Source organism: Pseudomonas putida (assembly GCF_022627325.1).
Classification (GTDB): Bacteria; Pseudomonadota; Gammaproteobacteria; order Pseudomonadales; family Pseudomonadaceae; genus Aquipseudomonas; species Aquipseudomonas putida_X.
In genome coordinates, this window is record NZ_JAETZZ010000011.1 from 54,342 (window position 1) to 109,972 (window position 55,631).

52 protein-coding genes, 2 tRNA genes and 1 pseudogene (2 of these 55 cut by a window edge) are annotated in these 55,631 nt (G+C 62.7%); 30 read left to right on the forward strand and 25 right to left on the reverse strand.

The genetic code is table 11. The annotated features are described in order from the left end of the window. The 7 genes from tolA to JNA92_RS17865 form a co-directional block, all read left to right on the forward strand. On the forward strand, positions 1-62 hold the end of the coding sequence (tolA, locus tag JNA92_RS17835; RefSeq protein ID WP_241805974.1) for a cell envelope integrity protein TolA. It extends 1,015 nt beyond the left edge of the window; only the last 62 of its 1,077 coding nucleotides appear in the window; its start codon lies off the left edge, out of view; the stop codon is at positions 60-62. A 26-nt stretch (positions 63-88) separates the two neighbouring features. After that, positions 89-1,360: a Tol-Pal system beta propeller repeat protein TolB gene (tolB, locus tag JNA92_RS17840; protein ID WP_241806131.1), complete on the forward strand. Its 1,272-nt coding sequence runs from the start codon at positions 89-91 to the stop codon at positions 1,358-1,360. A 54-nt stretch (positions 1,361-1,414) separates the two neighbouring features. Beyond that, complete coding sequence (gene pal, locus JNA92_RS17845) at positions 1,415-1,912, forward strand: peptidoglycan-associated lipoprotein Pal (protein ID WP_023381906.1); 498 nt, start codon at positions 1,415-1,417, stop codon at positions 1,910-1,912. Positions 1,913-1,918: 6 nt separating this feature from the next. Further along, positions 1,919-2,734, forward strand: a complete 816-nt coding sequence (ybgF, locus tag JNA92_RS17850; RefSeq protein WP_241805975.1) for a tol-pal system protein YbgF — start codon at positions 1,919-1,921, stop codon at positions 2,732-2,734. Between the two features lie 159 nt (positions 2,735-2,893). Next, entirely contained in the window at positions 2,894-3,541 is a 648-nt protein-coding gene (queE, locus tag JNA92_RS17855) for a 7-carboxy-7-deazaguanine synthase QueE (RefSeq protein ID WP_241805976.1), read from the forward strand. A 16-nt stretch (positions 3,542-3,557) separates the two neighbouring features. Next, positions 3,558-4,232 (forward strand): 7-cyano-7-deazaguanine synthase QueC, encoded by a 675-nt coding sequence (queC, locus tag JNA92_RS17860; RefSeq protein ID WP_241805977.1) that lies wholly within the window; start codon positions 3,558-3,560, stop codon positions 4,230-4,232. 61 nt (positions 4,233-4,293) lie between these two features. Further along, a tRNA-Lys gene (locus tag JNA92_RS17865) sits at positions 4,294-4,369 on the forward strand. A 991-nt stretch (positions 4,370-5,360) separates the two neighbouring features. Here the strand turns inward: JNA92_RS17865 and JNA92_RS17870 are convergent. The 7 genes and pseudogenes from JNA92_RS17870 to JNA92_RS17895 all read right to left on the reverse strand — a co-directional run bounded on the left by JNA92_RS17870 (position 5,361) and on the right by JNA92_RS17895 (position 14,180). Then, positions 5,361-7,619 (reverse strand): GMC oxidoreductase, encoded by a 2,259-nt coding sequence (locus JNA92_RS17870; RefSeq protein ID WP_241805978.1) that lies wholly within the window; start codon positions 7,617-7,619, stop codon positions 5,361-5,363. Then, positions 7,616-8,107 carry a sorbitol dehydrogenase gene (locus JNA92_RS17875; protein ID WP_241805979.1) on the reverse strand — a complete coding sequence of 164 codons (492 nt, stop codon included), beginning with the start codon at positions 8,105-8,107 and terminating at the stop codon, positions 7,616-7,618. Before JNA92_RS17875 ends, JNA92_RS17870 begins: the two co-directional genes overlap by 4 nt. Before the next feature lie 4 nt (positions 8,108-8,111). Beyond that, positions 8,112-9,452: a cytochrome C gene (locus JNA92_RS17880; RefSeq protein ID WP_241805980.1), complete on the reverse strand. Its 1,341-nt coding sequence runs from the start codon at positions 9,450-9,452 to the stop codon at positions 8,112-8,114. Between the two features lie 206 nt (positions 9,453-9,658). Next, positions 9,659-10,618 (reverse strand): cation diffusion facilitator family transporter, encoded by a 960-nt coding sequence (locus JNA92_RS17885; RefSeq protein ID WP_241805981.1) that lies wholly within the window; start codon positions 10,616-10,618, stop codon positions 9,659-9,661. 76 nt (positions 10,619-10,694) lie between these two features. Beyond that, positions 10,695-11,450 (reverse strand): methyl-accepting chemotaxis protein, encoded by a 756-nt coding sequence (locus tag JNA92_RS26115; protein WP_431312471.1) that lies wholly within the window; start codon positions 11,448-11,450, stop codon positions 10,695-10,697. Between the two features lie 102 nt (positions 11,451-11,552). Next, a pseudogene (locus tag JNA92_RS26120) lies at positions 11,553-12,761 on the reverse strand (HAMP domain-containing protein); the annotation flags it as partial. Between the two features lie 66 nt (positions 12,762-12,827). After that, on the reverse strand, positions 12,828-14,180 hold the full coding sequence (locus JNA92_RS17895; RefSeq protein ID WP_241805983.1) for an APC family permease: 1,353 nt from the start codon (positions 14,178-14,180) through the stop codon (positions 12,828-12,830). 547 nt (positions 14,181-14,727) lie between these two features. Here JNA92_RS17895 and JNA92_RS17900 point away from each other — a divergent pair. Together JNA92_RS17900 and nadA are read left to right on the forward strand one after the other, a co-directional pair. Then, positions 14,728-16,236 (forward strand): YdgA family protein, encoded by a 1,509-nt coding sequence (locus tag JNA92_RS17900; protein ID WP_241805984.1) that lies wholly within the window; start codon positions 14,728-14,730, stop codon positions 16,234-16,236. A gap of 339 nt (positions 16,237-16,575) precedes the next feature. Then, complete coding sequence (gene nadA / locus JNA92_RS17905) at positions 16,576-17,634, forward strand: quinolinate synthase NadA (protein WP_241805985.1); 1,059 nt, start codon at positions 16,576-16,578, stop codon at positions 17,632-17,634. 154 nt (positions 17,635-17,788) lie between these two features. Here nadA and JNA92_RS17910 read toward each other — a convergent pair whose 3' ends face one another. After that, entirely contained in the window at positions 17,789-19,225 is a 1,437-nt protein-coding gene (locus tag JNA92_RS17910; protein ID WP_241805986.1) for a M48 family metalloprotease, read from the reverse strand. 120 nt (positions 19,226-19,345) lie between these two features. On the opposite strand from JNA92_RS17910, the gene JNA92_RS17915 reads away from it, so the two are divergent. After that, positions 19,346-19,585, forward strand: a complete 240-nt coding sequence (locus JNA92_RS17915; protein ID WP_241805987.1) for a sulfurtransferase TusA family protein — start codon at positions 19,346-19,348, stop codon at positions 19,583-19,585. An 18-nt stretch (positions 19,586-19,603) separates the two neighbouring features. After that, positions 19,604-20,674: an AI-2E family transporter gene (locus JNA92_RS17920; RefSeq protein WP_241805988.1), complete on the forward strand. Its 1,071-nt coding sequence runs from the start codon at positions 19,604-19,606 to the stop codon at positions 20,672-20,674. Positions 20,675-20,803: 129 nt separating this feature from the next. On the opposite strand, the gene JNA92_RS17925 is transcribed toward JNA92_RS17920, so the two are convergent. Beyond that, positions 20,804-21,277: a peroxiredoxin gene (locus JNA92_RS17925; protein ID WP_241805989.1), complete on the reverse strand. Its 474-nt coding sequence runs from the start codon at positions 21,275-21,277 to the stop codon at positions 20,804-20,806. An 11-nt stretch (positions 21,278-21,288) separates the two neighbouring features. Further along, positions 21,289-21,849 carry a glycine cleavage system protein R gene (locus JNA92_RS17930; RefSeq protein WP_008097509.1) on the reverse strand — a complete coding sequence of 187 codons (561 nt, stop codon included), beginning with the start codon at positions 21,847-21,849 and terminating at the stop codon, positions 21,289-21,291. 260 nt (positions 21,850-22,109) lie between these two features. Between JNA92_RS17930 and dapA the strand changes: the two genes are divergently transcribed. The 5 genes from dapA to JNA92_RS17955 all read left to right on the forward strand — a co-directional run bounded on the left by dapA (position 22,110) and on the right by JNA92_RS17955 (position 25,806). Continuing rightward, positions 22,110-22,988, forward strand: coding sequence for a 4-hydroxy-tetrahydrodipicolinate synthase (gene dapA / locus JNA92_RS17935; protein ID WP_241805990.1), 879 nt, complete (start codon positions 22,110-22,112; stop codon positions 22,986-22,988). A 17-nt stretch (positions 22,989-23,005) separates the two neighbouring features. After that, complete coding sequence (gene bamC, locus JNA92_RS17940) at positions 23,006-24,124, forward strand: outer membrane protein assembly factor BamC (RefSeq protein ID WP_241805991.1); 1,119 nt, start codon at positions 23,006-23,008, stop codon at positions 24,122-24,124. Then, complete coding sequence (locus tag JNA92_RS17945; protein ID WP_241805992.1) at positions 24,125-24,883, forward strand: MBL fold metallo-hydrolase; 759 nt, start codon at positions 24,125-24,127, stop codon at positions 24,881-24,883. It abuts the gene before it with no gap. A gap of 30 nt (positions 24,884-24,913) precedes the next feature. Then, a complete protein-coding gene (purC, locus tag JNA92_RS17950) occupies positions 24,914-25,624 on the forward strand; it encodes a phosphoribosylaminoimidazolesuccinocarboxamide synthase (RefSeq protein ID WP_012315794.1) in 711 nt (236 codons plus the stop codon). Between the two features lie 92 nt (positions 25,625-25,716). Further along, a tRNA-Ser gene (locus JNA92_RS17955) sits at positions 25,717-25,806 on the forward strand. Between the two features lie 164 nt (positions 25,807-25,970). Here JNA92_RS17955 and tal read toward each other — a convergent pair. Both tal and JNA92_RS17965 read right to left on the reverse strand, forming a co-directional pair. Continuing rightward, positions 25,971-26,933 carry a transaldolase gene (gene tal, locus JNA92_RS17960; RefSeq protein ID WP_241805993.1) on the reverse strand — a complete coding sequence of 321 codons (963 nt, stop codon included), beginning with the start codon at positions 26,931-26,933 and terminating at the stop codon, positions 25,971-25,973. A 23-nt stretch (positions 26,934-26,956) separates the two neighbouring features. Further along, a complete protein-coding gene (locus JNA92_RS17965) occupies positions 26,957-28,540 on the reverse strand; it encodes an FGGY-family carbohydrate kinase (protein WP_241805994.1) in 1,584 nt (527 codons plus the stop codon). Positions 28,541-28,775: 235 nt separating this feature from the next. Here JNA92_RS17965 and JNA92_RS17970 point away from each other — a divergent pair, with 235 nt between their 5' ends. The 3 genes from JNA92_RS17970 (at position 28,776) to mqo (ending at position 32,693) form a co-directional block, all read left to right on the forward strand. Next, positions 28,776-29,774 (forward strand): LacI family DNA-binding transcriptional regulator, encoded by a 999-nt coding sequence (locus JNA92_RS17970; RefSeq protein WP_241805995.1) that lies wholly within the window; start codon positions 28,776-28,778, stop codon positions 29,772-29,774. Positions 29,775-29,936: 162 nt separating this feature from the next. After that, positions 29,937-30,665 carry an SDR family oxidoreductase gene (locus JNA92_RS17975; RefSeq protein ID WP_241805996.1) on the forward strand — a complete coding sequence of 243 codons (729 nt, stop codon included), beginning with the start codon at positions 29,937-29,939 and terminating at the stop codon, positions 30,663-30,665. Between the two features lie 390 nt (positions 30,666-31,055). After that, positions 31,056-32,693, forward strand: coding sequence for a malate dehydrogenase (quinone) (gene mqo / locus JNA92_RS17980; protein WP_241805997.1), 1,638 nt, complete (start codon positions 31,056-31,058; stop codon positions 32,691-32,693). Between the two features lie 82 nt (positions 32,694-32,775). Here mqo and JNA92_RS17985 read toward each other — a convergent pair whose 3' ends face one another. After that, on the reverse strand, positions 32,776-33,111 hold the full coding sequence (locus JNA92_RS17985) for an ArsR/SmtB family transcription factor (RefSeq protein WP_241805998.1): 336 nt from the start codon (positions 33,109-33,111) through the stop codon (positions 32,776-32,778). Positions 33,112-33,160: 49 nt separating this feature from the next. Between JNA92_RS17985 and xenA the strand changes: the two genes are divergently transcribed. Further along, entirely contained in the window at positions 33,161-34,252 is a 1,092-nt protein-coding gene (xenA, locus tag JNA92_RS17990) for an NADH:flavin oxidoreductase/NADH oxidase (RefSeq protein WP_241805999.1), read from the forward strand. 30 nt (positions 34,253-34,282) lie between these two features. On the opposite strand, the gene JNA92_RS17995 is transcribed toward xenA, so the two are convergent. The 5 genes from JNA92_RS17995 to JNA92_RS18015 all read right to left on the reverse strand — a co-directional run bounded on the left by JNA92_RS17995 (position 34,283) and on the right by JNA92_RS18015 (position 40,745). After that, complete coding sequence (locus JNA92_RS17995; protein ID WP_241806000.1) at positions 34,283-35,530, reverse strand: NAD(P)/FAD-dependent oxidoreductase; 1,248 nt, start codon at positions 35,528-35,530, stop codon at positions 34,283-34,285. A gap of 2 nt (positions 35,531-35,532) precedes the next feature. After that, a complete protein-coding gene (locus JNA92_RS18000; protein WP_241806001.1) occupies positions 35,533-37,110 on the reverse strand; it encodes an aldehyde dehydrogenase (NADP(+)) in 1,578 nt (525 codons plus the stop codon). Positions 37,111-37,194: 84 nt separating this feature from the next. Beyond that, on the reverse strand, positions 37,195-38,142 hold the full coding sequence (locus JNA92_RS18005; protein ID WP_241806002.1) for a dihydrodipicolinate synthase family protein: 948 nt from the start codon (positions 38,140-38,142) through the stop codon (positions 37,195-37,197). A gap of 40 nt (positions 38,143-38,182) precedes the next feature. Continuing rightward, on the reverse strand, positions 38,183-39,109 hold the full coding sequence (locus JNA92_RS18010) for a 4-hydroxyproline epimerase (protein WP_241806003.1): 927 nt from the start codon (positions 39,107-39,109) through the stop codon (positions 38,183-38,185). A 22-nt stretch (positions 39,110-39,131) separates the two neighbouring features. Beyond that, positions 39,132-40,745: an APC family permease gene (locus JNA92_RS18015; RefSeq protein ID WP_241806004.1), complete on the reverse strand. Its 1,614-nt coding sequence runs from the start codon at positions 40,743-40,745 to the stop codon at positions 39,132-39,134. Positions 40,746-41,029: 284 nt separating this feature from the next. Between JNA92_RS18015 and JNA92_RS18020 the strand changes: the two genes are divergently transcribed. After that, positions 41,030-41,812, forward strand: coding sequence for an AraC family transcriptional regulator (locus tag JNA92_RS18020; protein ID WP_241806005.1), 783 nt, complete (start codon positions 41,030-41,032; stop codon positions 41,810-41,812). On the opposite strand, the gene JNA92_RS18025 is transcribed toward JNA92_RS18020, so the two are convergent. Beyond that, positions 41,800-42,687 carry a LysR family transcriptional regulator gene (locus tag JNA92_RS18025; RefSeq protein ID WP_241806006.1) on the reverse strand — a complete coding sequence of 296 codons (888 nt, stop codon included), beginning with the start codon at positions 42,685-42,687 and terminating at the stop codon, positions 41,800-41,802. The two genes, JNA92_RS18020 and JNA92_RS18025, sit on opposite strands and share 13 nt — an antisense overlap. A 139-nt stretch (positions 42,688-42,826) precedes the next feature. Between JNA92_RS18025 and moaB the strand changes: the two genes are divergently transcribed. Next, the gene (gene moaB / locus JNA92_RS18030) at positions 42,827-43,366 is read left to right on the forward strand and encodes a molybdenum cofactor biosynthesis protein B (RefSeq protein WP_241806007.1); all 540 of its coding nucleotides are present in this window, start codon (positions 42,827-42,829) and stop codon (positions 43,364-43,366) included. A gap of 22 nt (positions 43,367-43,388) precedes the next feature. Here moaB and JNA92_RS18035 read toward each other — a convergent pair whose 3' ends face one another. Beyond that, positions 43,389-44,288: a bestrophin family protein gene (locus JNA92_RS18035; RefSeq protein WP_241806008.1), complete on the reverse strand. Its 900-nt coding sequence runs from the start codon at positions 44,286-44,288 to the stop codon at positions 43,389-43,391. 20 nt (positions 44,289-44,308) lie between these two features. Beyond that, positions 44,309-45,313 (reverse strand): GTP 3',8-cyclase MoaA, encoded by a 1,005-nt coding sequence (gene moaA / locus JNA92_RS18040; protein WP_241806009.1) that lies wholly within the window; start codon positions 45,311-45,313, stop codon positions 44,309-44,311. A gap of 268 nt (positions 45,314-45,581) precedes the next feature. On the opposite strand from moaA, the gene JNA92_RS18045 reads away from it, so the two are divergent. Further along, positions 45,582-47,909, forward strand: coding sequence for an FdhF/YdeP family oxidoreductase (locus JNA92_RS18045; RefSeq protein ID WP_241806010.1), 2,328 nt, complete (start codon positions 45,582-45,584; stop codon positions 47,907-47,909). A 23-nt stretch (positions 47,910-47,932) separates the two neighbouring features. Here the strand turns inward: JNA92_RS18045 and JNA92_RS18050 are convergent, their stop codons facing one another. Continuing rightward, positions 47,933-48,394, reverse strand: a complete 462-nt coding sequence (locus JNA92_RS18050; protein ID WP_241806011.1) for an Lrp/AsnC family transcriptional regulator — start codon at positions 48,392-48,394, stop codon at positions 47,933-47,935. A 123-nt stretch (positions 48,395-48,517) separates the two neighbouring features. Between JNA92_RS18050 and JNA92_RS18055 the strand changes: the two genes are divergently transcribed. Further along, a complete protein-coding gene (locus JNA92_RS18055) occupies positions 48,518-49,702 on the forward strand; it encodes a trans-sulfuration enzyme family protein (RefSeq protein WP_241806132.1) in 1,185 nt (394 codons plus the stop codon). Between the two features lie 68 nt (positions 49,703-49,770). Here the strand turns inward: JNA92_RS18055 and JNA92_RS18060 are convergent, their stop codons facing one another. Continuing rightward, positions 49,771-50,007 carry a YdcH family protein gene (locus JNA92_RS18060; RefSeq protein ID WP_241806012.1) on the reverse strand — a complete coding sequence of 79 codons (237 nt, stop codon included), beginning with the start codon at positions 50,005-50,007 and terminating at the stop codon, positions 49,771-49,773. A gap of 115 nt (positions 50,008-50,122) precedes the next feature. Between JNA92_RS18060 and JNA92_RS18065 the strand changes: the two genes are divergently transcribed. From JNA92_RS18065 to JNA92_RS18090, 6 genes are all read left to right on the forward strand, one after another. After that, a complete protein-coding gene (locus tag JNA92_RS18065; RefSeq protein ID WP_241806013.1) occupies positions 50,123-50,488 on the forward strand; it encodes a 5-carboxymethyl-2-hydroxymuconate Delta-isomerase in 366 nt (121 codons plus the stop codon). A 103-nt stretch (positions 50,489-50,591) separates the two neighbouring features. Continuing rightward, positions 50,592-51,725 carry a ribonuclease D gene (gene rnd / locus JNA92_RS18070; protein ID WP_241806014.1) on the forward strand — a complete coding sequence of 378 codons (1,134 nt, stop codon included), beginning with the start codon at positions 50,592-50,594 and terminating at the stop codon, positions 51,723-51,725. Then, positions 51,722-52,015 carry a YcgL domain-containing protein gene (locus JNA92_RS18075; RefSeq protein WP_241806015.1) on the forward strand — a complete coding sequence of 98 codons (294 nt, stop codon included), beginning with the start codon at positions 51,722-51,724 and terminating at the stop codon, positions 52,013-52,015. The genes rnd and JNA92_RS18075 overlap by 4 nt, the downstream gene beginning before the upstream one ends. 78 nt (positions 52,016-52,093) lie before the next feature. Further along, the gene (locus tag JNA92_RS18080; protein ID WP_241806016.1) at positions 52,094-53,026 is read left to right on the forward strand and encodes a D-2-hydroxyacid dehydrogenase; all 933 of its coding nucleotides are present in this window, start codon (positions 52,094-52,096) and stop codon (positions 53,024-53,026) included. Between the two features lie 172 nt (positions 53,027-53,198). Beyond that, on the forward strand, positions 53,199-53,648 hold the full coding sequence (locus tag JNA92_RS18085) for a YcgN family cysteine cluster protein (protein ID WP_241806017.1): 450 nt from the start codon (positions 53,199-53,201) through the stop codon (positions 53,646-53,648). Positions 53,649-53,689: 41 nt separating this feature from the next. Continuing rightward, on the forward strand, positions 53,690-54,898 hold the full coding sequence (locus JNA92_RS18090) for a hypothetical protein (RefSeq protein WP_241806018.1): 1,209 nt from the start codon (positions 53,690-53,692) through the stop codon (positions 54,896-54,898). A gap of 127 nt (positions 54,899-55,025) precedes the next feature. Here JNA92_RS18090 and JNA92_RS18095 read toward each other — a convergent pair whose 3' ends face one another. Together JNA92_RS18095 and JNA92_RS18100 are read right to left on the reverse strand one after the other, a co-directional pair. Further along, positions 55,026-55,367, reverse strand: coding sequence for a YgaP-like transmembrane domain (locus tag JNA92_RS18095; RefSeq protein WP_241806019.1), 342 nt, complete (start codon positions 55,365-55,367; stop codon positions 55,026-55,028). A gap of 104 nt (positions 55,368-55,471) precedes the next feature. Beyond that, a protein-coding gene (locus JNA92_RS18100; RefSeq protein ID WP_039602101.1) for an RNA methyltransferase crosses the window boundary here: on the reverse strand, positions 55,472-55,631 show its final stretch. Its footprint extends 311 nt past the window's final position; the window shows 160 of its 471 coding nt (coding positions 312-471); its start codon lies beyond the right edge, outside the window; it ends in the stop codon at positions 55,472-55,474.

The window sequence follows — 55,631 nt, forward strand, 5'->3', positions numbered from 1 at the left end:
ACGAGTTCAATCCGTATCGTTCGTTCAAGATGACATTTACACCTGAGGATCTAGCGTTGTGATTAAACTCCTTCGAGGACTGCTGGTCATGCTGTGCTGCGTGGCAGGCATGGCCATGGCAGAGGAAAAGAACATCCTGGTCACCAGCGGCAGCGATCGGGCAACGCCCATCGCGGTAGTGCCGTTCGGTCTGCAGGGTGGCAGTGTGCTGCCGGAAGACATGGCCGATATCATTGGTAATGACCTGCGCAACTCCGGCTACTACGCGCCCATCCCGCGGCAGAACATGATCAGCCAGCCTACCCAGGCCAGCGAAGTGATCTTCCGGGACTGGAAAGCCCTGGGCGCCCAGTACGTGATGGTCGGCAGCATCGTACCGTCGGGCGCCCGCCTGCAGGTGCAGTATGCGCTGTTCAACGTCGCCACCGAGCAGCAAGTGCTGACCGGCAGCGTTGCCGGCAGCGTCGACCAGTTTCGCGACATGTCGCACTACATTGCCGACCAGTCGTTCGAGAAGCTCACCGGTATCAAGGGTGCGTTTTCCACCCGCATGCTGTACGTGACCGCCGAGCGTTTCTCGACCAATAATACCCGCTACACCCTGCAGCGTTCGGACTACGACGGTGCGCGTGCAGTGACGTTGCTGCAGTCGCGTGAGCCTATCCTGTCGCCGCGTTTCGCCCCGGATGGCAAGCGTATCGCCTATGTCTCGTTCGAGCAGAAGCGTCCGCGCATTTTCATCCAGCACATCGACACAGGCCGCCGTGAACAGGTGACCAACTTCGAAGGCCTCAACGGCGCGCCTGCCTGGTCGCCGGATGGTTCGCGCCTGGCGTTCGTGCTGTCCAAGGACGGTAACCCGGACATCTACGTGATGAACGTGGCTTCGCGCCAGATCAGCCGTGTCACTGCCGGCCCAGGTATCAATACCGAGCCGTTCTGGGGCAAGGATGGCAACACCCTGTATTTCACCTCCGACCGTGGCGGCAAGCCGCAGATCTACAAACAGTCGGTCAGTGGCGGCAGCGCCGAGCGTGTGACGTTCGTCGGTAACTACAACGCCAACCCGAAGCTTTCGGCGGATGAAAAGACGCTGGTAATGATCCATCGTCAGCAGGGTTTCACCAACTTCAAAGTGGCGGCGCAAGACTTGCAAAGAGGAAGTGTAAAGATTCTCTCGGAAACAAGTCTTGATGAGTCTCCCACTGTTGCGCCAAACGGCACCATGCTAATCTACGCCACCCGCCAGCAGGGCCGGGGAGTCTTGATGCTCGTGTCGCTTAATGGCCGCGTGAGGCTCCCACTTCCTACCGCTCAAGGCGAAGTCAGAGAACCGTCCTGGTCCCCTTACCTGAACTGATCGCGGCGTAATACGTTTTGCTTAACACACTGGGGTTTCATTAGGAGTTTCACGATGGAAATGCTGAAGTTTGGTAAATTTGCTGCGCTGGCTCTGGCCATGGCTGTAGCTGTAGGTTGCTCCTCGAAGGGCGGTGACAACGCTGGCGAAGGCGCTGTCGATCCTAACGCTGGCTACGGTGCCAACACTGGCGCTGTTGACGGTTCCCTGAGCGAAGAAGCCGCCCTGCGCGCAATCACCACCTTCTACTTCGAATACGACAGCTCGGACCTGAAGCCAGAAGCCATGCGCGCTCTGGACGTTCACGCCAAGGACCTGAAAGCCAACGGCAACCGCGTTGTTCTGGAAGGCAACACCGACGAGCGCGGTACTCGCGAGTACAACATGGCTCTGGGCGAGCGTCGTGCCAAGGCCGTTCAGCGCTACCTGGTTCTGCAGGGCGTTTCCCCTGCTCAGCTGGAACTGGTTTCCTACGGCGAAGAGCGTCCAGTTGCCACCGGCAACGACGAGCAGTCCTGGGCTCAGAACCGCCGCGTAGAACTGCGTAAGTAAGTTCTTATGCGTATGTGCCGTCGTGCTGTGACCGTCCTCGCACTCAGCCTTCCGCTTTCGGCGTGGGCTGCGGTTCCTGTAGTAGATGACAACGCAGGTGCTTATCCACCTTCGGGTTATGGCACGAGCGGCGCCTATGCCGGGGCAGGGGCTTCGACCCCTGCCTCAGCACAGGGCCAGCTGTTCATGCAGCTGCAACAGATGCAGGACCAGATATCCCGCCAGCAAGGCATCATCGAAGAGCTGCAAAACGATGTCGCCCGCATGAAGCAGGAAAGCCTGGAGCGTTACCAGGATCTGGACCGCCGCATCAACAGTGGTGGCGCGCCTGCCGCGACCCCCGATAATTCCTCCACCGGTGGTGCACCCGATGCCGCCGCCGGTGCAGCAGCAGGCGCCGCTGGCGCTGCTGCACAGCAGCCGGCCGCCAACAGCGAGCCGGGTGATCCGGCGAAAGAAAAGCTCTATTACGATGCGGCTTTCGACCTGATCAAGCAGAAGGACTTCGACAAGGCCAGCCAGGCGTTCGCCGCCTTCCTGCGCAAGTACCCGAACAGCCAGTACGCAGGCAACGCCCAGTACTGGTTGGGTGAGGTAAACCTGGCCAAGGGTGACCTGCAAAGTGCCAGCCAGGCTTTTGCCCAGGTCAGCCAGAAGTATCCCAAGCACAGCAAGGTACCGGACTCACTGTACAAGCTGGCCGACGTCGAGCGCCGCATGGGCCATACCGACAAGGTCAAGGGCATCCTGCAGCAAGTCATTACCCAGTACCCCGGCACCTCCGCCGCACAGCTGGCGCAGCGTGACCTGCAGAAGCTCTAAGTAACACCGTTCAAAAGAAACCCGCGCCAGTCGCGGGTTTTTTCGTTAGAATCAGTGCCCTTTTTCTTAAACACGCTGCTGCGGATAACGCCATGTCGAGTCCGCGACAGTGCCTGACGGAGGCGGACAGCCTGTTTAGCTGTCACGCCCGTGGCGATCATGCAAGACACATTACGCATCACCGAAATCTTTTACTCTTTGCAGGGTGAAACACGCACGGCTGGGCTGCCCACGGTATTCGTGCGCCTGACCGGTTGCCCCCTGCGCTGTCAATATTGCGACAGTGCCTACGCCTTCAGTGGCGGTACTGTGCGTAGCCTCGATTCGATCATGGAACAGGTGGCCGGCTTCAAACCACGTTACGTCTGCGTAACGGGCGGCGAACCCCTGGCTCAGCCAAATGCCTTGCCGCTGCTGCAGCGTCTGTGCGATGCGGGCTATGAGGTTTCGCTGGAAACCAGTGGTGCCCTGGATATCTCGGGTACCGATGTGCGCGTCAGCCGCGTGGTGGACCTCAAGACGCCGGGCTCCGAAGAGTCCCACCGCAACCTCTACGAGAACATCGAGCAGCTGACCCGCAATGACCAGGTCAAGTTCGTCATCTGCTCGCGCGAAGACTATGACTGGGCGGTGTCCAAGCTGATTCAGTACAACCTCGCCGAGCGAGCCGGCGAGGTGCTGTTTTCGCCAAGCCATCACCAGGTGAAGGCCAGTGATCTGGCCGACTGGATCGTTGCCGACAACCTGCCCGTGCGTTTCCAGCTGCAGCTGCACAAGCTGCTGTGGAACGACGAACCCGGACGTTGATTAGGAGCAAACGCACATGACTGAGAAACGCGCAGTAATCCTGCTGTCCGGCGGCCTGGACTCGGCCACTGTCGTCGCCATGGCCAAAGCTGAAGGCTACAGCTGCTACACCATGAGCTTCGATTATGGCCAGCGCCATCGTGCTGAATTGAACGCTGCGGCGCGGGTCGCCAGTGACCTTGGCGTGGTCGAGCACAAAGTCATCGGCTTGAACCTCGATGGCATAGGTGGTTCGGCGCTGACCGACAGCAGCATCGATGTACCGGAAGCCCCGGGCGAGGGCATTCCGGTGACTTACGTGCCGGCGCGCAATACCGTGTTCCTGTCCTTGGCCCTGGGCTGGGCAGAGGTGCTGCAGGCGCGCGACATCTTCATCGGTGTCAATGCCGTGGACTATTCGGGCTACCCCGATTGCCGACCTGAGTTCGTCGAAGCGTTCGAGCGCATGGCCAACCTCGCTACCAAGGCCGGTGTCGAGGGGCAGGGCTTCCGCATCCAGGCGCCACTGCAGAACATGAGCAAGGCGCAGATCGTACAGGCCGGTATGGCCCGTGGTGTGGACTACAGCCTGACAGTGTCCTGCTACCAGGCCGACGATGACGGGCGTGCCTGTGGCAAGTGCGACAGCTGTCGCCTGCGCGCCGATGGCTTCAAGGCTGCCGGTGTAGACGACCCAACCCGTTATTTTTGAAAAAAGTTTTGATGGGGTGTTGATTTCTCGTTAGAAATCAGTATTATACGCGCCATCCAACGGGTCGTTAGCTCAGTTGGTAGAGCAGTTGGCTTTTAACCAATTGGTCGTAGGTTCGAATCCTACACGACCCACCATATGCAAAGCGGTTCGTGAGTGCTGGAGAGGGGCTTGTATCAGCCAGCTTTCTAGTCTTTCAACCGAATGGAGCGAGCAACAGGCGCGCTTCACCGTGACGTAAATATGAAAAAGCCCGCAACCTTCATTGGTTTGCGGGCTTTTTCGTTGGTCCAGCAAACGAAGGCACCTGCCTCTACCTGCATTCCGCGGTGTCGAACGGTTGGCGTACAGGGTTTATACACGGCGCAATTTTGTCGAGGCGCAACAGGTGCACCCCTTGGAGGTCGAAATTTCAGCTTTAAGAGTGGTTGTGTGCGCGTATTTAAGCGGACGGGATTGCTCTTGGCTTCAGCATTTCATACGTCGCGGAAGCCCTTTCACCAACGCATTCCGGGCCTGTATCGTCTAGGAATACCTATAACTGGAGCAACGCTTTGTCACCGCCAGCCCGTGTTCATCGCATCAAGATGTGTGACCGGTAGGCTTAGGTGGGAAACTGTAAGCCATCCCTACAGAACGTGGTGCCGTGTGAATGAAACCAAACTGTGCGTAAAGGTCTTGTGCTTGGCCATCCGCGATAAGGCTGACGTACCCACTTTCAGGGACGTTGGCTTGAATGTATTTAATAACTTCAGCCATGATTCGTTTTCCGGCAACAACGGATAAATTTCAAATGCTCGCTGCGTAGCAAGCCGCAGTAGTAAAGTCTCTGAGATCCCCCTAAGCATCATGCCCGTTCATACATGCCTACTGCATCAGGCTCAAGATCCCCGCAGCTCGCTTACCGCTTCAAATGGTTCAGGGGCTGTCGCATTTTGGGGGCCATACGCGGCATAGAATGCGTTGTAACCGCTCCATGAACCCCACATTCAAAGCCACTTCCTGACGCCGCATGCTGGCCGGCCGGTTAGCGCACATTGCCGCGAACCGCTGGCCCACCTGGGCTGAGAAACCAACCCCACACTGCTGCGCCATTGCCCGAGCAGTGTGGGGTTGGTACGACATTGCCTAGAGCGCCCCGAAACGTACCTCCACCGACAGGCTGCCCAGGTTATCGCTCAGGCCAGCCCCATACCGCCCAGCCAGGTCGTCGTTGATGCACAGCTGCAATTCACCCTGCTGGCCGCGCGGCAATTGCACCTGATCACCCACCAGGAACGGCACGCCGTTGCTGCCGATGCGCCCGATCAATGCCCCTTCGTTCTGCCCCGGCAGGGTGTAGCCCGGCTTGGCGATCAGCGCCGGGTTGCCCTTCGCGCCTACCATGCCGGTGGCCGGGTTGGCCGTCCACTGCCCGCCCGTACACACCGCCAGCTGCCAGCTTTGCCCATTGACCTGCATACCCGTGGCCTGCCATCCCTGGTTGGCCTGCACCTGCAGCGTGCGTTTGAGCAGGTCGCTGGCCACCACGTCGGCCGCCTGGAACGTCAGTGCGGTGATGGTCAAGGTCGGGTTGGCCGTGCCGGTGGTGGGGAATACGCCGTCGCCGACCAGAAACAGGTTGGGGTGGTCCCAGCTGCGCTGGTCCTTGTCCACCACCGATTTGGTGCGGTCCGCGCCCATGCGGTAGGTGCCCATCAGGTGGCCAGCGCCGAAGAACGCGTAGTTCTGGCCGTCGTAGTTGAACACCGTTTGCGAACCGGGCTTGAGTTCAGGGTTCAGGTTGGTCAGCTCGGTGGCGCCCATCAGGTTGGTGATGATATGGGTGGCGGCCAGGCGCGCTTGTTTGAAGCCCTCCTTGGTGTAGTCGGACAGCGCGTAGGTGATCTGTGGGCGGGGCAGGCCCAGGCCGTCGGTGAACTCCGTGCTGCGCTCCACCCGGCACAGCGCATGGTCAGGGTCTTCCTCCACCTGCTCGATCAAGAAGCCCAGACGGAACTGGCGGGTCAGCACGCTGTTGAGCTGCTGCACCAGCGCCTCGCCAGACAACGCCAGGTTGTTGGGGTTAGCGCCGCCGTCGTTGGTGCCGTCGATGAAATCGCAGACCGAGGCGTAGGGGTCGTTCACCGACCAGTTCCAACCTTCGTTGCCGATCTCGATACGCCAAGCGGCACGCTGGCTGCGGAACGGGCCATCGCGCATATCCTCGATCCCCGAGGTGGACAACGGCCCGCGGAACGGGAACAGCGGCTTGCCTTCGGGCATCAGGCCCCAGGCCAGGTACACCGGGTGGTCCGCCAACGCCTGGCCAACCTGGCCGCTGCTGTTGGCGACCCCTTTAGGGCTGTTGGGGCCGATGGAGTTGAGTAACAGCTTCGGCGTTTCGATCGCGTGGGCGGCGATCACGTAGCGCTTGCCCTGGGCCGTGCCGTTCTGACGCGTGCCATTGTTCTGGTACTGGATGAAATCAATCCCCGTGACCCCATTGGCATCGACCTGCACCTGGCTCGCCACGGTCTGGTAAAGGATGCGCACATTGCCGGTATCCAGTGCCTTGGCCATGGTCACGGTGGCGTCGTACTTGGCCTGGATCGGGCAGATCGGCGTGCAGCTGGTGTTACCGGCACACACCCGGCGGCCGTTGTCGCTCTGCGAGTTGCGCCCGGCCGGGGTCTGCCGGACGTTGAGCGTGACACCGGGGTACGGCTTGCCGTCCGGTGCTTTCTCCGGGCTCTGGTACACCGTGCCCGTGACGTTCTTGCCCAGGCCCTGGTCGACCAGCGACGGCGGGATGCCGTGCATGCTGTATTCATACCCCAGCGGGAAGGTCACGCCCAGGTAGGCCTGCGAGGCGACATCGGCGGACACGCCCATTTCCTCCTCGGCGCGGCAGTAGGCGGTCTGCAGGTCGTCGTAGCTGATCGGCCAGTCGACCCCGACGTTGTACGCAGTGCGCATGCGAAAGTCGTTGGGCAACAGGCGCAGGGCGGTGCCCATCCAGTGCCACATGGTGCCGCCGCCTACCCGTTCGTAGGTGCTGGCGAACAGCTGCGGCCCCTTCTGTACCAGGTAGCTTTTCTGCACCTTGTCAGGGTCGGTGCTGCCGGCGGTGATCAAGTCCTGGATCGTCGCGCGCGGGGCGAACTGGGTGGCCGGGGTCTGCTCGGTCTGCTCCGGCGGGTAGGGCGACTCCGGCGACTTGAGCACGGCGGTGTAGAAACGCTCCAGATACTCGCTGCGGTTGGGCGGGATTGCCGGGCCCGACTCGAGCACCAGCACTTTCAAGCCGGCCAGGCCCAACTGGTAGGCCATGACGCTGCCGGCCATGCCGGCGCCCACCACGATCACATCGGCGGTTTCGATATTCTGGGTGTGTACGTTGCTCATGGCTGCTGCCCTTCCTTGGCGTCGACACCGGTGAATTGTTTGAGGGTCGGTGGCTGCTCGGCCCAGTAGCCGAAGTGGTACTGGCTATAGCCCATGGGGTGAGACTGGGCGATCTTCCACGCCCAGCTTTGCTTGTAGGCTTGGTCAGACACCACGCGGGTGTCACCCTTGCGCTTGCTGCCTTGGTCATATGGCTGGTACCAACTGCCCAGCAGCCACAGCTTCATGATCGAACGGGCGCCTTGGGCGATCTGCGGGTCCGCATTGCCGAGTACGGCGCTGGCGATTTGCGCCGGGGTTTGGCCCTTGATACTGACGTACAGCTCCAGCAGGTTGCTGAACGCTGCGGTCCCCATCCCTTGCTGGGCGGTGGCGAAGAACACCGGCGGCAGGTTGATCGGGTCCACCGAAGGCGCCAGCAGTTCTGCTGACAGGCCGGTGAGGATGGCGGACAGGTCGATGAAGTTCTGCAGGTTAGTGTCGCTCATGGCATCACTCCTTGGCGCCAGTGGATTGGGCACGTTCAAGCAGGAAGGTGAAATCGGCGAAGCTGGTGCGCGGTGACTGGGTCACGCGGGTGGTCGCGTTGTTGTGGCACTCCATGCAACTGGATGAAGCTTGCGGCGTAGTGCCCTGGTTGTAGGTTTCCAGCGTGGCGTTGGCCAGGAAGTTCGGCGCAGGCGTGCCCAGCGGATTGGTTGGCGACGGTACTTGGCAGTCCTCGGCGGCGTCGGTCGGCCACTGGGTGCTGATCAACTGGTAGTTGGCCCACACAGTGCCCTTGAGCGCGCCTTGCCACTGCGCGTTGAGCTGCTGGGTCGCAGAGGTGAGCGGGATCTCGCGCACGATCTGCGAAGGCGTGGCTTTCTTCGAGGGGTCCCACGGCTGCGCTGGCGGCTCGTTCACCGGGCGGTCGCTGGCCTGGGCGTCGTAGAACAGGTAGGGGCCTTTGCGCTCGTTCATCGGCGTGGTCTTTTCCGGCACGTTGCGCACGTGTTCGAAGCTCGACCATACCCACTGCGGCGCGCTCTTGGTCTTGTGCACGATGTGCAGGCCGACCAGCCCGACCTTCTGTGCGCTGCACGACTCGGGTATCACCGCGCCTTTGTTCGGGTCGGCGTTGCCGGGCGTGTAGACCAAGGCGTCGACGGCGTGGAAGTCCTGGGCGTTGTCGTTGCCGCCGAGTACCTTCCAGGACGACTTGACCATGATCGCGCCGACCTGTTGGGCCTCCTGCGAGCCGCAGGCAAAGGCGATGCGGTTATCGGCCTTGCTCAGGAACGCTTGCTGGCCCTCCTTGCTGTACAGGCCATTGTTGACGATGTCGTCGAACATCGGCTGGTTGACCATGATCGCGTTGCGCGTGTAGGTGCCGTTCTGGTCCACCAGTGGGCCGGTCTTGAATGGCTGGATGAATTCGTCGAGCACACCGGCGACCTTTCCCATCTGTTGCAGCACGGGCAGGTCACCCTTGCCTTGGCAGGCGGCGGGCAGTGGTGCCTTCTGGTTCCAGGCGACCGGCTTCTGGCCTTGGGGCAGGAATATCTCGTAGCTCTCCTTCCACGACTCCCACACCGTTTGCCCCGGCGCGCCGATCTTCGCCGAGGTGTTGGCGCTGCCGTCGGCGCCGGCGGGCCAGTTCAGGGCAACGAATGTCTGCCACGACAGCACGTCGAAAGCGTGTTGCAGGTTGTCCAGGGTGAAGGGGGATGTAGCGTTGACGTCGAAGGGAATTGCAGGTGAAAGCACCGGCGGGCTGGCCGCATCGGCCATGGCCAGCGCACTGGTGAAGCTCGCTCCCAGGCACGCCAACCGTTTCAGGGTTATTTTCATTATCGTCTCCTCAGCAGATAAAGCGTCGGGACGACGAGGCGTACTGGCCCTTCATGGACCGAATGTTCAGCGTTATCCCTGACGCTAGGCTGGAGGCTAGCCGTTGCTTCAGAACGCTCAGAAATATCCGACTAGCGGTAGGGGTATCACCGAGCAGGGCACCTGCAGATCAGCGCCAAGCGGCACCCCCGTGCTGTTGGCCCGCCTTATTCAGCCCACTCAGGGTCTGCGGTAAACACGACCGTCAACCAGCGGTCCGGCCCCTCACCACCCAGCGCATCGCCGACTTCACAGCGCAGCGCATCCCACGCTTCGATGCTTTTGGCTGGAAGGTGCTTGGGCACGATGAAATACAGTTCGATCTCCCGAGAGCGGCCAACCTTGGCCACATACGCCCGATAGGATTCCAGGCCGTGGCGTGCGACAAACGCACGGGCCACCTCATCCACGTGCAGCATCAGGTCGCCAGGCGTGACCAGGAAGATGTCCGCCATGGCCTGGCGCACCACCGACAACGGCAAGGGAATGATGACCAGGCACACCAGCGCGAGCACCGCCGGGTCGATGTACGGCGATACCCACGCCCACTGCGTGCCCTGCACGGCAAAGCCGAAGCAGAAGGCGACGAGCAACGCTGCGGTGATGCTGGCCGACATTACCCAACCCTTGACGTCCATACGCACGAAATCCGAGTTCAACTGGCGGTTGGCCCGGGCTTCGACCACAGCGATGGTCGCGCAGGCGATCACGGTCAGCGCCGCATAAACCATGGCGATGCCGAACTCCAGATGGCGGCCGCCTTCGAGCAGGCTGCTGACGGCATTGATCAGGGCGTACAGCGCCACGCCGCTGAGCAGGACGCCATTGAGCGCCAGCACCATCGGCTCCAGGTGCCAGAAACCCATGGTGAAGCGTTCGCGCAGCTTGCGTGACACGTGCCGGCTGGTGGCATGGGAAGTGATCAGCTTCACCACCACCAGCGACAGGCCACTCATGCCGGCGTCGGCCAGCGAGTAGACACCGTCGAAAATGATCGAGAACGAGCCGGAAGCCAGGCCGAAAGCGATGCCGATAGTGGCGATGAACAGGGTGACGGCGATCGAGGTGCGTAGCAGGCCCTGTTCGCTGGTGATGTCGAAGAAGGCGGATCTGTTGGGTGTTTCCATGGGTGAAACTCATTCAAAAGGTGGATTGCCTGGGCGGGCCCCATTGCCGGCGAGCCGGTGATGGAGCCCGTACAGACTAGACGCGAAACTGCTCCATCAACGCCTGCTGCTGATTGGCCAGGCGGTTCAGCGCTTGGCTGATGCGCGCCGATTCGTCCGCCTGGCCCGAGAGCGATTCAGTCACGTCGCGGATGCCGGCCACGTTACGGTTCACTTCCTCGGCCACCGCGCTTTGTTCTTCGGCGGCTGAAGCGATCTGCAGGTTCATGTCGCTGATCACCGCCACGGCTTCACCTATGCGCTGCAGCGTCGGCAGTGCCTGTTCCATTTGCAAGGCGCTGGCCTGCGCCTGTTTCTGGCCATCGTGCATGGCGCCGACCACATCCTGAGTGCCTTGCTGCAGGCCCTCGATGACCTGGCGGATTTCTTCCACCGACACCTGGGTGCGCTGCGCCAGGCTACGCACCTCGTCGGCCACCACGGCAAAACCCCGCCCGGCCTCGCCAGCGCGGGCCGCTTCGATGGCGGCGTTGAGGGCCAATAGGTTGGTCTGCTCGGCAATGGCGCGGATCACCTCCAGTACCGAACCGATCTGCTCGCTGCGCTGCTCCAGTGCGCGTGCCTCGCCCATGGCGGCATCCATCCCGCATGCCAGGTTGTCAATCGTCTGGCGGGTGCTGGCGATCAGTTGCAGGCCTTCGCGGCTCGCCTGGTCGGCGCCACGTGCGGCCTGGGCTGCTTGCGCTGCATTGTGGGCGACATCCTGGGCCGTTGCGCTCATCTCGTTGGCGGCGGTTGCCACTTGCTCGATCTCGCGTTGCTGCTGTTGCATGCCACTGCTGGTCTGGCTGGCGATGGCAGCAGACTGGTCGGCGGTGCCGCGGGCTTCGAGCAGCGAGCCTTTGACTTGGGCAATCACAGGTTGCAGTTTGTCGAGGAAACGGTTGAACCAGCCGCTCAACAGGCCCAGTTCGTCCTGGCGCGCGTAGTCCAGGCGCCGAGTCAGGTCGCCCTCACCGCTGGCGATATCCTCCAGGCGTGCCGCTACGGCCAGAATCGGCCGGGTCACACCGCGTGCGGTCAGCCAGACCAGCAGCAAGCCGACGATCGCGGCACCCAGGCCGATCAACAGGCTGGTCAGATTGGCGCTTTGGTTGTGTTCGCTCAGCCTCTGGTTGAGCGCGACGGCGGGGGCTTGCAACACGGCTTCGGGCAGTTCCAGCAGCACCTGCCAGGGGGCGGCGCCTGGGATTGGCGCGAACGGGCGACCGACGCGAAGTACTCCCTGCGCCACGTCGTTGTCCAGCGGTTTGCCCAGCTTGCCGGCGTCGCGGCTGTGGCCAGCCAGCAAGCCGGTATCGCTGACGATGCTCACCTGGCCCTGGCCATCGAACAACTCTTGGCGGCCCGCCAGGCTCAGCTGCTGCAGGTTGTCCAGGCCGATGTCCAGGCCCACCACGCCCACTACCTTGCCGCCTTCCAGCAGGGGGAGGGCGATACTCGTCATCAATACCTGGCGGCCGTTGACCTCATCGAGGTAGGGCTCGACGACACAGGCTTTGGCCGTATCCAGCGGGCAGGTCAGCCAGCGGTTCTGTGCTACGCCGTTGGCGCCGATCGTGCTGTCGGCCAGCATCGCTTCAGGCATCGCCTCCTGCTCAAGGGTGCCGGGGCTGGGTTGCGACCAGTACAGCGAAAATCGCCCGCTGTCGTTGCTGCCCACCGCGTCTTGGGCGACGAACTGGCTGTCCTGGTGGTCCAGCCCGTTGGGCTGGAACACCACATAAAGCCCGATCACGTCCGGGTTGCCAGCCAGCGCGGTGCGCGCCTGGCGGGTCAATTCGGCGCGCAGGTCGCTAGCGCCGTGGGCTTTGAGCACCTGCACCAGGCGGGCAAAGCCGTTGGCATACTGGTAGGCGTCCATGAAGTAGCGCTGAATACGCAGGGTCTGGGTTTCGCCTTGGGCTTGCAGGCGCAGGCGTGCGCTGTGGTCGAGCATTTCACTGTTGGCTTGGCTGACCAGGGCTGCGCTGCGCTGCGCCTGGGTCAGCGAGGTGGCCACCAGCAGTGCGACGATGGCCAGCAGGCACAGGCCGGCAAGCAAGGTGATCTTCCACTGGATGGAAAGGCGACGCAGCGGCATGAGAACGTTCCTTTTCGAGCAAGGACAACGCCCGCGTTCAGGCGCGGGCGGTGGAGATGGCAAGTGTCATTCGGCAACGTAGTTCGGCGGGGCGGCAGTGAAGGCCTTGGTCAGCCAGGCCAGATACACCAGGCCAAGAAGCGCCCATACCCCGCCGAACATCAGCGAGTGTTCGTTGAGGTCCAGCCACAGCGACACGATGATGCAGAAACCGATGGTCGGCAGTACCAGGTACCTGAGCTTGTTCGCCAGCCCCCGGCGATTGCCTTCACGCAGATAGCAGTGGTTGATCACCGATAGGTTGACGAAGCTGAACGCCACCAGCGCCCCGAAGTTGATGATCGAGGTGGCGGTAACCAGGTCGAAGAAGATCGCCGACAGCGATATCAGGCCGACCACGGCTATGTTCAGCACCGGTGTTTTGTAGCGCGGGTGCAGGCGAGCGAAGATGCCGGCCGGGATCACCTTGTCACGCCCCATCACGTACAACAGGCGCGAGACGCTGGTCTGCGAAGCCAGGCCCGAGGCGATGGTGTTGATCACCGTGCAGGCGATGAAGATCGACTGGAACAGCTTGCCACCCACGTAGAGGGCGATTTCTGGCAGCGCCGCTTCCTGGTCATGGAAGCGTGCCATGGTCGGGAAGTAGGCCTGGATGAAGTACGACACGGTGATGAACACCAGGCCACCGATCAGTGCAGTCAGGAAGATCGCCCGTGGGATGGTCTTGGCCGGGTCGCGGGTTTCTTCGGACAGGCATGTCACGGCGTCGAAGCCCAGGAACGAGAAGCACAGGATGGTCGCACCGGCCGCCAGGGCGCTGAACTGAGTCTGGCTGTCGGCGAACGGCAGCAGGCTCCACGCGGTCCCCAGGCCTTCACCCTGGTCCAGGCCACGCACGCACAGGTAGATGAATACGGCGATGATCGCGACCTGCACGGCCACGAACAGCAGGTTGAAGTGTGCCACCAGGTTGACGCTGCGCATGTTGATCAGGCTGATCAGGGTGACGAAGCCCGCTACCCAGATCCACTCCGGCACTTCGGGGAACATGGCCGACAGGTAGAGCTTGGCCAACAAGGCATTGACCATCGGCAGCAGCAGGTAGTCGAGCAGCGACGACCAGCCGACCAGAAAGCCCACATGCGGGTTGATGGCGCGCTGTGTGTAGGTGTAGGCCGACCCCGATTGCGGGAAGCGGCGCACCAGGGTGCCATAGCTCACGGCGGTGAACAGAATGCCGGCCAGCGCCAGGATGTAGGCACTGGGCACATGCCCTGCGGTAATCCCTGAGACGATGCCGAAAGTGTCGAACACGGTCATCGGTGTCAGGTAAGCCAGACCGATGATGATCACGTGCCAGAGGCGCAAGGTTTTACGCAGTTGGCCGTTGCCGGTGGCGCTGTGGTCAGGCTGCATACTGGCATGGCTCCTTCGGCTGGGCGTGAACGGCGGGCGAGTTGTAGTGCGCATGCGGCAATGGCGAGCGGGTGGGCTCCATGTTGTTCACCTTTATTGTTGGAGCAGAGGTAGACGCAGGCGATGCGCCGGGGTCGAGCTGGCAGTGCCTGGTCTAGGAAGGTGGAGCGTGCGGGCAGGGGCGGTGAGGCATCATGACGGCGCGTCTGTTCTTCTTCGTGGAGTGGCGCTGGGCAAGGTGGTGAAAATAAAAAACGATGGGTAGGTTGGTGTCAAGTTAAACATGACAAGATGTTGCTAGATTGAAATAATTATCGATTTATTGGCCTTAATGTTCGGTTTTTGCGCGCTTTTTTGCGGTTATGATCGATGTGGATGTTCGTAAAATTTAACGAATAGGAAGATTCCCAAGCGTGCGTCAGGCAGGTCGCGATTGCCCATTGCGTCCGCGTGGGACCCTTGGGCCAGGAGTAGGAGTGATACTATTCTGCTCCCGCGCAGCTCCTGGCTGTGAACACGCCCATATGGACATCAATCGGTTCTATTCATGAAGAAATCAGTAGGCATCCTTTCCGGCCTGGCCATCGCCATTGCCGTCGTAACCACCGCCGGCGCCTGGTACACCGGCAAGCAGCTGCCTGCGCAGCTGGAGCGCACCGTCAACCAGAGTAATGCTCAGTTGAAGAAGGCCCTTGTCGGGGTTGGCGGCAGCATGACCATCGAAGTGGCCTCGCTTGAGCAGCACCTTTTCACCAGTACCGCGCACTACCGCCTCAAGGTCCGCGACATTCGCCTGTCTGACGGTGAACCGGTCAGTTTCGAGGTGGGTGTCACCGACCATATCGAGCACGGCCCTTTCCCTTGGTCGCGGGTCAAGGCCTTCAAACTGATACCGGTGCTGGCAGCCAGCAACAGTTCGCTGGACAAAGACGACTTCACCGCGCCTTGGTTCGCCGCCGCCGGCGACAAGGCCCCGGTCAGCTCGCGAACCAGCCTGGGCTTTGACGGCAGTGTCGATGGCAGCATCCTCCTGGCGCCGGTCAAGCTGGCCGAAGACAACGGCACTAGCCTCGATTTTTCAGGTATGCAGTTGCAGGTCAGTGGCGACAGTGAAGGTAAAGTGTCGAAATTCCATGGCGCTGCCGATCGTTTCGAAATGAAGAGGGTTGGGGTGGATCACCCACCGGCCACGTTCGAGCTCAAGGGGCTGAAAATCGGCGGTGAACTCGCCGCGACCCAGCATGATGCGATCTATGTCGGTAACGTCGATGTGTTGCTGGCCGAAGCCAAGGTGACGCTGGGGCCCAAGCAGCAGGTCCTGCTGCTCAAAGGCCTGGAGCAGCACGCCGTGCAGAACCTCGATGGCCCCGACACCGTCGGTGGTCGTGTGGATTACAAGGTCGCGGACATCAATTGGGATGGCCGCGCAGTCGGCAGCGGGCAGATGGCGGTCAGCATCAAGTCGCTCAACGCTCCGGCCTTCCAGTCGCTGTCGCAGTGGTATCAGGCCCATCTGCCGGAGTTCGAGCAGGCTGCCGCTGCAGGGCAGCCTATCCCGCAGATCCAGATGGATGAACAGGAGAAGGCGGCTTTTCAGGGCGACTTGAAGCAGCTGTTGGCATCCAAGCCGCAAGTGGCGGTGGAGAATCTCTCGTTCAAGACGGCCAACGGTGAGAGCCGGTTCAACCTGGCGATGGACTTCGCCAGCCCCACCTCTTTCGACCTGCCGCCTGACCAGTTGAGCAAGCAGTTGATCACTCAGGTGAAGAGCAAGCTGTCGCTGTCCAAACCGATGATCGGTGACCTGGCGACCTTGCAGGCGTTGCTGCAAGGGCAGACCGATGCCCAGGCGATTGCCATGCAATCCAGCCAGGCGGGTGAGATGGTCGGCCTGATGGCGCTGCAGAGCGGCATGGCCACCGTGCAGGGCAATGACGTGGTGGCTAGCCTGCACTACGTCGATGGCATGGTCGACTTCAATGGCAAGAAGATGACCGTTGAAGAATTCGCCATGATCCTCGCGGCGCACTTTGCGGCGATGCAGCCGCAGGGCTGATCGATTGAGCCTGTACCGGCCTCATCGCCGGCAAGCCGGCTTGTACTGGTGCGCACGGGCCTTGAGCCTGTAGTCGTTCAGCGGGCCCCACTGGTGTGCGCATGCCCGGGGCGTGCACCAGCCGGTGGGAGCCGGCTTGCCGGCGATGAGGCCGGTACAGGCCACACAAAAACCGCTTTAGAAATCCCCAGATTGTCTGTAGCCTTCGGCGTCCGATAATAATCCGCGCCCGCAGAGGGCCGTGGCGGCTTGCCTGCCGTCCGGCGCCCTTAGCCGATCTGTCAGGGCCGGGTGATACACTCGATTTGACGCGCATGCGCGCCTGCAGGTCCAGCGATCATGACCCAGATATCCGAACGCCTGTTGGTTCAGGCCCACCTCGACGCCAAGCAGCCCAACCCGCTGACAGCCGAGCAGGAGGCCGAATACCGTGCGGCCATTGCTGCCGAGCTCAAGGCGCAAAATGCCGTGCTGGTTGCCCATTACTACTGTGACCCGGTTATCCAGGCACTCGCCGAAGAGACCGGCGGTTGCGTGTCCGACTCGCTGGAAATGGCCCGTTTCGGCAAGAACCACCCGGCCCAGACGGTGGTCGTCGCCGGTGTGCGCTTCATGGGCGAGACCGCGAAGATCCTCACCCCGGAAAAGCGCGTGCTGATGCCGACCCTGGAAGCCACTTGCTCGCTCGACCTGGGTTGCCCTGTCGAAGAGTTCTCGGCCTTCTGCGACCAGCATCCCGAGCGCACCGTGGTGGTGTATGCCAACACCTCTGCCGCCGTCAAAGCGCGGGCCGACTGGGTCGTGACCTCGAGCTGCGCGCTGGAAATCGTCGAAAGCCTGATGGACAACGGCGAGACCATCATCTGGGGCCCGGACCAGCACCTGGGCCGTTACATCCAGAAGCAGACCGGTGCCGACATGCTGCTGTGGGACGGTGCCTGCATCGTCCACGAAGAGTTCAAGTCGCGCCAGCTGGCAGACATGAAAGCGCTGTACCCCGATGCGGCGATCCTGGTGCACCCGGAGTCGCCAGAGGCAGTGATCGACCTGGCCGATGCGGTAGGTTCCACCAGCCAGCTGATCAAGGCCGCGCAGACACTGCCCAACAAAACCTTCATCGTCGCCACCGACCGCGGCATCTTCTACAAGATGCAGCAGCTGTGCCCGGACAAGGAATTCGTAGAGGCCCCCACCGCCGGTAACGGCGCGGCCTGCCGCAGCTGCGCGCACTGCCCGTGGATGGCCATGAATACCCTGGAGCGGGTGCTGGAGTGCTTGCGCAAGGGGACTAATGAAATCTTCGTCGACCCGGCGCTGGTGCCGAAAGCGATCAAACCCTTGAACCGCATGCTGGACTTTACCCAGGCTGCTCGGCTGAAGCTGTCGGGTAACGCCTGAGGTTCAATCGCCGGCTCCCTTGCTATGGACTGCCCCCAAGAAGTTGGACACCAATCCGACCCTTGGGGGAGCCACTGTCTTGCTCAACTTCTAAAAGCTGGCGCGATCCCTGTGGGAGCCGGCTTGCCGGCGATTGGGCTGCGAAAGCAGCCCCTTACCGCCCCATCATCTCCTGCACCATGCGCTGCTGCTCCATGATCTCGCGCTGACGCTGGTCGATCTGTGATGCCAGTGGGAAGTTGCTGCCGGCACGACGCTTGGCGTAATCCAGCTGCTGGATCGCCTGGTCGAAGTCCCCCACCAGGGTAAAGTACTCTGCCCGCGCCCGGTGCAAGCCAATGGTATTGCCCGCCAAGCCACGCACTTCGGCCATTTCGTACCAGACATCCGGGTCATCCGGGCGGTTCTTGATCAGGTCGTTCAGCACCTTTTCGGCCTCGGCGGGCTTGTTCTGCTTGATCAGCAGGTCGGCACGCACTTGCTTGAGCGGGTAGTTGCCCGGATACAGACCTTGCATGCGCTCCGCCCGCTGCTGCGCATCGGCCAGGCGGTTGTTGGTGATGTCCAGGTCGATCTGCGCCAGGTTATAGGTGATGTCATTGGGCGCCTTGGCCAGCAGTGGCTTCAGGTTCTCACGCGCTTCGTTGAGCTGGCCGCCTTTGATCTGCGCCAGTGCCAGGCCATAGCGGGCAGCGTCCAGCTTCGGATCTTCATCCAGCTGCGCGCGGAAGCGTTTGGCGGCCAGGCCCGGTGTGCCTTCATAGATGAGGGCCACACGGGCGCGGATCAACTGATAACGCTGGCTGTCCTCGACGCCGCCCTTGGGGGCCTGTTCGGCACGGTTGCGGGTGTCGGCGATACGCGATTCGGTGACTGGGTGAGTCAGGAGGAATTCCGGTGGTTTGGCGTCGTAGCGGTACTGGCGCGCCAGGCGCTCGAACATGGTTGGCATGTTGCGCGGGTCGTAACCGGCCTTTTCCAGGTTCTGGATACCGACCCGGTCGGCTTCCTGCTCGTTCTGCCGCGAAAAGCGCCGCTGCTCCTGGATCGCCGCTGCCTGAGTGCCGGCAATCATGCCGATGCCAGCATCACCGGCGCCCCCAGCCGCCAGGACGATACCGGCCAGCAACGCCGCCATCATCGGCAGCTGCATGCGTTGTTGGGCTTCCACGCCACGGGCGAAGTGGCGCTGCGACAAGTGCGCCAGTTCGTGAGCCAGTACCGAGGCGTATTCGCCCTCGGTCTGGGCGTTGAGGAACAGGCCGCCGTTGACCCCGACGATACCACCCGGGGCGGCGAAGGCGTTCAGCTCGCGGCTGTCGATGAGGATGAATTCCAGGCGCCGGTCCTGCAGCTGGCTGGTTTCGGCCAGGCGGTACACGGTGGTTTCGACGTAGTCCTTGAGCTGGGGGTCGTTCAGCTGGTTGACCTGGCCACGCAGCAGGCTGAGCCAGGCACGCCCGAGCTGGTGCTCCTGCTGCGGCGAGACGATCGCGGAACTGGCGTCGCCCAGTGAAGGCAGGTCGCTAGCATGGCCGGGAACGGCCATCAGGCAGGCCAGCGTCAACAGGGTAGGGCGCAGTAGATTCATGCACGAAGCTCGCGTCGGGTCAAAGCCCCTACTGTAGCCGGCTCACACGTTGGCGACCAGTGGCGGTATGCTAGCCAGCCTGTTACCAAAGACGTCTGTTCCACGTTTGGAGACCCCCTGATGACCAGCACCCTGACCTGCGACGCCGAACTCGACGCCAGCGGGCTGAACTGCCCCCTGCCTCTGCTCAAGGCGAAGATGGAGCTCAACCGACTGGCCAGTGGCGCGGTGCTGAAGGTCATTGCGACCGACGCAGGCTCCCAGCGCGACTTCCGCACTTTTGCCCAGCTGGCCGGTCATACGCTGCTGCATGAAGTGGCCGAGGCCGGCACCTATACCTACTGGCTGCGCAAGGCCTGACCCAACCAAGGATCGTCAATGTTCAAAGTGCTTCGCGACTGGATAGAGCGCTACTTCTCCGATGAGGAGGCTGTGGTGCTGGCGGTCCTGCTGTTTCTGGCCTTTACCGCGGTCCTGACCCTGGGCGGCATGCTTGCGCCGGTGCTGGCGGGCATGGTGCTGGCTTTTCTGATGCAGGGGCTGGTCAATGCCCTGGAGCGCCTTCGGGTGCCGACGCGGCTGGCGGTGATGGTGGTGTTCGCTCTGTTCATGAGCGCGCTGGCGGTGTTCCTGCTGGTGCTGGTGCCGTTGCTGTGGCATCAGTTGATCACGTTGTTCAACGAGCTACCGGGCATGCTCGGCAAGTGGCAGTCGCTGCTTCTGCTCCTGCCTGAGCGCTACCCGCACCTGGTGTCTGACGAGCAGGTGCTGCATGCCATCGAATCGGTGCGTGGCGAGATCGGCAAGTTCGGCCAATGGGCGCTGTCTTTTTCGCTGTCGAGCCTGCCGCTGCTGGTCAGTGCCATGATCTATCTGGTGCTGGTGCCGATTCTGGTGTTCTTCTTTCTCAAGGACCGGGAGCAGATCGGCCGTTGGGTCAGTGGCTACCTGCCGCGCCAGCGGACCTTGCTGAACCGGGTTGGCAATGAGATGAACCGGCAGATCGCCAACTACATCCGCGGTAAGGGCATCGAGATTCTGATCTGCGGTATTGCCACCTACATCGCGTTCATCAGCCTGGGCCTCAACTACGCGGCGTTGCTGGCGTTGCTGGTAGGGCTATCGGTGGTGGTGCCTTATGTAGGGGCGGTGGTGGTGACCGTGCCGGTGACGCTGATCGCATTGTTCCAGTGGGGTTGGGGGGATCAGTTCATCTATCTGATGACGGTGTACGCCATCATCCAGGCGCTCGATGGCAACGTACTGGTACCGCTGTTGTTCTCAGAGGCAGTGAGCCTGCACCCGGTGGCGATCATCTGCGCGGTATTGCTGTTTGGCGGGCTATGGGGCTTCTGGGGGATCTTCTTCGCCATCCCGCTGGCGACGCTGATCAAGGCCGTGCTAGATGCATGGCCGCGGCACGAACCTGCCGTGGCGCCCATGCTTTGAGGTTAAGCGGCAAGCTTCGAGCTGCAAGCTGCAAGTAAAAGCAGATAGCGGTGTCCATGCGATCCGCTTTTGCTTGAAGCTTGAAGCTTGAAGCTTGAAGCTTGAAGCTTGAAGCTTGAAGCTTGCAGCTCAGCGCTGGTTCAGCGCTTGGGCCGCTGCCAGGACGGCATCCACATGGCCTGGTACCTTCACGCCACGCCACTCCTGGCGCAGTACGCCATCCTTGTCGATCAGGAAGGTGCTGCGGTCCACGCCCATGTATTCCTTGCCATACAGCTTCTTCAGCTTGATCACGTCGAACAGCTGGCACAGGGCCTCGTCCTTGTCGCTGATCAGCTCGAACGGGAAGCCCTGCTTGGCCTTGAAGTTCTCATGCGACTTGATGCCATCGCGCGACACACCGAACACCACGGTGTTGGCCGCCTCGAACGCTGCGTGCTGGTCGCGGAAGCCCTGGCCTTCGGTGGTGCAGCCTGGGGTGCTGTCCTTCGGGTAGAAATACACGACTACCTGACGGCCCTTGAGCTCGGCCAGGCTGACGGACTGGCCGCCGGTGGCCTGGGCCTGGAAGTCGGCGACGGGTTGGTCGAGTGCTACTGCCATGGATGCATTCCTTAAACGGGGTTCTGTGGGCGCCAAGGCTCGATCAGCGCGTCCAGGTTGAGGGCGTCGGCAAAGTCGAGGAACTGGTCGCGCAGCCAGCTGATCTGGGTGCCGGCCGGCAGGATCACGGTGAACTGAGCGTTGAGCATGCTGCTGCCGGTCTGCGGTGCCAGGTAGGTGTCGCAGGTCATGGCTTCGAGCTCGACACGGTGGTCGAGGAAGAACTGGCACAGCTCGTTGATGATGTCCGGGCGGTAGGCCGCACTGACATAGGCCACATACGGCAGGGCCTGCGGGCGCACTTCCTGGTCGGCGCTGCGCACCACGTCGAGGGTCAGGCCGTGCTTCTTGCCCAGGCCGGGGAGGGTGGACTCAAGGCGTGCCAGGGCATCCCAGCTGCCACCGACCTGCAATACCAGGGCGCTGGTCTCGCCATGGCGGCTCAGGCGCGAGGTGACGACCGCGCAGCGGTTCTCGAAGGCAGCGCGGCTGAGGACGTTGGCCAGCTCCATAGGGTTGGGGCCCAGGGCACTGATGACAAGGAATTGTTCGCGGACGGTGGGGGTGGACATGCAGCATTCCTAAAGCGATGAGCGGTCGGCACAGGACGGGCGAAAGCCTCCTGTCGGCAGGGCCCGGGGCTCGCATGCGAGGACGTGGACGCTGGCCGGGGAGCAAGGTCGACGGCCCGGCGGGCCGCGCTGCACCGATCAAAGGGTCAAGGGTAGCGAAATAAGGCGCCGAGGGGAATGCTCCACCCGCCTGCTTCGCTTGTGCAAGGCCGATGCCCCCAGTACCATTACCGCTCTCTTTTTCCGGCAGGAGCGTTTACATGATTGCGGGCAGTATGGTGGCATTGGTCACACCCATGGATGCACAAGGGCGTCTTGATTGGGGCAGCCTCGGCAAACTTGTAGACTTCCACCTGGAAAACGGCACTCACGCGATCGTCGCCGTCGGCACCACCGGCGAGTCGGCCACCCTGAGCGTCGAAGAACACATCGAGGTCATCGAATTCGTGGTCAAGCGGGTCGCTGGCCGCATTCCGGTCATCGCCGGCACCGGTGCCAACTCCACGTCCGAAGCCGTGCACCTGACCCAGAACGCCAAGGATGCCGGCGCCGACGCCTGCCTGCTGGTGGTGCCGTACTACAACAAGCCGACCCAGGAAGGCCTGTACCTGCACTTCAAGCACATCGCCGAAGCCGTCGACATTCCGCAGATCCTCTACAACGTACCCGGCCGCACCTCCTGCGACATGCAGGCCGAGACCGTGATCCGTCTGTCGACCGTGCCCAACATCATCGGCATCAAGGAAGCCACGGGCGACCTGGCCCGTGCCAAGGCCATCCTCGATGGCGTCAGCAAGGACTTCATCGTCATGTCCGGCGACGACCCGACTGCCGTCGAGCTGATCCTGCTGGGTGGCAAAGGCAACATTTCGGTCACTGCCAACGTCGCCCCGCGCGAAATGGCCGACTTGTGCGAGGCCGCCCTTGCGGGCGATGCCGAGAAGGCCCGCGCGATCAACGAAAAACTCATGCCGCTGCACAAAGACCTGTTCTGCGAAGCCAACCCGATTCCGGTGAAATACGCGCTCGTCGAAATGGGCCTGATGCAAAAAGGCATTCGCCTGCCACTGACCTGGCTGAGCGAAGGTTGTCACGAAAAAGTCCGTACTGCCTTGCGCCAGTCCGGCGTACTGGTTTAATCGAGGAAGTACACCGCATGAAGCGACTGGCTGGTCTTTCCGCGCTCGCCCTGATCATTTCCAGCACCAGTGGGTGTGGCTGGCTGTGGGGCGAGGATGGCTATTTCCGCGACCGCGGCAGCGATTACCTGCAGGCGCACCCGACTGCACCGATGCAGCTCCCCCAGGACGTCAGCAACGTCAAGCGCCTTGACCCGCTGCTGCCGATCCCGCGCAACGTCGCCGACGACACCGCCAAGGGCGAGTTCGAAGTGCCGCGTCCGCAACCGCTGTCGGCTGGCGCCGATGTCAGCGATTTCAGCCTGCAGCGCAGCGGCAGCAGCCGTTGGGTGCTGGCCCAGCGTTCGCCGGCCGAAGTCTGGCCTGTAACGCATCAGTTCTTCGAAGACAATGGCTTCCGCATTGCCGAAGAGCGCCCGCAGACCGGCGAATTCACGACCACCTGGCAGCGTTTCGACGAACTGTCGGCATCGCTCGGCCAGCGTCTGGCGAGCACCACCAGCAGTGGTGACAGCGAAGTGCGCGTGCGTGTGCGCATGGAGCCTGGCGTACAACGCAACACCTCCGAGGTGTATGTCGTCAGTATCGAGCGTCCGGCGGGCAGCACTGCCGAGCCTGAGTTCCCGTCCACGTCCAGCAACACGGCCGCCGATGCGCTGCTGGTCGACGAAATGCTCGCCAGCATGAACCGCAGCGCCGAGAAAGGCGGTTCGGTGTCCTTGCTGGCTGCGCGCGACTTCGATGCGCCGAGCCGCGTCAGCCTGAGTGAAGACGGTAGCGGCAACCCGGTGCTGTTCCTCGGCGCCGACCTGGACCGCGCCTGGTCCGGTGTGGGGCGTGCCCTGGAGCAGGGCGGTCAATGGCGTGTGGAAGACATCAACCGCAGCCTGGGCCTGTACTACATCAACCTGTCCGAGAAGCCCGACGACAAGCAGAACCAGCCGGGCTTCTTCAGCCGGATATTTGGCAGCGAGCCAACCAAGGAAGAGCTTGAAGCCCGCGCCGAGCGTTACCAGGTGCGCCTGAGCAAGGTTGGCGAAAGCGTGCAGGTTACCGTCGAGAAGAACATCAACACCGTGGCCCCGCCCGATGTCGCTCGCCGCGTGCTGAGCGCCATTCAGGACCACCTGGGTTAAGTGCGCTTCGCGGTACTGGGAAGCGGCAGCCAGGGAAATGGCACGCTGATCGCCAGTGGTGACACGTTCATCCTGGTCGATTGCGGGTTTTCACTGCGTGAAACCGAGCGGCGCCTGGCGCTGCTCGGGGTGCAGGCGTCTCAGCTGAGCGCCGTGCTGGTCACCCACGAACATGCCGACCATGTGCATGGGGTGGGGTTGCTGTCGCGGCGCTACAATGTACCGGTCTACCTCAGCCAGGGCACATTGCGCGGCATGCGCAAGCCGGTGGAGGCGGCCGGTTTTCTTGCTTGTGGCGACAGCCTGCATATCGGCAGCCTGCAGGTGAGTGCGGCGCGGGTCGAGCATGATGCCTATGAGCCGCTGCAGTACGTCATCAGTGACGGTCGCCGTCGCTTTGGCATGCTCACCGACCTGGGGTCGTACGACGCGCTGTTGCTTGAGCGCTACCAGGGCCTGGATGCACTGCTGATCGAGGCCAATCATTGCCGCGACATGCTGGCGCGCGGGCACTACCCGTACTTCCTCAAGCAGCGGGTCGGCGGCATGCAAGGACATTTGAACAACCACCAGGCCGCGCGCCTGGTGGACGAGTTGGGGTGGAGCAACCTGCAGCACCTGGTGCTGGCCCACCTCAGCAGCAAGAACAACCTGCCACATCTGGCCCGCCAGTGCTTCGTCGACACCCTTGGGTGCGACCCGGACTGGCTCCAGGTGGCGAATCAGGAACACGGGCTCGACTGGCGCGAAATCGCCTAGCCCACCCACTCAAGCAAGCGGAGCCCAATCATGGAAAAACGCGAAGAACTCTACCGCGGCAAGGCCAAATCGGTTTACAAGACCGACGACGCCGACCGCTTGATCCTGCTGTTCCGTAACGACACCTCGGCGTTCGACGGCAAGCGCATCGAACAACTGGACCGTAAAGGCATGGTGAACAACAAGTTCAATGCCTTCATCATGCAGAAGCTCGAAGAAGCCGGCGTGCCGACCCAGTTCGACAAGCTGCTGGGCGACAACGAGTGCCTGGTCAAGAAGCTGGACATGATCCCGGTCGAGTGCGTGGTGCGTAACTATGCCGCCGGCAGCCTGGTCAAGCGTCTGGGCGTGGAGGAGGGCATCAAGCTCGAGCCGTCCACCTTCGAACTGTTCCTGAAGAACGACGAGAAGGGCGACCCGTTCATCAACGAATCCCACGTTGTAGCGTTCGGCTGGGGCACTGCCGAACAGCTGGCAGAGATGAAGAAGCTTTCGCTGAAGGTCAACGAAGTACTGAACAAACTGTTCGATGACGCCGGCCTGCTGCTGGTCGACTTCAAGCTGGAGTTCGGTGTATTCCACGGCCAGATCGTCCTGGGCGACGAGTTCAGCCCGGACGGCTGCCGCCTGTGGGACAAAGAAACCCGCAAGAAGATGGACAAGGACCGCTTCCGCCAGGGCTTGGGCGATGTGATCGAAGCTTACGAAGAAGTTGCCAAGCGCCTGGGCGTGCCGCTGTAAGCGGCGCATTCACGCAAGCGCCTGATACCACGCGATTTTTTTGAAAATAAAGGTTTGCGTTTTCAGAATTCGCTGGTATGATGCGCGGCATTGGAGAGATGCCGGAGTGGTCGAACGGGACGGATTCGAAATCCGTTGTACTGGCAACAGTACCTAGGGTTCAAATCCCTATCTCTCCGCCATACATGTAGTAGAAAAGCCCCTGAAAGCGATGAGTTTTCAGGGGCTTTTTCGTTGTGCCCCGCCTACTTCCCATATCACTGCCTTGCGATGTCGCCCTTAGCGGCGGGGCCTGCCGGATCACAACGCCAGGGAGGCCGTTGCTGCGAACTCCTCACGCCTATCCTCAGTGCTCGCCCAGTCGTCGTGCAATAAGCGCCTCCAGTTTGCTTTGGTCCGCCGCAAACCCCCGAATCCCTTCAGCCAGCTGCTCGGTTGCCATCGTGTCCTCGTTCATCTGCCAGCGAAAGTCGGCCTCGCTCAGTGGCGAGGACGGTGCCTGATGTTCGACGGGGGCGGCGAGCGCGGCCTGCAGGCTGCCCTTGGTCACTGCCATCTCTTCCAGCAAGGCGGGGCTGATCGTTAGCCGATCGCAGCCTGCCAGCGCTACGATTTCACCGACGTTGCGAAAGCTTGCACCCATCACTGAAGTTGCGTAACCGTGACGTCGCATGAAGCGGTAACTGGCCGCCACCAACTGAACCCCAGGCTCCGATGCCGGCGCGTACTCCCTGCCCGGGTAAGTGCGGCGATGCCAGTCCAGTACCCGGCCAACAAAAGGTGAGATCAGGAATGCGCCTGCTTCGGCACAGGCGCGTGCCTGGGCAAGGCTGAAGATCAACGTCAAGTTGCACTGGATGCCCTCACGCTCCAGCTCGTGGGCCGCGCGAATGCCCTCCCAAGTGGCGGCGAGCTTAATGAGAAAGCGCTGGCGTGGTACGCCCGCCGCCTCGTACAGCGCAACCAAGCGCCTGGCCTTGGCCAGGCTCGCCTGTGTATCGAAGGACAGCCGCGCATCGACCTCACTCGATACCCGGCCGGGAACGTGCTGCAACAAGTCGCAGCCCAAAGCCACGATCAGTTGGTCGGACAGTTGCTCGATTGCCTGCGCACGCGGTAGGTCGGCAGCTTTGGCCAGGGCGCAGAGGTCGTGGAGCAATGTGTCGTAGTGTCCCGACACCACGGCTTTGAGCACCAGCGAGGGGTTGGTGGTTGCATCGCGAGGGGCGAAGCGGCGAACGGCCTGAAGATCGCCGGTGTCGGCGACCACTGTGCTGTACTGCTCCAACTGGCTGAGCAAAGTTGGCATGGTGAACCCTTTGGTGGTTGATGTCAGACAGCCGTGGGCTGTACGGAACCTGATGGCTCGGGCAGGTGTGTGGCCTGGTCTGCCAGCCCATGCATGATGGGTTTCAGGGCGTGGTAGGCCGCGCAGTAATGAACGAACATCCGGTCATACAGGGCTTTGTTGGCGAGGTTGGGATCGGCTCGGCGTCGCAGGGTGCGCCAGTCGCGGATGGTTGCGACGTCCTCGATGGCGCCAATTGCCAGTGCCGCGAGCATGGCACCGCCCAGCGGCGCTTCGACCTGCTCCTCGATGGTGAACACGGTGTAGCCGGTAATATCGGCGATTATCTGCATCCACAGGTTCGAGGCCGTGCCACCCCCTACCACGATCAAATGCGGATCAAGCTGCAGCCCTGCCTGTTCACCCACCTGCATGTTGTGGCGCAAGGCAAACGCCAGGCCTTCCAATACTGCGCGGTACAGGTGCGCCTTGTGATGGAACAGCGACAGCCCTATATAGGCCCCCGATGCCTTGGCATCCCAGATGGGGCTGCGCTCGCCCATGAGGTAGGGCAGGAAAAACAGGCCGTCTGCACCGGGCGGTGTGTTGGCAGCGTCCTGCTCCATCAGTTGGTGCACATCGGCGCCGGGTGACAGGGCAGCTGCCTGCTTTTCCTGTGCGCAGAACTGCTCACGGAACCAGCTGATTGCTGCACCGGCGGTAATGGCGCCGCCGAAACTGTAGATGTTGTCGCCAGCGTCGTAGACGTAAGGCATGTTGATCAGCCCTTTGCAGGCATCGGTGCGCTGCTTGATAAAGCCCCAGCACATGCTGGTGCCCAGCATTGCGACATGGTTGCCTGGCGCAAAGACCCCTGCAGCGAGTGTGGCCATGGCTGCATCGACTCCGCCGGCAACTACCTTTGTGCCTGGCTGGAGCCCTAGCCGTTGCGCCGCAGCCGGTAGCAGGCTGCCAATGACCTGCCCGGGTGCAACCAGGCGTTGCGGCATCAGACGGGCGTCGATGCCCAGGGCATCGAGCATCAGAGGCGACCAGCCACGCGTTGCGAGGTCGTAGATGCCGCCGATATTGCCCGCTGAACTGTGGTCCACGGCCAGCTCGCCGGTCAGGTGGTATTGCACAAAGCTGTTGGGCGGCAGCAGGTAGCGTGCGTTGGCCCAGACCTCTGGCTGGTTGCGCTTGATCCAGAGCATCTTGGTGTAGCCGTAGTAGCTGTCGACACCATTGCCCGTTATGCGCTGCAACTGCTCGACATCCACGTTTTCGCGGACCCAGTCGGCTTCGGCGATGGCTCGGCGGTCCATCCAGATGAGGCAGGGGTGTAAGGCGTTGATGTCGGCATCCACCGGGATGCCCGAGCCACCGTAGAGACTGCTGATGCAGATGGCTTTGACCTGGGCGGCTGGTATTTGGCTGCGGCGGATGCTGGTCGCGACCGCTTCGTAGACAGCGTCCAGCCACACCTGCGGCCATTGCTGCGCCCATAATGGGCGAGGTTGCTCGACCTGGTAACTGACGCAGGCCTGGGCCAGTATTCCACCCTCGGTAGACATCAAGAGAGCCTTGGTACTTTGCGTGCCGATGTCGACACCAATCACGTAGTCCATTGTTGTCCCTTTTATTATTGGCGTGGGGTCTATGTAGACGTTTACATTTTTTAGCGATTTTTATCCGATGGCAGGTTTAGTTGTGTCCGATCTATCCTTGGCTGCAAATGTTAACGTCAACATTTTAAAACGCTAGCACAACGCGATTGTCACCACAATATGCATGGCACGGTTGTGGCCTGGAGTACAATCGCTGAAAATCATGGCGCCCGCCGCCAGCCACCATCGAGCGTTCATGACCAGACCAGGCAAAGCCACCATCACCGACATCGCCAAGCGCGTGAACATGACTACTGTCACGGTGTCGCGGGCGCTCAACCAGCCAGAGAAGGTCAAGAAGCAGACGCTGGAGCTCATCCTCAAGGTGGCCAAAGAGCTCAACTATGTGCCCAATGCCTTTGCCCGCAACCTCAAGAACCGCGAGAGCCGCCTGCTGGGCCTGGTCACGGCAAGCCTGGAAAACCCTTTCTACGGCGAGATCATCAAGGCGATAACGCGCGAGGCGAAGAAGCGCGACTATACCTTGATGCTATTCGATACCGATGGCTCACCAGAGCTGGAGGCGCGGGCTATCGACACGCTGCTCAGCTATCAGGTTGCCGGGCTGATCCTTTCGGTGATCAGCGACGACGACCATTACCAGCCGAGCTATCTGGCCAAGCTGGAGATGGCCGCCATCCCGGTCGTCCAGATCGATCGGCAGCTTACCGGTGCGCCGTTTGCCGGCGTCTATCTGGACAACGAGCAAAGCGGTTATCAGGGGGCGCGTGCCTTGTTGGCCCAGGGGCGGCGCCGGCTGCTGGTCGTGGCTGGGCCGCAACGCTCAAAGATTTCCCTGGCGCGGTTGGCAGGCATTCGCCGCGCGTTGGAGCAGTGGCCAGAGCCCACCGTGCTGGAGGTCGTGCATGGTGATTACACCCAGGCGCCAGCACGTGATGTGGTGCGTGACTACCTGCAAAGTGGCAAGTGGCCCGATGTCATCTTTGGCCTCAATGCGCTCATGACCTTGGGTGCGCTGCAGGCCATGCGCGAGGTTGGCTTGAGCCGCAATGACATCGCACTGTTCAGCATCGACCAGGTGCACTATGCCGAGATCTACGGCCAACCCATCCCTTGCATCAGCCATAGCAGCGTCGAGTTGGGGGTTGGCGCAATCAACCTGTTGCTTGGCCAGATCGACGATCCGTCGCAACCGCTGCGCGATCAAGTCATTGAAGGGCAGCTACTGCTCTGACCTCCAAGGGTAGGTAGGTACATATCTGGTTAAAAATGTAGACGTTGACATTTGGCGCACAGGTGGCGTCAGATTGAACTCGAAAACGAGTTGAGTGGTATGTAAACGTCTACATAAAAATAATCAAAGTGCTCTTGTACGTCAGGGGCAGGGAGGTGGCGAATGGCAACGCAACTCGAAGGTAAAGTGGCAGCGGTTACCGGCGCTGCGTCAGGAATAGGCCTGGCATCGGCCGAGGCGATGGTGGCGGCCGGCGCCAGGGTGGTCATGATCGATCGGGATGAAGCCGCGTTGGCCAGCGCGTGTGAGCGCCTGGGTAAGGCGGCCATTCCGCTTGTGATCGACCTGCTGGTGCCTGAACGCTGTGCAACGTTGCTGCCGGGGGTGCTGGCGAAGGCCGGCCAACTCGACATTCTGTATGCCAACGCAGGTTGCTACGTGGGCGGTGATCTGGCTGATGCGGATGTGGCGGCCATCGACCGCATGCTGAATCTCAACGTCAATGCCGTGATCAAGAATGTGCATGATGTGTTGCCGCACATGATTGAGAGGGGCACGGGCGACATTCTGGTCACAGGCTCGGTGGCTGGTCACTTTCCGGTTCCCTGGGAGCCGGTGTACTCGGCCTCCAAGTGGGCGGTCAACTGCTTCGTGCAGACGGTACGCCGCCAGGTCAAGGCTCACGGTATCCGGGTCGGCGCGGTGTCGCCTGGCCCGGTCAGCAGTGCACTGCTGGCCGATTGGCCGGAAGAAAACCTGAAAAAGGCCAAGGCGAGCGGTAGCCTGATCGAACCATCCGACATAGCCGATGCAGTCATGTACATGCTCACGCGTCCGCGTAATGTGACTATTCGGGACATGATTGTGCTGCCTTCGGCATTTGATATGTAACGATTGCTTTCAGCATGGATCTTATCGATGCAGGCCAGCGGCGTAAGTTGGCCTGCAGTATTGCGTCTTTCAACGGGCTGCCGAAACGCGCTGAGCTGCTCCAAAGCCCCCAGTCATGCACATGGCTGGGGGCTTTTGTGTTTCTGGCGTGACAACCTGCCGCTGGGACAACCTGCCGCCTTGCTTACCCGCTCGCAATTTGTTTGTGGTGGCATTTCAGATACAATCAGCGAAACGATTCAGCCCTGTCGGTCAATACGACAAAAGCCTGAGTCGTTTTCTCGTTCTTCAAGCCGCTGAACAATGATCATAAAAAGCCTGCGCACAAGAACACGAAGCACCTGGGCCAGCCACAGGCCCGTCCTCCGTTCTACAGACTGGAATTGATCAATGTTCAAGAAAGCTGGCAAGACCTTGCTGGGTCTGGCTGTCGCTGCGAGCTTCATGCAAGCGCACGCCGCAGAAACCAAAAAAGTCGATGTGCTGCTGGTCGGCGGCGGCATCATGAGCTCCACCCTGGCCGTGTGGCTGCACGAGCTGGAGCCAAGCTGGTCGATGGAAATGGTCGAGCGCCTGGATGGCGTCGCCGAAGAAAGCTCCAACGGCTGGAACAACGCCGGCACCGGCCACTCCGCGCTGGCTGAGCTGAACTACACCCCGGAAGACAAAGACGGCAACGTCAACATCACCAAGGCCATCGAAATCAACGAAGCCTTCCAGATCTCCCGCCAGTTCTGGTCGTGGCAGGTCCGTCAGGGCGTGCTGAAAAACCCGCATTCGTTCATCAACACCACTCCGCACATGAGCTTCGTGTGGGGCGATGACAACATCAAGTTCCTCAAGAAGCGTTATGACGCGCTGCAGGCGAGCCCGCTGTTCCGCTCGATGGAGTACTCCGAGGACCACGCGCAGATCGCCAAGTGGGTCCCGCTGATGATGGAAGGCCGCGACCCGAACCAGAAGCTGGCCGTGACCTGGACGCCATTGGGCACCGACGTCAACTTCGGCGAGATCACCCGCCAGTTCGTCGGCCACCTGAAGACCCAGGACAACTTCACCTTGAAGCTGTCCAGCGAAGTCCAGGACATCACCCGCAACGAGGACGGCTCCTGGCACGTCGAGTACAAGAACCTGAAGGACGGAACCGAGTCGGCCACCGACGCCAAGTTCCTGTTCATCGGTGCCGGCGGCGGCGCGCTGAAGCTGCTGCAGAAATCGGGCATTCCTGAAGCCAAGGAATACGCAGGCTTCCCGGTCGGCGGTTCGTTCCTGGTGACCGAGAACCCGACCATCGCCATGCAGCACATGGCCAAGGCCTATGGCATCGCCTCGACGGGCGCGCCACCCATGTCGGTACCGCACCTGGACACCCGTGTGCTGGACGGCAAGCGCGTGATCCTGTTCGGGCCATTCGCCACCTTCTCGACCAAGTTCCTGAAGAACGGTTCGTACCTGGACCTGCTCAGCAGCACCACGATGCACAACGTGTGGCCGATGACCAAGGTCGGCATCGATCAGTACCCGCTGGTCGAATACCTCGCTGGCCAGCTGATGCTGTCGGACGACGACCGCTTCGAAGCGCTGCGCACCTACTTCCCGAACGCCAAGAAGGAAGACTGGAAGCTGTGGCAGGCCGGTCAGCGCGTGCAGATCATCAAGCGTGACGCCGACAAGGGCGGCGTGCTCAAGCTGGGTACCGAAGTGGTGGCCTCGCGAGACCGCACCATCGCCGGCTTGCTGGGCGCATCGCCAGGTGCCTCGACCGCTGCGCCGATCATGCTGCACGTGCTGGAAACCGTGTTCAAAGACAAAGTCGCCACCCCGCAATGGCAAGCCAAGATCAAAGAGATCGTGCCGAGCTACGGCACCAAGCTCAACGATTCGGCAGCGGCCACGCAGAAAGAGTGGAACTACACCGCTGAAGTCCTGCAGCTGCAGAAGCCGCCGGTCATCGACCAGAGCGTCGAAACCAGCACAGGTGCGAGCCAGCCGGTTGAAAGTAAGCCAGAGAACGACATGGCGCTGTAAGCGTTAGTGTTGTGAACGAAAAGCCACGGGGGAGACCTCGTGGTTTTTTTTTGCCTGTTCCGGCCGCGCTGTCAGCCTTGGCTCAGCGCTGACGCAAAATGCACTCCAGCAAACCGGGGAAGCGTGCCTCGAGCATTTCGCTGCGCAGTGAGTTCATATGCGTGGTGCCCACATTGCGTGTTTGCACCAGCCCCGCATCGCGCAGCACACGAAAATGATGGGACATGCTGGACTTCGGCCGGCCACCGTCCAGCTCGCCGCAGCTGGCTTCCGCCACGCCCGCCAGGTGGCGCACGATTTCCATACGTACAGGGTCGCTCAGCGCATACAGCAGGCGCTCGAGGTTCAGGTCTTCAGCGGTGGGATGTTTGTAGGCTCGCATGGGCGTCATGATAACGGGGGTTTCATTAATTGCCATAGTTCGATTATGATCGAACTATCGTATTCAGATGACCCCGGAGTTTTCCATGTCTGCACTGTTCGAACCCTATACCCTCAAAGACGTGACCTTGCGTAACCGCATCGCCATTCCGCCGATGTGCCAGTACATGGCCGAGGACGGTGTCATCAACGATTGGCATCAGGTGCATTATGCTGGCCTGGCCCGTGGTGGCGCCGGCCTGCTGGTGGTCGAAGCCACTGCGGTGGCGCCAGAAGGGCGCATCACCCCTGGTTGTGCCGGTATCTGGAGCGACGCCCATGCCCAGGCCTTCGTGCCGGTGGTGCAGGCGATCAAGGCGGCCGGCTCGGTGCCGGGCATCCAGATCGCCCACGCGGGGCGCAAGGCCAGTGCCAACCGCCCGTGGGAAGGTGACGACCACATCGCTGCGGATGACGCGCGAGGCTGGGCCACCATCGCCCCGTCGGCCATCGCTTTCGGCGCCAACCTGCCGAAAGTGCCACGTGAAATGACCTTGGACGACATTGCCCGGGTCAAGCAGGACTTCGTCGATGCGGCACGCCGGGCGCGTGATGCAGGCTTTGAATGGATCGAGCTGCACTTCGCTCACGGGTACCTGGGGCAGAGCTTCTTCTCCGAGCACTCCAACCAGCGCACCGATGCCTACGGCGGCAACTTCGAGAACCGCAGCCGCTTCCTGCTGGAAACCCTGGCAGCCGTGCGCGAGGTGTGGCCGGAAAACCTGCCGTTGACCGCCCGCTTTGGCGTGCTGGAATACGACGGCCGTGATGAGCAGACGCTGGAGGAGTCCATCGAGTTGGCCCGGCTGTTCAAGGCTGGTGGTCTGGACCTGCTCAGTGTCAGCGTTGGCTTCACCATCCCGGAAACCAACATTCCATGGGGCCCGGCCTTTATGGGGCCGATCGCTGAACGTGTGCGTCGTGAGGCGGGTTTGCCAGTGACTTCGGCGTGGGGCTTCGGTACGCCGCAGTTGGCGGAGGGGGCGTTGAAGGCCAATCAGCTCGACTTGGTGTCGGTGGGGCGTGCGCACCTGGCCGACCCGCACTGGGCATATTTCGCGGCCAAGGAACTGGGCGTCGACAAAGCTTCGTGGACGTTGCCTGCGCCTTACGCGCACTGGCTTGAGCGTTATCGCTGATTGCTGCAGGGGCCGCACAGCGGCCCCGTCTCAAAACCGATCCAGCCGGTAACGCTTCAACTCGGCCCGAGGCTCCCGTTCAGCCAACCCTCCCACCCATTCCGCTGTCACCGCCGCCTGGGTCAAGCCCAGGTGCTGATGTCCAAACGCTAACAGCACGCGACCATCACACACCCGGTCGATCACCGGCAGCGAATCCGGCAGCGAAGGCCGAAACCCCATCCACGGCGTCGCGCCTTCGGCATTCAATTCGCGCTGGAACAAACCCTTGCTCAAGCGGTGCAACTGCCACGCCCGCTGCATGCTCGGCGGTGCATCGAGCCCGGCGAACTCCACCGTGCCAGCCAGGCGCAAGCCCTCGGCCATCGGCGTCATGATGAACTTGCGCTCCAGCGAGGTGACGGCGAATGGCAAGCGCTGGTGCTCGCCAGGCAGCATCAGGTGATAGCCACGCTCGGTATCCAGCGGGACGCTTATGCCGGTCAGAGCCGTGGTCAGTTGCGCTGAGTGCGCGCCGCAACTGATCAGCACCTGGCGCGCATGGAACGTACCCTGAACGCTGTTGAGCTGCACGCCATTGCCATTGAGTTGCCCGCCATCGACCTGCGCCTGGACGAAGCGTACGCCAGCCGCCTTGGCGGCTTCGAACAACTCAATGACCACACGGTAAGGGTCGATGAAATGCCCGGTGCGGGGGAAAAACAAGCCACCGAGGATGGACGGGGTCAACTCCGGCGCAGCAGCGCGCACCGTGTCGGCCGACCAGAATTCGGCCGGCACCGCCTGTTGCTGCATCCGGGCCAACAACGCCTCCAGAGCCGAGCGCGAATCGGCGCGCTCGAACACCAATAACGAGCCGTCTTCCTTGAACAGCTCGCTGTGGCCGATGGAGCCGAGCAAACGCTGCCAGGCGCCCAGACTGCCTTCGTTCAACGCACGGATGCCGGCCACGCTGCGCTGGAAGGGCTCCGGGCGCAGGTTGAGCAGCAGGCGGGCGAACCAGGGCAGGGCCTTGGGCAGGTATTTCCAGTCCAACCGCAGTGGGCCCATCGGGTCCAGCAGCATGCGTGGCAGGCGCTTGAGTATCGATAGGTCGGCGATGGGGAACACCTGCTCGGTGGCCAGGTGCCCGGCGTTGCCGTACGAGGCTCCGTGGCCGGGCGGTTGGCGGTCGAACAGCACGACCTGGCGCCCCTGGCGGGCCAGTTGCAGGGCGCAGGCGACGCCGACAATGCCGGCGCCGACCACGGCGATGTCGGCTTCAGAGGTGTCGACCATGTTCAGCCTTCCCGGGTGCCGTCGAGCAGGCGCCGCAGCTGCAGCGGGTTGCCGTGTTTCAACGCCGGCGGCAGCAGCGCATCGGGGAAGTCCTGGTAGCACACCGGGCGCAGGAAGCGCAGGATCGCCGCCGTGCCCACCGAGGTGGTGCGGGCATCGGAGGTGGCCGGGAACGGCCCGCCATGGACCATGGCATCGCACACCTCGACACCGGTTGGCCAGCCATTGACCAGAATGCGCCCGGCCTTGCGTTCAAGGGTTGGCAGCAACGCGCGGGCGCGGTCGATGTCGGCATCGTCCAGTTGCAAGGTCGCGGTCAATTGGCCCTCCAGATGCTCGGCCACCTGGCGTACCTGTTCATCGCTCGCGCAGGCCACCACCAGTGACGATGGGCCGAACACCTCGGCCTGCAAGGTGGGGTCGGCCAGGAAGGCTTCGGCCTCGGTCACGAACAACTGCGCCTGGCATTGGTTAGGGCCTTGTCCAACCTGACCACTGGCCGCAACCTGGGCATTGGCGTTTTCCGCCATGCCACCGATACCGGCTTGGTAAGCACTGAAGATGCCCGGTGTGAGCATGGTCTGCCCAGCGGCCAGGCCAACGTGTTCGCTTGCCGCGTCGATGAACCGCTGTAACGCCGGCCCTTGGCAGGCGATCACCAGGCCGGGGTTGGTGCAGAACTGGCCGGCACCTTGGGTCAGTGAGGCGACGAAGCCTTGTGCCAGCGCCTCGGCGCGGGCCTGCAGGGCGGCCTCGAACAGGAACACCGGGTTGATCGAGCTCATTTCGGCGTACACCGGGATCGGTTCCGGGCGTGCCTGGGCCACCTTGCACAGCGCGATACCACCGCTGCGAGAGCCGGTAAAACCAACGGCTTTGATGCGTGGGTCGCTGACCAGCGCAACGCCGACTTCATGGCCGCAGCCATACAACAGCGAAAATACGCCGGCCGGCAAATCGCACAGCTGCACCGCTTGCGCCACGGCCTGGCCAACCAGTTCGCTGGTACCCGGGTGGGCGCTATGGGCCTTGACCACCACTGGGCAGCCGGCAGCCAACGCCGAGGCGGTGTCGCCACCGGCCACCGAGAAGGCCAGCGGGAAATTGCTGGCACCAAACACGGCTACCGGCCCAAGGGCGACCTGGCGCTGGCGCAGGTCTGCGCGCGGCAAGGGCTGGCGTTCTGGCAGGGCGCTGTCGACGCGCACATCCAGCCACTCACCGGCCCGCACTACACGGGCGAAGGTGCGCAACTGGGTACAGGTGCGGCCCCGCTCGCCCTGGAGGCGCGCTTTCGGCAGGCCGCTCTCGGCCACCGCGCGGTCGATCAGGGGCTCGCCCAGCGCTTCGATCTGCGTGGCGATGGTTTCGAGAAACTGTGCCCGTTGTTCGAGCGTGGTTTCGCGGTACGCATCGAACGCCGCCCAGGCCTGGGCGCAGGCCTGGGCCACGTGCTCATCGCTGGCGCCCAGGTAGGCCGGCTCCAGCGCCTGGCCGGTGGCCGGGTCGATGGCGCGGATGGCTTCGCGGCTGCCGGTTACCGGCGTTTGGCCGATCAGCAGGTTGCCTGTGAGGGGCATGTAGCCTCCTTGGAAATCAGATTCGGGTATCAAGGACGTCGTGGGGGCGGGCAAGGCCGCTCCCACAGAGAAAGCACTGGCGGCTCAGGCGATCTTCTGTTCGGCCGACCAGCTCGCATACCAGTTGCGGAACAGCGCGTACTGCTGTTCGGCATAGTTGCGCTGGGCGTCGGTCAGCACATCGGTTTCGTTGAAGTGCAGGCTGTACTCGCTGTCGCCGTTCAGCACCATCAGGTGCTTGTAATACAGCACCAGGTCGCAGCCTTCATCGAACGACGACAGCACCGCCAGCGCCGCTTCCAGCTCGCGGGCCAGGCGACGGGCCTGCGCATCGCCCTTGGCCGCCTGCTTGCTCAGGCTTACCAGGTGCAGCACCTCACGCGGCAGGGCGTTACCGATGCCGGTAATGGCGCCGGTGGCGTTGCAGTTGACGAAGCCATGCACCACTTGGGTGTCCACGCCCACCATCAGGGTCACGTCGTCATCCTTGGAGGTGATGTGCTCGGCGGCGTAGCGCAGGTCGGCACCACCGCCGAACTCTTTGAAGCCGATCAGATTCGGGTATTCGCGGCGCAGCTCGAAGAACAGGTCGGCGCGTGTAGCAAAGCCATAGTAGGGGCTGTTGTAGATCACCGCGGGCAGCTTGGGTGCGGCAGCGAGGATGGCCGAAAAGTGGTGCTTCTGGGCGATCAGCGAGGCACCGCGGCTTAGCACACGGGGGATGACCATCAGGCCGGCGGCACCGACCTTGGCCGCGTGAGCGGCATGAGAGACCGCTTCGCGGGTGTTCACCGCGCCGGTGCCGACGATGGTCGGGATGCCGGCGGCCACCAGGCGGGCCACACCCTCCTGGCGCTCGGCTTCGGTGAGCAGTGGCCAGTCGCCCATCGAACCGCAGTACACCACGGCGCTCATGCCGGCCTCGATCAGCTCGCGGCCTTTGCGCACCAAGGCGTCGAAGTCCGGTTTGCGCGCGGCGGTGCACGGGGTCATCAGGGCGGGCATGGTGCCGGTGAAGATGCTATCAGTCATTGTTGTTACTCCTGGCGAAAGGGGGCGAAAACGTCGGGGCTCAGATGCCCCAGGCGAAGGGGTCTTGTTCGTCGATCAGCAGCGTGCTGTCGGCGGTCATGTAGGCGCGGCCGGTGATGAACGGGCGAATGCGCTCGCCGTCGCGCTCGTAACGGGCATGGAACTGGCTACCGGTGATGCTGGCTTGGACCCAGGTCTGGCCTTCGCCAAGCTTGCCGTCGGCGGCCAGGCAGGCCAGCTTGGCGCTGGTGCCGGTGCCGCAGGGCGAGCGGTCGTAGGCTTTACCGGGGCACATCACGAAGTTGCGGCTGTCGGCGTTGGCGTCGTCGGCGAACAGTTCGACGTGGTCGATGGCTGCGCCGTTTTCACCGGTGATGCCCTGCTGTTCGAGTGCCTTGAGCATGGCCCAGGTGTACTCGGTCAGGGCCTCACGGTTGTCCAGCTCGATACGTTGGCCGTGTTCGGAAACGAGGAAGAACCAGTTGCCGCCCCAGGCGATGTCGCCGCGCACCAGGCCATGGCCGGGCACGTCCACTGCAACCTGCTGGCGATAGCGGTAGGAGGGCACGTTACCGATGGTGATGGCGCCGTCTTCATGCAGGGTCGCGCTGACCTGGCCGACCGGGGTGTCGATCGTGTGCACGCCCGGTGCGATCAGGCCCAGGTGCTGCAACGAGGCGACCAGGCCGATGGTGCCGTGGCCGCACATGTTCAGGTAGCCGGCGTTGTTGAAGAAGATCACCCCGCAGGTCGCGTCGGCCGAAACCGGTGGGCAGTACAGCGCGCCGACCAGGACATCGTTGCCACGTGGCTCCAGCAGGCAGGCGCGGCGCCATGGGTCGTGCAGCTCGCGCAGTTCGTCGCGCTGTTCGGCCATGCTGCGGCCGTGCAGTGGCGGGAAACCCTTCATCACCAGGCGGGTCGGTTCGCCGCCAGTGTGAGAGTCGATGACGTGAATCTGTTTCATGGCTTGTCCCTTGCGTAAAAGATCAGGAAGCGACGGCAGCAGGGTTGCAGGTAGAGGTGTCAGCGCTGGCTTCGCTTTCGTCTTCACCTTCCAGGCGCACAAGGTGGGCAGGCACGCCAGTCGCGGCGCCCCAGTAGTAGATGCCCAGCGCGCAGGCCGCGACGACTACAGTGTCAAACGGGTGGCCGATCACACCCAGGCCGCCGAAACTGCCAAGCCAGGACAGCAGGATGGTCACCGCGTAAAAACCGATCAGCCAGGCGCTGGAGCGCACCTGCTGGGCCAGCGACAAGTGCTGGGTGGGGACGAAACGAGCACACAGCAGGTACAGCACGAACATCACGATCTGCAGGGCCAGCAGCCACGACACGGTGTTCCAGCCCGACCAGTACACGATCAGCGCGGCGATGATGAAAGACAGCGGGCCGAGTACGGCCATGCCCTTGACCCGGAACGGGCGCGGCATCTGTGGCGCATTGCGGCGCAGGGCGGCAACGGTGACCGGGGCCACGGCGTAGCTCAAGACCAGGGCAGCGGATACCACGTTGATCAGCGCTTCCCACGAGGGGAACGGCAGGGTCCAGAACACCGACAGGCCGAAGGTCAACCACAGGGCCGGGCGCGGGATGCCGGATTCTGCATCGATGCGGGTGAAGTACTTGAAGAAGGTGCCGGTCTGGGCCCAGCCGTAGACCACACGCGGCGTGGCATTCATGTAGATGTTGCCGCAGCCGCTGGGGGAGATCACCGCATCGGCCACCACCAGGTAGGCCAGCCAGCCTACGCCCAGTGCCAGGGCGATGTCACGGTAGGGCAAGGCCAGTTCCTTGGTCACCGCAGCCCAGCCGTCACTCAGCATTTCGGTTGGCACGCTGCCGAGGAAGGCCAGTTGCAGCAGCGCATAGATCGCGGTGGACAGCAGCACGGAGAGGATCAGCGCGATGGGGATGGTGCGCTGTGGGTTCTTGACTTCGCTTGCCACCGAGATGATCGGTGTCAGGCCCAGGTAAGCGAAGATGATGCCGCCAGCCGACACAGCCATTTCTACCCCGGACATGCCGAACGGGGCGAAGCCCTGGACCTCGAAGTTCTCTGGCTTGAAGAAGCTGAACAGCACGCCGATCACCAGCAGCGGCACGATGAACTTGAACACGCTGACCAGGTTGTTGGCCTTGGCGAAGGTCTTGACGCTGCGGTAGTTCAGGAAGAAGAACAGCCCCAGCAGGGCGAACTGCACCAACCAGCCGAGCACGGTGGGGTCACTGGAGCCGGCCTCGGTCAGCCCGGGGAACCAGGCCGCCGCGTACTGGCGAGAGGCGACCACTTCGATGGCGATCAGGCTAGAGAAGGCGATCAGGGTGATGAACCCCATCAGGTAGCCGAGCAGTGGGCCGTGCGAGTACACCGGGTAGCGCACCACACCCCCGGCGCGTGGCAGCGCGGCGCCGAGCTCGCAGTACACGATGCCCAGTAGCAGTACGGCGAAGCCGCCGAGGAACCAGGAAAGGATGCCGGCCGGTCCGGCAATGGCCGAGACGTGGCTGGCGGCGAACAGCCAGCCGGAGCCGAAGATGGCGCCGAGGCCGATGAACGTGAGGTCCAGCAAGGACAGCTGTTTCTTGAATTTGCCTGACATGGGGTCGCCTTTTTGTAGGTTTTGGATAGGCAGGTCTGATGTCACCAGGTGCGGCTTCTGGGCCGAGCTCTTATAGGTCTTGGACGGCTTGCGTGGGGCATAGAGTGGACCGAACGGGGCCACGGTTCTTGATGGTTTTCTGCAGGGGGGATGACGAAATCGGCACAATCGCAGAAAAGGCTGGCGCGCCGTTCGCCAGGCTCGATAGGCTGGAGGCCCTGTTGTTCAAGGGCTTGAGAGTTTTCCCGGCGATGGCGCCGGTGCCCCTACCAGAGAGTTGAATGATGGCCGACGCCACACTGGCAGCCCTGTACCAGAACCTCGACCAGCATCGCCCCGCTAGCCTGCAGGACCTGCTCGCGGGGGTATCCCTGCTGCTGCCGATCCTCGATGCCATCCCCAATGCCGCGATCTTCATCAAGGATCCGGATGCCCGCTATGTGCTGGCCAACAACACCCTGGTCCAGCGCTGCGGCCTCAAGCGCCTGCAGCCACTGTTGGGCAAGACCAGCGCCGAAGTCTTCCCGGCGCAACTGGGCCCCGGCTATACCGAGCAGGATCGCCGCGTGCTCAAGGATGGGCTGGTGCTGGAAGACCAGCTTGAGTTGCACCTGTACGGCAGCCGTGAGCCAGGCTGGTGCCTGACCCACAAGCGCCCGCTGTACAACCAGGCGGGCGAGATCCTGGGCTTGGTCGGCATTTCGGTCGACCTGCAATCAGCCGCCGACAGCCACCCCGCCTATCAACGCCTGGCCGCGGTGGACGAGCACATTCGCAAGCACTTTCACCAGCCGATCAGCCTGGGTGAGCTGACCCGCATTGCCGGCATTTCCGTCGCGCAACTGGAGCGTTACTGCAAGCGTGTGTTCCACCTCACACCCCGGCAAATGATTCACAAGGCGCGGCTGGAACATGCCCATCGGCTGCTGCACAGCGACTTGCCGATCACCGAAGTGGCGCTGCAGTGCGGCTACACCGACCACAGCGCTTTCAGCCGGCAGTTCAAGCAACTCACCGGTTTTACCCCGCGCCAGTACCGCCAGGCGACTGCGGCTCAGGAGGGTTGAAACAGGGTGCGGGCCTCGTCAAAGCACTGTTCGGCAATGGCCGAGCGCGGCTCGCTACGGCGCAGCAGCAGGCCGACGGGGCTGTGGATGCAGGCGTCGGTGATCGGGACGATGCGCATGTGCTCGCTCAGGTCTTCCAACCCGCAATCGAGCGGCATGATTGCGCAGCACACCCCGGTGTTGATGGCTTGGACCAACTGGAAGCTCGAGTCGCTTTCCAGCACGGCATTGGGTTCCAGGCTGCGGCTGCGAAAGCTCAGGTCGAGCGACTGACGGTAGTGCATCCCCTTGCTCAGCAGGCCCAGAGGGATTTCGCCCAGGTCCTCCCAACGCAAGGTGTCGGCCTCGAACTGGAAATGCCGGGTATCGTGCAGCAGGCCCATGGTGGTGGTGCCCAGTTCGATCACCTCGAAGAAGTTGGCGTTGACCTGGTCCAGATAGCAGATCCCCAAATCGAGCTGGTTGCGGCTCAGGCCATCCATGATCTGTTCGGTGCTGTGGGAGCTGAGCTGAAACTGCAGCTCCGGGTATTTTTCGCGCAGCGGCAGCAGCAACTGCATGGGGTTGAAGCTGGCCAGCGGCACGGTGCCCAAGCGCAGGCTACCAACCACTTGGCCACGGCAACTGGCCGCCTCGGCCTGCAGGCCATCATGGGCGGCGAGCAGGGTGCGGGCCCAGGCCAGGATGCGCTCGCCGGCTTCGGTGAAGCCCTCGAAGCGTTGGCCGCGCTTGACCAGCACCAGGTCCAGTTCGTCCTCCAGGTTGCGCAGGCGCATGGACAGGGTCGGCTGGGTGATATGGCACAGCGCCGCGGCCTGGCCGAAGTGGCGGGTCTGGTCGAGGGCGATGAGAAACTTGAGCTGCTTGATGTCCATGGGAGTGCCTGGGGCCTTGGTGTGCTGACCTTAACCAAGTCAGCGATAGATGTCATTGATCGGGCGGTACGGCATATCGATTGGACGCGCTCTGGTCATGCCTCTAGCGTAACGAGCCTGCCATACAAGGAGCTTCACTGTGCGTGTTCAACCCGATGCGGTCTTCGTTCCGCTCAATATCGCCGTCCTGACGGTCAGCGACACCCGCACCTACGAAAACGACACCTCCGGTGAGCTGCTCGCCAGCCGCCCGGTGCAGGTCGGCCATCACCTGGTGGCGCGCGCGCTGCTCAAGGACGACCTGTACAAGGTCCGCGCCCAGGTGGCCACCTGGATTGCCGATGACCAGGTGCAGGTGGTGCTGATCACCGGCGGCACCGGCTTCACCGGCCGGGACAGCACACCCGAAGCGGTGGAGTGCCTGTTCGATCGGCGTATCGACGGTTTCGGCGAGCTGTTCCGCGCGTTGTCGATTCTCGATGTCGGCAGCTCGACCTTGCAGAGCCGCGCCTCGGCCGGGATGGCCAATGGCACCCTGGTGTGCTGCCTGCCAGGTTCTACCGGTGCCTGCCGCACGGCGTGGGAAGGCATCCTGGCAGAGCAACTGGATGCGCGGCACCAGCCTTGTAATTTTGTGAAGCACCTCAAGCCCATCGCGCCCTGCACAACGCGCGGTTGAACAGCCCCGGCGCTAGGGCCAGTCAGCTCAGCACATGCTCCACTGGCTGCAACGCCGGTGGCAGCGGCTCCACGCCCAAGGCCCCCAGCACATCCCGCTCGACCGTGCGCACCATGGCATCGGTCGGCAGGTCGTTCTCGTCTCGCCCGAACGGGTCCTCCAGTTCATTGCCGATGGCATCCAGCCCGAAGAAGGTGTACCCCACGATGGTGGTAAACAGCGGCGCCAGCCAGCCCAGCGGCTCGGCCAGGGCGAACGGCAGCAGCAGGCAGAAGATGTAGATGGTGCGGTGCAGCAGCAGGGTATAGGGGAAGGGCAGCGGTGTGCCCTTGATCCGCTCGCAGGTGGCCTGCACCTCCGACAGCCCGACCAGGCGTTGCTCCAACAGGCTGTAGCGCCATTCACTGATGTGCTGCTGCTCGGCCAGGCGTGAGCAGTGGGCGCCAACCTCCTGCAAGATACCGTCGCAGACATTGTGCGGGCGGATCGCAGCGGGGTTGGCCAGCCACGGCTGGGCGGCGGCCACTTCATCCTCATTGCGCAACCGGGCATTGAGCGCATGGGCAAAGCCGCACAGGCTGCGCAGCAACTCGGCGCGCAGCTTTTCATCGATGATCACCCCGCTTTCACGTATGAACGAGCGGGCCTCGATGATCATCTTCCCCCAGGCCTTGCGCCCCTCCCACCAGCGGTCGTAACAGGCGTTGTTGCGAAAGCTCATGAAGATCGACAGCGACAGGCCAAGCAGCGTGAAGGGGGTAGCGCTGACGGGGTAGAAAAACGCCGGGAAGTGGCGTTCGACCAGCACGATCAGGGCGGCGAGCAAGGTGACCGTCAGGCAGCGCAAGGCAATGCGCTTGACGATCGAACCCTTGAGGGTGAATAGCACGCGCAACACGTCGGGGCGGGAGTGGACGATCATGGCGATCCAGGGACGGCCGGTCAGCCGCCGGTCATGTTCATGAAGCGCAGGATCTGCACGTCGCCACCGACCTCGAAATGATGGCGATAGGGCTTGAGGTGCAGCGAATCGCGGATGGCTTTTTCCAGCCGCTCGGCATCACCCGGGTGGGCACGCAGCACCTGTTTGAGGTCCATCGAATGTTCATTGCCCAGGCACAACAACAGCCGGCCTTCGACGGTCAGGCGCACACGGTTGCAGGTGGCGCAGAAGTTGTGGCTGTGCGGCGAGATGAAGCCGACACGGGTGCTCGGCGCTTCTGCCAGGCGCCAGTAGCGCGCCGGGCCCTGGGACGACTCGGTCGATTCGATCAGGGTGAAATGTTCGGCCAGCCGCGCGCGTACTTCGTCACTGGAGCAGAACGACTCGCCGCGTTCGTGCTCGCTGATCACGCCCAGCGGCATCTCTTCGATGAAGGTGATGTCCAGTTCGCGGTCGATGGCAAAGCGCACCAGGTCGACCAGCTCATCGTCGTTACGCCCCTTGAGCACCACGCAATTGAGTTTGATGCGCTGAAACCCCGCGCGGCGGGCCGCGTCGATGCCGGCGATCACCTGGGCCAGGTCGCCGGTGCGGGTCAGTTGCTTGAAACGTTCTGCATCGAGGCTGTCGAGGCTGATGTTCAGGCGTGACAGGCCTGCGTCGAACAGCGGCTGGGCCAGGCGCGGGAGCTGCGAGCCGTTGCTGGTCATGCACAGCTCTCGCAGGCCGGGCAGGGCGGCAATGCGCCCGCACAGGTCGACGATGCCCTGGCGTACCAGCGGCTCGCCACCGGTAAGGCGGATCTTGCGAGTGCCTAAGGCGACGAAACGTTCGGCAACCTGGAACAGTTCCTCAAGGCTGAGGATCTGCTGGCGCGGCAGGAACTGCATGTCTTCGGCCATGCAATAGACACAACGGAAGTCGCAGCGGTCCGTGACCGACATCCGCAGGTAGTCGATTTTCCGGTTGAAGCCGTCGATCAGGGCCCGGCTGTTCTGTTCCACGTTCGCGCTCGGCAAGGGAGGGGGACTGGTTCCACGCTATAACCTGCGGTGTTCGCCGTCAAATTGCTTTGCCCGACCGTTTGATCAATCTCATCTATCACGGCCCACCGTGGTGCATGGCGCCAAGTGCACCCCCATCATCGAAACGGCCTATCACCCCGTAAGACATTTCGATTGGACGGCCCCCCGACTGTCTCCATAGGCTGGAAAAAAGCAGCGGACGACACGATCCGTTGCACTATTCGATGCCCGCGTGAGGATTGACCGCATGAGCCAGGACGAACATATCAGGGATTACAAGGGGCCTGCCGCCGGCTGGGGCGCGCTCAAGAGCGTGACCAAGAGCTGGCTGGGCAGTGACAACGCCTTCAAGAACCTGCGTGCCATGCTCAAGACCAACCAGAACGGCGGGTTCGACTGCCCCGGCTGCGCCTGGGGCGAGTCGCCGGAAAGCGACATGGTCAAGTTCTGCGAAAACGGCGCCAAGGCGGTCAACTGGGAAGCGACCGGTCGCTCGGTCGACCCGGCCTTCTTCGCCAGATACAGCGTAAGCGCGCTGAAGGACCAGACCGACTACTGGCTCGAATACCAAGGCCGCCTCACGCACCCGATGCGTTACGACGCTGCCACCGATCACTATGTGCAAACCACTTGGGAAGAGGCCTTTGCCCTGATCGCCCGGCACTTGCAGGCGCTGGAATCGCCCGATGAGGCTGAGTTCTACACCTCCGGCCGGGCCAGCAACGAAGCGGCATTCCTCTACCAGCTGTTCGTCCGCGCCTACGGCACCAACAACTTCCCCGACTGCTCGAACATGTGCCACGAGGCCAGTGGCGTGGGCATGTCGGAAACCCTCGGCGTAGGCAAGGGCACGGTCGTGTTCCATGACCTGGAGCTGGCCGACGCGATCTTCGTCATTGGCCAGAACCCCGGTACCAACCACCCGCGCATGCTCGAACCGCTGCGTGAAGCGGTCAAGCGCGGCGCCCAGGTGGTGTGTTTCAACCCGCTCAAAGAGCGTGGCCTGGAGCGCTTCCAGCACCCGCAGCACCCGTTCGAAATGCTCAGCAACGGCTCCGAACCGACCAATACCGCCTACTTCCGCCCAGCCCTGGGCGGCGACATGGCGGCCATGCGCGGCATTGCCAAGTACCTGCTGAAATGGGAGCGCGAAGCCCAGGCCAAGGGGGAGCCAGCGGTATTCGACCATGGCTTCATCGCCGCGCACACCAGCGGTGTGGACGCCTACCTGGCGGCCGTGGATGCCACCTCGTGGGACCATATCGTCGAGCAGTCCGGCCTGACCCTGGCCGAGATCGAGCTGGCGGCGCGGATGTACCGCAAGGCCGAGCGGGTGATCATGTGCTGGGCGATGGGCGTCACCCAGCACCGTCACTCGGTGCCTACCGTGCAGGAAATCGTCAACCTGCAGCTGTTGCGCGGCAACGTCGGCAAGCCCGGCGCGGGCCTTTCGCCAGTGCGTGGCCACAGCAACGTGCAAGGCGACCGCACCATGGGGATCGACGAGAAACCCAAGGCGGCGTTGCTCGATGCCTTGGAAAAACGCTTCCAGTTCCGCGTACCTCGCGCCCATGGGCATAACGCGGTGCTGGCGATCCAGGCCATGGAGCAACAGCGCGCCAAGGTGTTCATCGCGCTGGGTGGCAACTTCGCCCAGGCGACGCCGGACACGCCCCGCACCCACGCGGCCCTGCGCAACTGTGCGTTGACGGTGCAGATATCCACCAAGCTCAACCGTTCGCACCTGGTCACTGGCCGCGATGCGCTGATCCTGCCCTGCCTGGGGCGCACCGAGATCGACATGCAGGCCGGCGGGCCGCAGGGCGTGACCGTGGAAGACACCTTCAGCATGGTGCATATCTCCCATGGCCAGCTGCGCCCGCGTTCACCCCACATGCGGTCCGAACCCTGGATCATCGCCGGCATGGCCAAGGCCACGCTGGGCAACCAGCCCATCGATTGGGAGTACGCGGTGGCCGACTATGGCCGTATTCGCAGCATGATCGCCGATGTCATCCCCGGTTTCGCCAACTTCAATGAGCGGCTGCAGCACCCAGGTGGTTTCCACCTGGGCAACAGTGCTGCCGAGCGCAACTGGCGCACGGCAACCGGCAAGGCGCGCTTCAGTGCCAGCCCGTTGCCCGAGCATCTGGTCAACGCCCAGGTGCTCGCCCGTGGCGACAAGCCGGACCTCATCCTGCAGACGATGCGCTCGCACGACCAGTACAACACCACGCTATATGGGCTGGACGATCGTTACCGGGGCGTGTTTGGCCTGCGGGAAGTGGTGTTCGTCAGCGAGGCCGACATCCGCCGCCTGGGCTTCGAGCCGGGTGAGCATGTCGATCTGGTGTCGCTGTGGGAGGACGGTGTCGAACGCCGGGTGTCGGGGTTCCGCCTGGTGCCCTACGACATCCCCGATGGGCAGGCGGCGGCCTACTACCCGGAGACCAACCCGCTGGTGCCGCTGGAAAGTTACGGCGAAGGCACCTATACGCCGACCTCCAAATTCATTGCGATTCGGCTCGAGAAGGCCAAGGCGGGGAACCGGATCGAAGCGGTGGCGGCGCAGTGAAGGGGTGCTGAGGCTGGCACCGATCAGGGCCTGTGGACCGGGTAAGCCGTGGTGTATTTCATCTGTTCCATGGCAAAGCTGGACGTGATGTTGGAGAGCCCATCGGTGCTGGTGATCAGCTTTTTATAGAACCGGTCGTAGGCAGCGATATCGCCCACCACCACCCGCAGCATGTAATCCCAGTCCCCGGACATGCGATAGAACTCCATCACCTCCTCGAAGCCTTTCACCGTCTCGGCAAACTGCTCCAGCCAGGCACTGTCGTGGCGCTGGGTCTTGAGCTGGACGAACACCGTCAGGCCCAGGCCCAGGCGTTCGGGGTCGAGCAGGGCGACGCGGCCGAGGATGTAGCCATCCTCTTCCAGGCGCTTGACCCGCTTCCAGCAGGGGGTGGTGGACAGGTTGACGGCTTCGGCCAAATCCTTGAGCGAGAGCGACGCGTCGCGCTGGAGCAGGGTGAGGATGTGCTGGTCGAAACTGTCCATGGAAACCCGCTGGCGGTCAGTAAAATATTCCCCAGATTACCCCAACGATAGAAAAAATTCCCGCCACCACGGGCGTTGTGGCGGCAGGTGATTGTGCGATAGTTGCGCACTTACATCTGCCAAATGGGCCTGACCATGTCCGACAAGCCGCGCAATTTCGCCACCCGTACCATTCACGCCGGTGAGCAGTTCAGTGTCGCCGACAACGCGATCTTCCCGCCTATCTACACCGCCAGCTCGTATATCAAGCGCAGCCTCGATGACAACCCGAAATACGCCTACAGCCGGGTGGGCAACCCGACCCGGCATGCCTATGAAAGTTGTGTCGCGGCACTTGAAGAGGGTGTGGGCGCGGTGGCGTGTGCCTCCGGTGTAAACGCCACCGCCACGGTGCTGGAGCTGCTCCCCAAGGACGCTCATGTGGTGGTGATGAACGGTGTGTACGGCGGCACCTTCCGCATTCTTGAAGACTACCGAGCACGCACCTCGGGCCTTACCACCACCTATGTCGACCTCAACGATGTGGCGGCCGTAGCGGCGGCGATCAAACCCGAAACCCAGCTGATCTGGATCGAGTCGCCGACCAACCCGTTGCTGCACCTGGTCGACATCAAGGCGGTCTGCGACCTGGCTCGGGCGCGGGGTATTCTCACCTGCATCGACAACACCTTCTGCTCGCCGTGGAACCAGCGGCCGATCACCCTGGGTGTGGACCTGGTGATGCATTCGGCCAGCAAATACATTGGCGGCCACTCCGACCTGACCGGCGGCGTGGTGGTGGCTGCCAACGATGAATTGCTGGGGCGCTTGCGCAAGATCAGCATGGCCGTGGGGGCGATCCAGGGCCCGTTCGACTGTTACCTGGCCTTGCGCGGCCTGAAAACCCTCGACGTGCGCATGGAGCGTCAGTGTGCCAATGCCCTGCAGGTGGCACGCTTCCTGGAAAGCCATCCGCAGATCGAGCAGGTGTATTACCCGGGGCTGGAAAGCCACCCGCAGCACGCACTGTGCAAGCGCCAGATGCGCGCTGGCGGAGCGGTGGTGGCAATGAAGGTCAGGAACGGTGATCGGGCGGCGCTCAATCGCCTGGTGGAGGCCTTGCAGATATTTGTCCTGGCCGACTCGTTGGGTGGTGTGGAGAGCATGATCAACCACTCCTGGAGCATGTCGCACAATTCACTGAGCCCGGAACAGAAGGGGCTGATGGGCATCAGTGAGCGCTTGTTGCGGCTGTCGATCGGGATCGAGGATTACCGGGACCTGATCGAAGACCTGGACCGGGCCTTGAACGCATCGGCTGGCATGTAACGGTTGCAGGCCCTGTCGCCAGCGAGCCGGCTTGCCGGCGACAGGGCGGTTGATTCAGCAGAAAGCCATCAGGATTTGGGCGGATGAATGATTCGCTCGATCTTGTCCTTGATCAGCAGGCGCTCCTTGCGCAGGCGGTTGACGGCATCGTCGTTGGTGCCATTGCCTTCGGCGGCCACCACCTCCTTGTCTTTGGCGTTGTATTCCTTGTGCAGGGCATGCAGCGTCGGGTCCTTGTCTATCAGTGCCTGGAATGCATCGGCGGTAACGTGCAAGTCAGCGAGCAGATCATGCGGAACTGGCATTTCTTCACCTCTGTCAGGGTTGTCAGTAAGGTCCTGACCTTTGAGGATAGCCGCCTTTGCGCGGGTAGGGGACTGGGGTAGGCTGTCGCCTCCCCCAACGCCTGGAACCTGTGCCATGCCTCACCTGAACCTGGAATACAGCGACAACCTGCGCGAGCTCAATGTCGAGGTACTGCTGCTGCGCCTGAATCACGCCCTGGTCGGCAGCGGGCAGTTCGCCGATGAGGCAGACATCAAAAGCCGCGCCCAGGCGTTCGCCCATTACCGGGTGGGCACTGCGCCAGCCGAGCGGGCGTTCGCCCATGTGCGCCTGGCCATCCTCAGCGGGCGCCCGGCGGAGGTGAAGAAACAATTGTCCGCCAGCTTGCTGGAGGTGCTGCATGAGGCCATACCGGCGCAGGCTGGCCTAGACCTGCAATTGTGTGTGGAAGTGCAGGATATCGACCGCGAGCCTTACGCCAAGCATCGCTTGCCAGGCTGACCGGCAGCGCAAGCTACCCGGCGGCCGGCGCGGATGTCAGTCAGGTTTCACCCGCAGTGCCCGCGCCGTATATACTGCGCGCCAATGTTTGTGGGAGAGCCTCGTGGCCATCGAAATACACTGGATCCGTGACGACCAGACCCTGGCCGAACTCTGCCAGAGGTGGCGCACACTGCCCTTCGTGGCGCTCGACACCGAATTCATGCGGGTCGACACCTTTTATCCGAAAGCTGGCCTGATCCAGATCGGTGACGGCGAGCGCGCTTTTCTCATCGACCCGTTGCTGATCGGCAACTGGCAGCCTTTGGCCGACCTGCTGGAAGACAGCGGTGTGGTCAAGGTGCTGCACGCCTGCAGCGAAGACCTTGAAGTGCTGCTGCGCCTGACCGGCAAGCTGCCGCAGCCGCTGTTCGACACGCAGTTGGCCGCGGGCTACCTGAACCTGGGCTTCTCCATGGGCTATTCGCGCCTGGTTCAGGAAGTGCTGGGCCTCGAACTGCCCAAGGGTGAGACCCGCTCGGACTGGCTGCAGCGCCCGCTGTCGGACACCCAGATCAGCTACGCAGCCGAAGATGCCGTGCACCTGGCCGAACTGTTTGCCGCCCTGCGCCCACGTCTGTCGGACGACAAGTACGCGTGGGTGCTGGAAGACGGTGCCGAACTGGTCGCGGCCTTGCGCCGCGAGGTCGAGCCCGAAACCCTGTACCGCGATGTGAAGCTGGCCTGGAAGCTGGGCCGCCAGCAACTGGCGGTGCTGCGGGAACTGTGCGCCTGGCGCGAGCGTGAAGCACGCAGCCGCGATGTGCCGCGCAACCGCATTCTCAAGGAGCACTCGCTGTGGCCGATGGCCAAGAACCAGCCGGACAACCTGTCGGCCCTGGCCAAGATCGACGACATGCATCCGCGCACCATCCGCCAGGATGGCGCCTGCCTGGTCGAGCTGATCAAACGTGCCGCCAGCCTGCCGCCTGAGCAATGGCCGGCGACGCTGCCCGAACCGCTTCCGATCGAAGCGGCCGGCATCCTCAAGCGCCTGCGCGCCATCGGCCAGGCCGAAGGCGAGCGTCTGGGCATTGCCCCGGAGTTGATGCTGCGCAAAAAGGCCCTGGAAGCCTTGCTCAAGAGCGGCTACCCCAATGGCCCCTATCAACTGCCCGATTCGCTGCGCGGCTGGCGCCGAGAGCGGATGGGCCAGGCCCTGCTGGACGAACTGGCGGGCGCCGGAGAAACCCGATGAAACGTATCTGCTCGATCTACAAGAGCCCGCGCAAGAACGAGATGTACCTCTACGTACTCAAGGCCGAGGGCCTGGAGCGCGTGCCCGAGGCGCTGCTGCCGTTCTTCGGCACGCCCGTACATGCCTTCGACCTGGTGCTGAGCCCCGAGCGCAAGCTCGCCCGCGAGGACATCGCCAAGGTGCTGGACAATCTTGATAACCAGGGTTACCACCTGCAGATGCCACCGGCCGAGGACGAGTACATCGAACATTTGCCGGAAGAACTTCTGCGCCGTAACGACCCGGTCTGATCCGGCCACGATCCCTCCACACCCTCAGGTGGCCCGCATGCCGGGCTGCCTTCGTTGTCTGCCAAGGTTGTCACTTTGATGCGCGTTCTGATCGCTGAGCAGGATCATGCCAACTATGCCCGACTGCTGGCTGGCGCGGCCCCGGACCTGGAAATCCTGACCAGCGGCGATTCCGCCGAGCTGGCCTTGCAGGCACCCCAGTGTGCGGTCTGGCTGGGCCAGCCAGACTTGCTGGCAAGCCTGCTGCGCCAGGGCCACAAGCCGGCCTGGATGCAATCGACCTGGGCCGGCATCACGCCCTTGCTGGCCGATGGCCTGCCGCGTGATTACCGCCTGACCCGTGCGGTCGGCATCTTTGGCCAAGTGATGGCCGAGTACATGCTCACCTACATGCTGGGGCACGAGCGCGAAGTGCTGTCTCGCCTGGTGAGCCAGGTAGAGCGCCGGTGGGACGACCGCCCGGGGGGGACGCTCGAAGGGCGCAAGGTGCTGATCGTGGGCACCGGCGATATCGGCCAGCGTGTAGCCGAATGCCTCTTGCCGTTTGGCGTGACCCTGTATGGCATCGCCAGCACGCCCCGCGAGCAGGCGCCGTTCGTCGAGGTCGCCGGGTTGGCTGATTTGCCGCGGATGGTCGGGCAGGCCGATTACGTGCTCAACCTGTTGCCGGATACGCCGGCAACCCATGATCTTTATGATGCCGCACTGTTCAAGTGTTTCCAGCCCAGCGCGCTGTTCATCAATGCCGGGCGTGGTGTGGCGGTGGTCGATGCCGACCTGGTCCAGGCGCTGAAGCAGGGCGATCTGGCGGGCGCGGTGATCGATGTGTGCCGGCAGGAGCCGTTGCCGCAGCGTCACCCGTTCTGGACCGCGTGGGGGTTGTTGCTGACCGGGCACAGCTCGGCACCGACTTCGCCAGCGGCGATGGTACGGTTGTTTGTCGAGAACGTGCGGCACTACCAGGCAGGGCAAGGCTTGCGTGGCGAAGTGGATTTCGCGCGGGGCTATTGAACTGTAGCCATAGGGCACTGACAGGCGGTCTGGCATTGCCCAAGGCCAGGCTCTAGACTGGCGCCGCCATGGCGCCAAGCTCAAAACCACAGAACAAAGCCGTAAGCGCCGCAATTTGCCTGGAGCCTCCAGCGTGAAGCTTGGCGCAGGCCCAATGCAGGAAACCCGTGTGATGATCGCTGAAAGCGCGCCGTTCTGGCGGCGCAAGACCCTCGAACAACTCGACCCGCAAGAGTGGGAATCGCTGTGTGACGGCTGTGGCCTTTGCTGCCTGCAAAAGCTCGAGGACGAGGACGACAACAGCGTCTATTACACCCGTATCGCCTGCAAGCTGCTGGACATGAACACCTGCCAGTGCAGCGATTACCCCAACCGTTTCGCCCAGGTGCCCGACTGTATTCAGCTCACCCCGGGCAAGGCTGACCAGTTCAAGTGGCTGCCGAGCACCTGCGGGTATCGCCTGGTCAGCGAGGGCAAGGACCTGCCGGCCTGGCACCACCTGGTCTGTGGCGACCGCACCCAGGTGCATGAACAGCGCATTTCCCAGTCCGGGCGTATGCTCAGGGAGCAGGATGTGGACGAAGACGACTGGGAAGACCATCTGATTTTTCGCGCCAGCTGAGCGGCACCCTCCGTCGCCTCTGGGGAACAAGGAGTTTCTGTATGCGTTGCCAGCTGTTGCTCCTGCTGGGCCTTATGGCCTGCTCGCCGGCCTGGGCGAAGAAAGTCGACCTCGACTATCAGGTGCGGCTGCTGCCTGCCAATGGCCAGGCCGAAGTGCGCCTGACCCTGGCAGACGGCAGTGCCGTGCGTAGCCTGGACTTCGACCTGGGCAAGCAGGGGGCGTACAGCGGCTTCCAGGCGGACGGCCAGTGGCAGGTGCAGGGGGAGCGCGGCGTGTGGCACCCGGCGGCGGGCAAGACCAGCCTCAGCTACCGGGTCAAGCTGGACCAGAAGGTGCGCAGTGGCGCCTATTCCTCACGCATCACGCCCCACTGGGCGTTGTTCCTGGGTGACCAGTTGGTGCCACCGGCACGCCTCGACCAGCAAGACGGCACCGAACTGGTGGCGCGCCTGTCGGTCGACCTGCCAGAAGGCTGGAAAAGCATCGAAACCTCCTGGCCGCGGGTCGGCAAGGACAAGTTCCGTATCGACAACGTATCGCGCCTGTTCGATCGCCCGACTGGCTGGATGCTGGCCGGCGACCTTGGCAGCCGACGTGCGCGCCTGGGCGAGACTGACGTGACGGTGGCGGCACCGGTAGGGCAGGGCATGCGCCGCATGGACAGTCTCACCCTGTTGACCTTCGTCTGGCCGCACCTGCAGGCCGTATTCCCCCGCGACCCGGCAAAGTTGCTGCTGGTGGGGGCGCGCGATGGCATGTGGCGCGGAGCAATGTCAGCGCGGGGCTCGCTGTACCTGCACAGCGCGCGGCCCATGGTCAGTGAGAGCGGTAACAGCCCGTTGCTGCGTGAACTGGTGCAGCTGTTTGCGCAGATTCGTGTGAGTGCTGACAGCGACTGGCTGGGCCAAAGCCTCAGCGATTATTACGCCAACGAGTTGCTGCGCCGGGCGGGGGGTGTGAGCGATGACCGCTACCAGGTGTGGCAGGCGCGTTTGCAGAAGCAGGGTGCCAAGGTCAGCCAGCTGCGTGGCGAGCGGGCAAGCCCGGCCCAGGTTGCCCGTGGGGTGTTGCTGCTGCAGGCGCTGGACAAGGAAATACGCATCCACACCCAGGCCAAGCGCTCGCTGGATGATGTGACGCAGGCGCTGATGCGCTTGCCGAAGGTGAGCACCGAGGAATTCGTGCAGATCAGTGAGAACGTGCTGGGGCGCCGATCCGAAGTGTTGCAGAGCAAGGCGTTGCGTTAGCGCCAGGCTGGCTCAGCCGGCCCTGTCGCCGGCAAGCCTGCTTCCACTTCTGCCACACCGTTTCAACGTTCAGGGCAGTGCGGGTGGGTGCAGGCTTGCCGGCGACAGGGCCCGTACAAGCCGCTGATCAACTACCCGTGAGCGGGTCTTTCCCCGTTACCGTCACCCCCTCCGTCGCCGCCTCGGCACTGCGTTTGAGCGCCTCCAGCTCGGTGGCACTGCGTTCGATGTCCGAGCGCAAACGGTGATATTCCTGTCGATGCTTCTGCCACCAGGCCTTGGTCGAGCAATGCCCACTGACCCCGCGCGCCACCGCAATGCCACCGACCACCATCTGCAGCAGCCCGACCAGCCCGCCGTGGCGCATACCCTTGGTGAACATCAGCGCACCACCGGCCAGTGAACCGACCCGCTCCAGGCCTTGTACGTTATGGTCCGGTGACGCCGTAGTGGAATGAATATCGAGCATGGCAAGCCCTCCATCTGAAGTGTAAGCAGCTGACCAGAGGCTTGCTGCACACGTTCAGTCGGTTTGCCAGGTGGTCACATTTGCCCATGCCGGCAGGGGCTGCGCTATTTGAACTTGGGTCCCGAGCGGGTATTGAGGCCCTTGGCCAAACGGTCGTACAACACCACGTTCACCGTCGCGGCCAGGTTCATGCAGCCTTCGGTGGGGATATAGATGGTTTCTTCGCACCACGCGCGCACGTTCGCATCGAGGCTGCCGTCTTCC

Bases quoted from the DNA above. Each gene is read 5' to 3' on its own strand.
- JNA92_RS18000 (WP_241806001.1), bottom strand. From the start codon at position 37,110: ATGCCCCTCACAGGCAACCTGCTGATCGGCCAAACGCCGGTAACCGGC.
- JNA92_RS17885 (WP_241805981.1), bottom strand. From the start codon at position 10,618: ATGGAAACACCCAACAGATCCGCCTTCTTCGACATCACCAGCGAACAG.
- JNA92_RS18050 (WP_241806011.1), bottom strand. From the start codon at position 48,394: ATGGACAGTTTCGACCAGCACATCCTCACCCTGCTCCAGCGCGACGCG.
- nadA (WP_241805985.1), top strand. From the start codon at position 16,576: ATGACCCAGATATCCGAACGCCTGTTGGTTCAGGCCCACCTCGACGCC.
- JNA92_RS18035 (WP_241806008.1), bottom strand. From the start codon at position 44,288: ATGATCGTCCACTCCCGCCCCGACGTGTTGCGCGTGCTATTCACCCTC.
- mqo (WP_241805997.1), top strand. From the start codon at position 31,056: ATGTTCAAGAAAGCTGGCAAGACCTTGCTGGGTCTGGCTGTCGCTGCG.
- JNA92_RS18015 (WP_241806004.1), bottom strand. From the start codon at position 40,745: ATGTCAGGCAAATTCAAGAAACAGCTGTCCTTGCTGGACCTCACGTTC.
- JNA92_RS18005 (WP_241806002.1), bottom strand. From the start codon at position 38,142: ATGACTGATAGCATCTTCACCGGCACCATGCCCGCCCTGATGACCCCG.
- JNA92_RS18090 (WP_241806018.1), top strand. From the start codon at position 53,690: ATGCGTTGCCAGCTGTTGCTCCTGCTGGGCCTTATGGCCTGCTCGCCG.
- pal (WP_023381906.1), top strand. From the start codon at position 1,415: ATGGAAATGCTGAAGTTTGGTAAATTTGCTGCGCTGGCTCTGGCCATG.
- JNA92_RS17925 (WP_241805989.1), bottom strand. From the start codon at position 21,277: ATGGCAGTAGCACTCGACCAACCCGTCGCCGACTTCCAGGCCCAGGCC.
- JNA92_RS18055 (WP_241806132.1), top strand. From the start codon at position 48,518: ATGGGCCTGACCATGTCCGACAAGCCGCGCAATTTCGCCACCCGTACC.
- JNA92_RS18045 (WP_241806010.1), top strand. From the start codon at position 45,582: ATGAGCCAGGACGAACATATCAGGGATTACAAGGGGCCTGCCGCCGGC.
- JNA92_RS17875 (WP_241805979.1), bottom strand. From the start codon at position 8,107: ATGAGCGACACTAACCTGCAGAACTTCATCGACCTGTCCGCCATCCTC.
- JNA92_RS17965 (WP_241805994.1), bottom strand. From the start codon at position 28,540: ATGGACTACGTGATTGGTGTCGACATCGGCACGCAAAGTACCAAGGCT.
- bamC (WP_241805991.1), top strand. From the start codon at position 23,006: ATGAAGCGACTGGCTGGTCTTTCCGCGCTCGCCCTGATCATTTCCAGC.
- JNA92_RS17975 (WP_241805996.1), top strand. From the start codon at position 29,937: ATGGCAACGCAACTCGAAGGTAAAGTGGCAGCGGTTACCGGCGCTGCG.
- JNA92_RS18060 (WP_241806012.1), bottom strand. From the start codon at position 50,007: ATGCCAGTTCCGCATGATCTGCTCGCTGACTTGCACGTTACCGCCGAT.
- JNA92_RS18025 (WP_241806006.1), bottom strand. From the start codon at position 42,687: ATGGACATCAAGCAGCTCAAGTTTCTCATCGCCCTCGACCAGACCCGC.
- JNA92_RS17930 (WP_008097509.1), bottom strand. From the start codon at position 21,849: ATGTCCACCCCCACCGTCCGCGAACAATTCCTTGTCATCAGTGCCCTG.
- JNA92_RS18095 (WP_241806019.1), bottom strand. From the start codon at position 55,367: ATGCTCGATATTCATTCCACTACGGCGTCACCGGACCATAACGTACAA.
- tolB (WP_241806131.1), top strand. From the start codon at position 89: ATGCTGTGCTGCGTGGCAGGCATGGCCATGGCAGAGGAAAAGAACATC.
- dapA (WP_241805990.1), top strand. From the start codon at position 22,110: ATGATTGCGGGCAGTATGGTGGCATTGGTCACACCCATGGATGCACAA.
- JNA92_RS17915 (WP_241805987.1), top strand. From the start codon at position 19,346: ATGACCAGCACCCTGACCTGCGACGCCGAACTCGACGCCAGCGGGCTG.
- JNA92_RS18075 (WP_241806015.1), top strand. From the start codon at position 51,722: ATGAAACGTATCTGCTCGATCTACAAGAGCCCGCGCAAGAACGAGATG.
- queC (WP_241805977.1), top strand. From the start codon at position 3,558: ATGACTGAGAAACGCGCAGTAATCCTGCTGTCCGGCGGCCTGGACTCG.
- queE (WP_241805976.1), top strand. From the start codon at position 2,894: ATGCAAGACACATTACGCATCACCGAAATCTTTTACTCTTTGCAGGGT.
- JNA92_RS17920 (WP_241805988.1), top strand. From the start codon at position 19,604: ATGTTCAAAGTGCTTCGCGACTGGATAGAGCGCTACTTCTCCGATGAG.
- JNA92_RS17985 (WP_241805998.1), bottom strand. From the start codon at position 33,111: ATGGCAATTAATGAAACCCCCGTTATCATGACGCCCATGCGAGCCTAC.
- JNA92_RS17880 (WP_241805980.1), bottom strand. From the start codon at position 9,452: ATGAAAATAACCCTGAAACGGTTGGCGTGCCTGGGAGCGAGCTTCACC.
- JNA92_RS17895 (WP_241805983.1), bottom strand. From the start codon at position 14,180: ATGCAGCCTGACCACAGCGCCACCGGCAACGGCCAACTGCGTAAAACC.
- JNA92_RS26115 (WP_431312471.1), bottom strand. From the start codon at position 11,450: ATGCAACAGCAGCAACGCGAGATCGAGCAAGTGGCAACCGCCGCCAAC.
- tal (WP_241805993.1), bottom strand. From the start codon at position 26,933: ATGCCAACTTTGCTCAGCCAGTTGGAGCAGTACAGCACAGTGGTCGCC.
- JNA92_RS17910 (WP_241805986.1), bottom strand. From the start codon at position 19,225: ATGAATCTACTGCGCCCTACCCTGTTGACGCTGGCCTGCCTGATGGCC.
- ybgF (WP_241805975.1), top strand. From the start codon at position 1,919: ATGCGTATGTGCCGTCGTGCTGTGACCGTCCTCGCACTCAGCCTTCCG.
- JNA92_RS18065 (WP_241806013.1), top strand. From the start codon at position 50,123: ATGCCTCACCTGAACCTGGAATACAGCGACAACCTGCGCGAGCTCAAT.
- JNA92_RS18080 (WP_241806016.1), top strand. From the start codon at position 52,094: ATGCGCGTTCTGATCGCTGAGCAGGATCATGCCAACTATGCCCGACTG.
- JNA92_RS17970 (WP_241805995.1), top strand. From the start codon at position 28,776: ATGACCAGACCAGGCAAAGCCACCATCACCGACATCGCCAAGCGCGTG.
- JNA92_RS18010 (WP_241806003.1), bottom strand. From the start codon at position 39,109: ATGAAACAGATTCACGTCATCGACTCTCACACTGGCGGCGAACCGACC.
- JNA92_RS17995 (WP_241806000.1), bottom strand. From the start codon at position 35,530: ATGGTCGACACCTCTGAAGCCGACATCGCCGTGGTCGGCGCCGGCATT.
- JNA92_RS17900 (WP_241805984.1), top strand. From the start codon at position 14,728: ATGAAGAAATCAGTAGGCATCCTTTCCGGCCTGGCCATCGCCATTGCC.
- JNA92_RS18020 (WP_241806005.1), top strand. From the start codon at position 41,030: ATGGCCGACGCCACACTGGCAGCCCTGTACCAGAACCTCGACCAGCAT.
- xenA (WP_241805999.1), top strand. From the start codon at position 33,161: ATGTCTGCACTGTTCGAACCCTATACCCTCAAAGACGTGACCTTGCGT.
- JNA92_RS18085 (WP_241806017.1), top strand. From the start codon at position 53,199: ATGATCGCTGAAAGCGCGCCGTTCTGGCGGCGCAAGACCCTCGAACAA.
- purC (WP_012315794.1), top strand. From the start codon at position 24,914: ATGGAAAAACGCGAAGAACTCTACCGCGGCAAGGCCAAATCGGTTTAC.
- JNA92_RS17870 (WP_241805978.1), bottom strand. From the start codon at position 7,619: ATGAGCAACGTACACACCCAGAATATCGAAACCGCCGATGTGATCGTG.